This window comes from Shewanella sp. SM74, assembly GCF_025653725.1.
In the GTDB taxonomy this organism is placed as follows: domain Bacteria; phylum Pseudomonadota; class Gammaproteobacteria; order Enterobacterales; family Shewanellaceae; genus Shewanella; species Shewanella oncorhynchi.
Window position 1 is genome coordinate 1 of record NZ_JAKKRZ010000025.1, and the last position, 57,671, is coordinate 57,671.

45 protein-coding genes and 1 riboswitch (1 of these 46 running past the window's edge) are annotated in these 57,671 nt (G+C 46.2%); of the genes, 15 read left to right on the forward strand and 30 right to left on the reverse strand.

The window, feature by feature from the left end:
• Positions 1–157, reverse strand: a 157-nt coding sequence (locus L5M49_RS19770; RefSeq protein WP_263266371.1) for a transposase family protein, incomplete at its 3' end; no start/stop codon positions are given.
• A gap of 230 nt (positions 158–387) precedes the next feature.
• Between L5M49_RS19770 and narQ the strand changes: the two genes are divergently transcribed.
• A complete protein-coding gene (narQ, locus tag L5M49_RS19775) occupies positions 388–2,223 on the forward strand; it encodes a nitrate/nitrite two-component system sensor histidine kinase NarQ (protein ID WP_168824638.1) in 1,836 nt (611 codons plus the stop codon).
• Complete coding sequence (locus tag L5M49_RS19780) at positions 2,216–2,845, forward strand: response regulator (RefSeq protein WP_105250232.1); 630 nt, start codon at positions 2,216–2,218, stop codon at positions 2,843–2,845. Before narQ ends, L5M49_RS19780 begins: the two co-directional genes overlap by 8 nt.
• A 91-nt stretch (positions 2,846–2,936) precedes the next feature.
• Here L5M49_RS19780 and L5M49_RS19785 read toward each other — a convergent pair whose 3' ends face one another.
• A complete protein-coding gene (locus L5M49_RS19785; RefSeq protein WP_198571932.1) occupies positions 2,937–3,311 on the reverse strand; it encodes a YacL family protein in 375 nt (124 codons plus the stop codon).
• A 196-nt stretch (positions 3,312–3,507) separates the two neighbouring features.
• On the opposite strand from L5M49_RS19785, the gene L5M49_RS19790 reads away from it, so the two are divergent.
• On the forward strand, positions 3,508–4,473 hold the full coding sequence (locus L5M49_RS19790; protein WP_131525184.1) for a zinc transporter ZntB: 966 nt from the start codon (positions 3,508–3,510) through the stop codon (positions 4,471–4,473).
• A 99-nt stretch (positions 4,474–4,572) separates the two neighbouring features.
• Here the strand turns inward: L5M49_RS19790 and L5M49_RS19795 are convergent, their stop codons facing one another.
• From L5M49_RS19795 to L5M49_RS19805, 3 genes are all read right to left on the reverse strand, one after another.
• Positions 4,573–5,706, reverse strand: a complete 1,134-nt coding sequence (locus tag L5M49_RS19795; protein WP_198571933.1) for a succinylglutamate desuccinylase/aspartoacylase family protein — start codon at positions 5,704–5,706, stop codon at positions 4,573–4,575.
• A 1-nt stretch (position 5,707) separates the two neighbouring features.
• On the reverse strand, positions 5,708–7,063 hold the full coding sequence (gene lysC, locus L5M49_RS19800; protein ID WP_131525182.1) for a lysine-sensitive aspartokinase 3: 1,356 nt from the start codon (positions 7,061–7,063) through the stop codon (positions 5,708–5,710).
• A 150-nt stretch (positions 7,064–7,213) separates the two neighbouring features.
• Positions 7,214–7,388: riboswitch (Lysine riboswitch) on the reverse strand.
• 100 nt (positions 7,389–7,488) lie between these two features.
• Positions 7,489–7,923, reverse strand: coding sequence for a DUF3293 domain-containing protein (locus tag L5M49_RS19805; protein ID WP_173247481.1), 435 nt, complete (start codon positions 7,921–7,923; stop codon positions 7,489–7,491).
• A 588-nt stretch (positions 7,924–8,511) separates the two neighbouring features.
• Between L5M49_RS19805 and arcA the strand changes: the two genes are divergently transcribed.
• A complete protein-coding gene (gene arcA / locus L5M49_RS19810; protein WP_006080127.1) occupies positions 8,512–9,228 on the forward strand; it encodes a two-component system response regulator ArcA in 717 nt (238 codons plus the stop codon).
• A 90-nt stretch (positions 9,229–9,318) separates the two neighbouring features.
• Here arcA and L5M49_RS19815 read toward each other — a convergent pair whose 3' ends face one another.
• Complete coding sequence (locus tag L5M49_RS19815) at positions 9,319–11,631, reverse strand: S9 family peptidase (protein ID WP_263266698.1); 2,313 nt, start codon at positions 11,629–11,631, stop codon at positions 9,319–9,321.
• Positions 11,632–11,897: 266 nt separating this feature from the next.
• Here L5M49_RS19815 and L5M49_RS19820 point away from each other — a divergent pair, with 266 nt between their 5' ends.
• Positions 11,898–12,890 (forward strand): class 1 fructose-bisphosphatase, encoded by a 993-nt coding sequence (locus L5M49_RS19820; RefSeq protein ID WP_263145585.1) that lies wholly within the window; start codon positions 11,898–11,900, stop codon positions 12,888–12,890.
• A 505-nt stretch (positions 12,891–13,395) separates the two neighbouring features.
• Here the strand turns inward: L5M49_RS19820 and L5M49_RS19825 are convergent.
• The 3 genes from L5M49_RS19825 to L5M49_RS19835 form a co-directional block, all read right to left on the reverse strand.
• Positions 13,396–15,006: a hypothetical protein gene (locus L5M49_RS19825; protein ID WP_263177212.1), complete on the reverse strand. Its 1,611-nt coding sequence runs from the start codon at positions 15,004–15,006 to the stop codon at positions 13,396–13,398.
• A 922-nt stretch (positions 15,007–15,928) separates the two neighbouring features.
• Positions 15,929–16,276, reverse strand: a complete 348-nt coding sequence (locus L5M49_RS19830; RefSeq protein ID WP_105250242.1) for a BON domain-containing protein — start codon at positions 16,274–16,276, stop codon at positions 15,929–15,931.
• Positions 16,277–16,493: 217 nt separating this feature from the next.
• Positions 16,494–17,063 carry a DUF7010 family protein gene (locus tag L5M49_RS19835; protein ID WP_131525496.1) on the reverse strand — a complete coding sequence of 190 codons (570 nt, stop codon included), beginning with the start codon at positions 17,061–17,063 and terminating at the stop codon, positions 16,494–16,496.
• 396 nt (positions 17,064–17,459) lie between these two features.
• Between L5M49_RS19835 and L5M49_RS19840 the strand changes: the two genes are divergently transcribed.
• On the forward strand, positions 17,460–17,951 hold the full coding sequence (locus L5M49_RS19840) for a TIGR00645 family protein (RefSeq protein WP_105250244.1): 492 nt from the start codon (positions 17,460–17,462) through the stop codon (positions 17,949–17,951).
• A gap of 116 nt (positions 17,952–18,067) precedes the next feature.
• Here L5M49_RS19840 and L5M49_RS19845 read toward each other — a convergent pair whose 3' ends face one another.
• The 7 genes from L5M49_RS19845 to L5M49_RS19875 all read right to left on the reverse strand — a co-directional run bounded on the left by L5M49_RS19845 (position 18,068) and on the right by L5M49_RS19875 (position 29,167).
• On the reverse strand, positions 18,068–19,312 hold the full coding sequence (locus L5M49_RS19845; protein ID WP_263145575.1) for a dicarboxylate/amino acid:cation symporter: 1,245 nt from the start codon (positions 19,310–19,312) through the stop codon (positions 18,068–18,070).
• A gap of 401 nt (positions 19,313–19,713) precedes the next feature.
• Entirely contained in the window at positions 19,714–20,586 is an 873-nt protein-coding gene (locus tag L5M49_RS19850) for a hypothetical protein (protein ID WP_263175235.1), read from the reverse strand.
• Positions 20,574–21,794: a hypothetical protein gene (locus tag L5M49_RS19855; RefSeq protein WP_011790750.1), complete on the reverse strand. Its 1,221-nt coding sequence runs from the start codon at positions 21,792–21,794 to the stop codon at positions 20,574–20,576. The genes L5M49_RS19850 and L5M49_RS19855 overlap by 13 nt, the downstream gene beginning before the upstream one ends.
• A gap of 48 nt (positions 21,795–21,842) precedes the next feature.
• Positions 21,843–22,496 (reverse strand): hypothetical protein, encoded by a 654-nt coding sequence (locus L5M49_RS19860; RefSeq protein ID WP_006080105.1) that lies wholly within the window; start codon positions 22,494–22,496, stop codon positions 21,843–21,845.
• Positions 22,496–26,170: an ATP-binding protein gene (locus L5M49_RS19865; RefSeq protein WP_263266699.1), complete on the reverse strand. Its 3,675-nt coding sequence runs from the start codon at positions 26,168–26,170 to the stop codon at positions 22,496–22,498. Before L5M49_RS19865 ends, L5M49_RS19860 begins: the two co-directional genes overlap by 1 nt.
• A 367-nt stretch (positions 26,171–26,537) precedes the next feature.
• Positions 26,538–27,149 carry a response regulator transcription factor gene (locus tag L5M49_RS19870; RefSeq protein ID WP_198571939.1) on the reverse strand — a complete coding sequence of 204 codons (612 nt, stop codon included), beginning with the start codon at positions 27,147–27,149 and terminating at the stop codon, positions 26,538–26,540.
• On the reverse strand, positions 27,149–29,167 hold the full coding sequence (locus tag L5M49_RS19875; RefSeq protein WP_263266700.1) for a sensor histidine kinase: 2,019 nt from the start codon (positions 29,165–29,167) through the stop codon (positions 27,149–27,151). The genes L5M49_RS19870 and L5M49_RS19875 overlap by 1 nt, the downstream gene beginning before the upstream one ends.
• Positions 29,168–29,448: 281 nt before the next feature.
• Here L5M49_RS19875 and dsrO point away from each other — a divergent pair, with 281 nt between their 5' ends.
• From dsrO to L5M49_RS25290, 4 genes are all read left to right on the forward strand, one after another.
• On the forward strand, positions 29,449–30,231 hold the full coding sequence (dsrO, locus tag L5M49_RS19880) for a sulfate reduction electron transfer complex DsrMKJOP subunit DsrO (protein ID WP_263206404.1): 783 nt from the start codon (positions 29,449–29,451) through the stop codon (positions 30,229–30,231).
• Entirely contained in the window at positions 30,221–31,303 is a 1,083-nt protein-coding gene (gene nrfD / locus L5M49_RS19885; protein WP_263266701.1) for an NrfD/PsrC family molybdoenzyme membrane anchor subunit, read from the forward strand. The genes dsrO and nrfD overlap by 11 nt, the downstream gene beginning before the upstream one ends.
• A gap of 35 nt (positions 31,304–31,338) precedes the next feature.
• Entirely contained in the window at positions 31,339–34,446 is a 3,108-nt protein-coding gene (locus tag L5M49_RS19890; protein ID WP_263266702.1) for a tetrathionate reductase subunit A, read from the forward strand.
• A 303-nt stretch (positions 34,447–34,749) separates the two neighbouring features.
• Positions 34,750–36,054 carry a methyl-accepting chemotaxis protein gene (locus L5M49_RS25290; RefSeq protein ID WP_168827655.1) on the forward strand — a complete coding sequence of 435 codons (1,305 nt, stop codon included), beginning with the start codon at positions 34,750–34,752 and terminating at the stop codon, positions 36,052–36,054.
• Between the two features lie 83 nt (positions 36,055–36,137).
• On the opposite strand, the gene L5M49_RS19905 is transcribed toward L5M49_RS25290, so the two are convergent.
• The 7 genes from L5M49_RS19905 to L5M49_RS19935 form a co-directional block, all read right to left on the reverse strand.
• A complete protein-coding gene (locus tag L5M49_RS19905) occupies positions 36,138–36,839 on the reverse strand; it encodes a DUF3581 domain-containing protein (RefSeq protein ID WP_263266704.1) in 702 nt (233 codons plus the stop codon).
• A gap of 424 nt (positions 36,840–37,263) precedes the next feature.
• On the reverse strand, positions 37,264–37,494 hold the full coding sequence (locus L5M49_RS19910) for a hypothetical protein (protein ID WP_131525485.1): 231 nt from the start codon (positions 37,492–37,494) through the stop codon (positions 37,264–37,266).
• A gap of 159 nt (positions 37,495–37,653) precedes the next feature.
• Positions 37,654–38,049 (reverse strand): DUF2391 family protein, encoded by a 396-nt coding sequence (locus L5M49_RS19915; RefSeq protein ID WP_105250257.1) that lies wholly within the window; start codon positions 38,047–38,049, stop codon positions 37,654–37,656.
• A 79-nt stretch (positions 38,050–38,128) separates the two neighbouring features.
• Positions 38,129–38,407, reverse strand: a complete 279-nt coding sequence (locus L5M49_RS19920; protein ID WP_006084190.1) for a peptidylprolyl isomerase — start codon at positions 38,405–38,407, stop codon at positions 38,129–38,131.
• Positions 38,408–38,566: 159 nt separating this feature from the next.
• Entirely contained in the window at positions 38,567–40,885 is a 2,319-nt protein-coding gene (gene mrcB, locus L5M49_RS19925) for a penicillin-binding protein 1B (protein ID WP_168827694.1), read from the reverse strand.
• 91 nt (positions 40,886–40,976) lie between these two features.
• A complete protein-coding gene (hrpB, locus tag L5M49_RS19930) occupies positions 40,977–43,547 on the reverse strand; it encodes an ATP-dependent helicase HrpB (RefSeq protein WP_263266705.1) in 2,571 nt (856 codons plus the stop codon).
• A gap of 103 nt (positions 43,548–43,650) precedes the next feature.
• Positions 43,651–45,870 (reverse strand): putative bifunctional diguanylate cyclase/phosphodiesterase, encoded by a 2,220-nt coding sequence (locus L5M49_RS19935; RefSeq protein ID WP_263266706.1) that lies wholly within the window; start codon positions 45,868–45,870, stop codon positions 43,651–43,653.
• Positions 45,871–46,070: 200 nt separating this feature from the next.
• Here L5M49_RS19935 and thpR point away from each other — a divergent pair, with 200 nt between their 5' ends.
• Positions 46,071–46,622 (forward strand): RNA 2',3'-cyclic phosphodiesterase, encoded by a 552-nt coding sequence (thpR, locus tag L5M49_RS19940; protein ID WP_131525483.1) that lies wholly within the window; start codon positions 46,071–46,073, stop codon positions 46,620–46,622.
• A gap of 119 nt (positions 46,623–46,741) precedes the next feature.
• Here thpR and L5M49_RS19945 read toward each other — a convergent pair whose 3' ends face one another.
• Positions 46,742–47,521 carry a tetratricopeptide repeat protein gene (locus L5M49_RS19945; RefSeq protein WP_105250260.1) on the reverse strand — a complete coding sequence of 260 codons (780 nt, stop codon included), beginning with the start codon at positions 47,519–47,521 and terminating at the stop codon, positions 46,742–46,744.
• Positions 47,522–47,952: 431 nt separating this feature from the next.
• On the opposite strand from L5M49_RS19945, the gene crp reads away from it, so the two are divergent.
• From crp to L5M49_RS19965, 4 genes are all read left to right on the forward strand, one after another.
• Positions 47,953–48,588 carry a cAMP-activated global transcriptional regulator CRP gene (crp, locus tag L5M49_RS19950; protein WP_006080082.1) on the forward strand — a complete coding sequence of 212 codons (636 nt, stop codon included), beginning with the start codon at positions 47,953–47,955 and terminating at the stop codon, positions 48,586–48,588.
• A gap of 82 nt (positions 48,589–48,670) precedes the next feature.
• Positions 48,671–49,018 carry a PepSY domain-containing protein gene (locus L5M49_RS19955; protein ID WP_105250261.1) on the forward strand — a complete coding sequence of 116 codons (348 nt, stop codon included), beginning with the start codon at positions 48,671–48,673 and terminating at the stop codon, positions 49,016–49,018.
• A complete protein-coding gene (locus L5M49_RS19960; RefSeq protein ID WP_131523983.1) occupies positions 48,999–49,673 on the forward strand; it encodes a response regulator transcription factor in 675 nt (224 codons plus the stop codon). The genes L5M49_RS19955 and L5M49_RS19960 overlap by 20 nt, the downstream gene beginning before the upstream one ends.
• Positions 49,670–50,998 carry an ATP-binding protein gene (locus L5M49_RS19965; protein WP_131523982.1) on the forward strand — a complete coding sequence of 443 codons (1,329 nt, stop codon included), beginning with the start codon at positions 49,670–49,672 and terminating at the stop codon, positions 50,996–50,998. Before L5M49_RS19960 ends, L5M49_RS19965 begins: the two co-directional genes overlap by 4 nt.
• A 102-nt stretch (positions 50,999–51,100) precedes the next feature.
• Here L5M49_RS19965 and L5M49_RS19970 read toward each other — a convergent pair whose 3' ends face one another.
• The 6 genes from L5M49_RS19970 to L5M49_RS19995 all read right to left on the reverse strand — a co-directional run.
• On the reverse strand, positions 51,101–51,904 hold the full coding sequence (locus L5M49_RS19970) for a DUF1338 domain-containing protein (RefSeq protein WP_263171777.1): 804 nt from the start codon (positions 51,902–51,904) through the stop codon (positions 51,101–51,103).
• Between the two features lie 209 nt (positions 51,905–52,113).
• Positions 52,114–53,574 carry a succinylglutamate-semialdehyde dehydrogenase gene (gene astD, locus L5M49_RS19975; protein ID WP_263266707.1) on the reverse strand — a complete coding sequence of 487 codons (1,461 nt, stop codon included), beginning with the start codon at positions 53,572–53,574 and terminating at the stop codon, positions 52,114–52,116.
• A gap of 9 nt (positions 53,575–53,583) precedes the next feature.
• Complete coding sequence (astA, locus tag L5M49_RS19980) at positions 53,584–54,603, reverse strand: arginine N-succinyltransferase (protein ID WP_113939140.1); 1,020 nt, start codon at positions 54,601–54,603, stop codon at positions 53,584–53,586.
• A 127-nt stretch (positions 54,604–54,730) separates the two neighbouring features.
• Positions 54,731–55,948 (reverse strand): aspartate aminotransferase family protein, encoded by a 1,218-nt coding sequence (locus L5M49_RS19985; RefSeq protein ID WP_263266708.1) that lies wholly within the window; start codon positions 55,946–55,948, stop codon positions 54,731–54,733.
• 308 nt (positions 55,949–56,256) lie between these two features.
• A complete protein-coding gene (locus L5M49_RS19990; protein WP_263266709.1) occupies positions 56,257–57,168 on the reverse strand; it encodes an alpha/beta hydrolase in 912 nt (303 codons plus the stop codon).
• Positions 57,169–57,222: 54 nt separating this feature from the next.
• Positions 57,223–57,671: the 3' end of an HDOD domain-containing protein gene (locus L5M49_RS19995; RefSeq protein WP_173496274.1), read on the reverse strand. 697 nt of this gene lie beyond the right edge of the window; the window shows 449 of its 1,146 coding nt (coding positions 698–1,146); the start codon falls outside the window, past its right edge; the stop codon is at positions 57,223–57,225.

Here is a 57,671-nt window from a genome sequence, read left to right on the forward strand (position 1 = left end):
ATAGATTCTCTTGGCCGAATTCTTCAATAGCTTGCCAGCCATCACAACCTGAAGCGATTGCGGCTAAAACAAGAAAAATAATATCAACTAAATCATGGTCTAGGTTGATGTGAGAGCGAGGGTCTTCGATGAGTTTCAAGTGTTCAAATAAGGACATGGATTAGGCTCAGTAGAATAACATGCCCGATCAGATCATGCAGATAGGAAGAAGTTCCCTACTGTTAACAAAGTATGATCCCGCCCTGTCTTAGGGGGTATCTAGGTTGAAGTTTGCGCTAGATCAAAATGTAAAGGTGTTGTTGTTCACATTTCTATACTTTTGTTAATGTATTACATTATTTTCTAATGTAAAAACCACTGCAAAGTGCCATAACAGCGGCCATCAAAATGAACAGCGGATTAATGAAACGAGGTAGTCTCACCTCAAAAATCTTAGGATTAATGTTAGTACTTATTCTGCTCTCTAGTAGTTTATCGACTTTTGCTATCATCAATTTGTCCTACAGCTTAGGCGACGCCAAGGCGATTAATGCCTCAGGGTCGCTGAGGATGCAAAGCTATCGGTTAATGTTTTACGCCAACTCAGGCAGTGATGCTGCGCAGGATAAAATTACCGAATTCGAAAATACGCTCTATTCCGACACATTAAAGCCCTCGGAAAGTTGGTTTAGTCCACCAGAAATTGCCGCTCAATATCAGCTTGTCATCGATAAATGGCTGGTGATGAAACACTACATAGAACAAGAAAACTCCCGCGATTATGTCGCCTCACTGAAGGATTTTGTTGATACCATAGATTTACTGGTGCTTGAGATGGAGCACTACGCCGCCTTTAAACTCAGGCTCCTTGCCGCCAGCCAAATATTAGGCTTAGGCGTCATGCTCATTATCGCTTTTGTGGCCGTGCGTTTTACAAAGAAGAAAGTAGTGATCCCACTGCAAAAACTGATGGAGTCGGCGAATACCATTTCTAAAGGTAATTTTGAAATTGAAATGCCCGAGACCGAATACATTGAACTTACAGCGCTGACCCATGCCCTACAAAAAACGGCTAAGGAACTCGCGACGCTTTATGGCAACTTAGAATCGCAGGTAGCAGAAAAAACCTTAGCGCTGACAAGGGCCAACAACGAACTGGCATTCTTATATGATAACCTACTGACATTAAACGCAAATAAACTCGATTACAAGGCTCTCAAGGCGGCGCTGAATCAGTTAAAAGGCTATGAATCACTCGACTACCTAAGACTCATTATCCAGTATCCCGAGCAAGAGTTAGAAGTGATTGAGGCCGATGGCGGTTGGCCAGATATGACTCAAGAGAGCACCCGTTTCCCACTGCAATTTGAGCAGGCTAATTTAGGCTATTTAGAGTTAATTGCCGACCAAACACCCAATATCGCCTTGTTTAACAATTTCGCAATTATGCTGACCCGCTCAATCGTGATCCACAATGCCACAGAGCAAAGACAGCAACTGGCGCTAATGGAGGAACGTGGCGTGATTGCCCGGGAGCTGCACGACTCTTTAGGTCAAGTGCTATCTTTCCTAAAAATCCAAATTAGCTTATTACGCAAAAACTTAGATTGCAGTTGCCGCAGCCCGATCGTTGAAGCGCAGTTAACCGAAATCAACGAAGGCGTGAGTACTGCCTACGTGCAGCTCAGGGAGTTACTATCCACCTTTAGGCTCACAATTAAAGAACCCGATCTAAAAAGTGCTTTAGAGGCTATGCTTGAGCAACTCAGGACAAAGACGAATATAAAGATAACCTTAGACTATAAACTTGCGCCACAATGGCTAGAGGCAAAGCAACACATCCACATACTGCAGATCACACGAGAAGCGACGTTAAACGCCATCAAACATGCTGAGGCCAGCCTCATTAACATCCATTGCTATAAGGATGACGAGGGTATGGTCAATATTGATGTTTGTGATAACGGCATAGGTATTGGACATTTAAAAGAACGAGATCAACATTTTGGCATAGGTATAATGCATGAACGAGCCAGTAAGCTTTCAGGTAAAGTCGTGTTCAGCGACAATGATTTAAAGAGATTTAAACCTGCTATGGCAACCACGACTGAGCAAGGATGCAATGCACAAGACGACGCACTCAACCCTAACAGCCCATTAAACCTTATGCAGCACAGCAAGGGGTCAAGTGGCACTAGAGTGACGCTTATTTTCCCATCTCAACAGGAGCCTTCAAATGGGTAAACCTTATTCCGTACTGGTGGTCGATGACCATCCCCTCTTGCGCAAAGGCATCTGCCAGCTCATCGCTTCAGATCCTGACTTCAGCCTATTTGGCGAAGCCGGTAGTGGTTTAGACGCATTAACCGCAGTGGTCACCGATGAACCCGACATCATATTGCTCGATCTGAATATGAAAGGCATGACAGGCCTAGATACCCTCAACGCCATGCGCCAAGAAGGTGTTACCTCACGCATAGTAATTCTCACCGTTTCAGATGCAAAACAGGATGTTATCCGTTTACTTCGCGCAGGAGCAGACGGCTATTTGCTTAAAGATACTGAGCCAGATTTGCTGCTCGAAAAACTCAAAAATGCCATGCTTGGCCACAGGGTGATCAGCGATGAAGTCGAGGAATACCTTTACGAACTTAAAGATGCGACCGATGAACAAGAATGGATTTCGAGCCTAACCCCAAGGGAGCTGCAAATTCTACAGCAACTGGCGGAAGGCTTAAGTAATCGCATGATTTCAGAGCATTTACACATTAGTGAAGGCACAGTTAAAGTACACGTGAAAAACCTACTGCGTAAAGCCAATGCGAAATCAAGAACCGAAATGGCGGTGCGCTACCTGAATAATTAAAGATACGAAAATGAGCTTGGTATCGCGCAAACAATAAAGGCAATCCCATGATTGCCTTTATGTTTTTATCAAATAGAGATTAAATAAATGATTACAGACCTTTCTCGATAAATGTCTGCCAACTCAGTAACGCCTGCTCAAAATCCTCAAGGCCACAATAAGCTTCTGACTCAGCATCATAAAGTGACATAGCCTCTTCCAATTCATATTCTTGCTCAAAGCCTAAAGTATTGGCAAAGACTCGGGCCTGTTCACGCTCTAACTCTAAGGTAAAATCGTTACCAACAAGACGCCATGAACCTCGTTTATCGGCTTGAATTTCTTTTATCACACCCAACACTTGCTGAATTTTAGCTAACTCAGTCCCTAATTCTTCCGTAAACCATTGCCCAAGCACTTCATGATCCATGCTAAAGCTAGCCAAAAAAGTGCCAGTTAAACTGTTACGCCGAAATTCGTATTCCATTTTATTGTCTCTTTGATCTAAGCCTACTAATGCTAATTTTAACCTATCCTTGGCTAAGTTGCTTGCATCCCTCAGCACATCAAATTTATGTCAATTTACGTTTGTCTCATGTCGTTAAGCATAAGTACTGACTTCATTTTCATGACAAAATCAGTTAGTTTGTTTGGATGATTTTGAAAGTTAAATGGAATGCGATATGCACGAAGGGTTTATCTACAGTTTAGTGCTCAGCGGCGCCCAAGCGGGTTCCACCTTGAGCCTAGAACAGATCGAAAAATGGGATCCTCAGGATGGCCTACTCTGGTTACACCTTCGCTATCGCAATAAAAAGGCACGCCACTGGATACTCAATAGCGGTCTGCCTAAGGTCGAAAGTGATGCCCTACTCGCCCAAGACACTCGTCCCCGTGCAGTGATAACAGGTGAAGGCATATTACTCGCATTACGCGGCGTCAACCTCAACCCCAATTCTGCTCCAGAAGACATGGTGGCCGTGCGTATCTATGCCGATAAACAGCGGATCATTTCCACCTGCGATCGCGAGTTACAGTCGGTCAAAGATGTCGCCGAGCTGATCCTTGAGGGCAATGGGCCTACAACTACGGGGGACTTTATCGTCGCAATCTGCGAGCGACTGACCAATCGTAAAGTCGAGTTTATTGATAAATTGGAAGAACAGCTCTCTGATTTAGAAGAGCTAGTCGTCTCAGGCAATGTGAAAGACTTACGTACCGATATCGCCGAACTGCGCCGTCAAACTGTGGCCATTCGCCGCTATTTAGCCCCACAGCGCGAAGCATTCTCGAAAATGATTTCTGAGCAATTTAGCCTATTTAAAGATACTGAGCGACTCAAGCTGAGGGAAACAAACGATAAACTTATCCGCACCATTGAAGATCTCGATGCCCTGCGCGATAGGGCCAATGTGACTCAAGAAGAATTACTCAGTCAGCAGTCGGAGCAACTCAACAAACGCTTATACTTCTTATCCTTAGTGTCAGCAATCTTCTTACCGCTAGGCTTTTTAACAGGCTTACTTGGGGTCAATATTGGCGGGATACCGGGCGCGGACAACACTTGGGCCTTCGCCACCTTCTGCGGCATATTAATCTCACTCGTCGCCCTGCAAATGGCGCTGTTTTATCGATTTAAGTGGTTATAGCCACCTTAAAACAACAAAGCCAATCGATTAGGATTGGCGTTTTTTTCGCTCAGTCCCTTAAGCTAATTGTTATGTGCTAATGTGCTTACGAGCTAATTTTTATGATTTAGGCTGGAATGTCGGCAACTCAAACACATTGGTCATCACTTTATAAAGCTCAGTTCCTTGGTGCACTGACGCCGAAGCAAAGTGTAAAATCGGCACACAGTCCTGCGGCAAACTAACCGTTTTTAGCTCATCAGCCGTACCATATAAATCCATTCGCAGCAAATTCACTAAGGGCTGCCCCGCAGCCAATGGCTCACCCACAGGTGCAAGGTATTCCACTAAGCCAGAACTTGGCGCGTGATATTTTTTATAGTCCTTAAGGTAACAACCAAAGCGCTGCATTTTAGCGGGCGCAACGGTTTCAGCGATCACGCCTCGGTGGCTTAAATATGCCAAAATCCCTTGTGCATCAACTAGTGCATCCTCAAGACAGACGCGCTCTTGGCTCGCCAATTCCAAGGTTAACGCTGACACTGCAACCCCTAAATCGCGCCCTTGAGATTTTGCAAAATCACTCAATTGCCACCAAGGACAAAACGCAGCCTCATCCATGGCGCCACCAAAGGCATTGGGGATAATGAGCGTATAAGGGATCGACAAAAACTGCGCAGCAGCTAAGTCATATTCAGGACAATACAAGTGCTTACAAGACTTAGGACCTGTGTGCAGATCGAGCACTATATCCGCGCCATGGGCCATAATCTGCAGGTTAACCGCAAGTCTATGACCCGTGGTGATACCCCATTCATGACGCAATTTTTGCTGACAGGCTTCTACCAAAGTACTGCGATAGGCTTGGAGCAGCTCGCTATCACTCAGCTTGGCATGTTCCCCATACCAAGTCGGCAAATCAATAGCATGATTCAAATACTCACGATTCCAATTCGCCCCCGTAATAGGATCAAATCGGCCAAGGGTAAACTCACCACTTTTTTGGTTGATCCCGAGTGGATTCGCCAATGGCACTAAGGTGATTTCGCCGCGGATGTCACAGTGTTCAAGCTGCTTCATCAACTGATAAATCACCGCATTCCCTTGTACTTCAGCACCGTGGACATTGGCCTGAATATACACTTTGGGGCCAGTCGCCTTATCGTCACTCGGTTTGAAATGGTAGATAGGCAAAGTGAGTGCTTGCCCTGCGGCAAGCTCCCCGATTTGCAGAGACGATGTTGTCGGCAACATACTAAACGCCTTCGAACAGATTTTGATGCAGCGATTTAACCACTTGCGCCGCTTCCGATTCTGCCACTAACACACACAGATTATGTGGGCTGGCACCTTGGCAAATCATCCGCACATTGTGTGGTTCTAACACTTCAAACACACGACGACAAATACCCGGCGTCGTCGCAATACGATTACCGATAATCGCCACTAAGGCCAATCCATCTTCAACTCGCACACGACAATGCTGTGATAATTCTTGCAGCAATGCCTCACTCAACAGACCTTGTCCACTTGAATCCGAACCAGTTTTATCTAGGGTTAGAGACACATTCACTTCTGATGTGGTAATCAAATCCACACTGATCTTATGTCGCGCTAATGTCGCAAAGGTTTCCGCTAAAAAGCCCTGTGCATGCAACATTTGCAAGCTGTGAAGATTTAATAGGGTTTGATCGCGGCGCAAAGCCACAGCGCGGAATACGGGCGCATCTTCCACTTGATGACGGATCCAAGTTCCGCCCTTTTCAGGCTCTTTACTTGAACCCACAAACACTTGAATTTGCTGACGAACGGCAGGAAGAATAGTCGCTGGATGCAATACCTTGGCACCAAAGGTCGCCATCTCGGCAGCCTCATTGAAACTGATCTCTGCAATCGGAAAGGCATTGGGCGCCAAACGAGGATCCGTTGTATAAATCCCCGCGACATCGGTCCAAATCTCTACCGCTGAGGCGCGTAACGCTTCAGCTAACAGTGCAGCAGAATAATCACTACCACCACGACCTAACGTGGTCGTTTGACCGGCTTCATCGGCACCGATAAAGCCTTGCGTGACAATCACTTGTTCCGCTAACAGTGGCTGTAGATAATCACGAGCTAGAGTCGCAATCTGCTCGACCTGAGGTTCGGCGCGGCCAAAGTGACTGTCAGTACGTAATACTCGGCGCACATCGAAGGCACTTGAGTTGACACCTTTCTCGCGGATCACCGCCGAAAACAACGCCGAAGAACATTGCTCACCGAGGGACAACAACTCATCCATAGTCGCTTTGCTGCGTTGTGATGCGAGCGCTTCACTCAATACCGACATGCGACTCAATAATTTATCTAATGCGGCGGCCACATCGTTAGGACGACCGAGCTTATCTAAAATCGCATATTGAATTTGGGCAATTTGTTTTAATCGCTGTAATCGGCCATCGTCGTTGATCGATTCTTGGGTCAATTCCACTAGTAGATTCGTCACGCCGCTCGAAGCGCTGACCACGACTAAACGACAATGAGGATTAGCTAACACTATGTCGGCACAGCGATTCATAGCGTTATAGTCGGCGACTGAGGTGCCACCAAATTTTGCAACAACGAGGGACATTAGCGCACCTCCGTGAAACACGTAGGGCAACAAATAAATGCAGATTGAATAAGATATTGATTAACTAACATGATCACACTCCGAACTGACTTCGTTCGAAGAGCCTGGTGCTCAATGATAACGCACCCCAAAAGAAGGGAAACAGCAATCGTCACCAGAAGCTCTCCACCAATTACAGGTGACAATCGTCAGGATTCAGCCTGAGCGACCGACATAAACATGCAGCAACCATATCTATGCCTCGGCGTTAATCTCCCTCATCAGTCATCGATGGAGTTTGTGCTCCTCTGACCGACTACCTAGTTAACGCTCCTCTTCTGTTCCTTTCCTAGGAAAGGGACGAAAAAAGTAGCAATAAACCCCTAATGAAGTCAATGCTAATTTCATAACAAATGAACAATTTAAATAAAATCTTTTGAAAACAACTAAATGTTCAAATCGGGTAGCTCGTATACCAGCTGCACATAATCTCTAAATTTGCCTAAACACACTTCATCATGTCCATCCAAGGTGCAAGGCACTAAGCTCACATCCCCTTGTTCGACAACATAAATCGCATATTGATTAAATTTCTTACCCAATTGCAATGCCATCGTTCTATCGATAAACACGGCCCAACTTTTTTCCATGTGGGATAAATCCGGTGCAGCGCCCACTAAAGCACGATAAGGGCTACCGAGTAATTCAATTTCACGGAGAAGTTGGCGATCGAGTAAACGGTTTTGGCTAGGAGAGAGAAGCTTTGAAGCGGGATTATGAGCGGTAATAACAGCAAAGGAAAAATCACAGGATAATGCTTGAGTCAGCAGAAACAACGGCGCTTGGTAACATTGCCACAAATTTTGAGTCGTATTGTCCATTGGTAGTCTAGTCGAAAAATGAACCCAAGCTAGTGTAGCAGAGTGATTGTAAAATCCAAAGAGGCGTGAACTGGCTCACAGGAATAAGAAATACATTAGTTATACTAATCAATAGCTAAAGTAAATATCATGGTAAAAACCCCTGCTCACCTAAAATTTGTTAACATTTCATTTGTTAACAAATGACTAAAACGAGTACAATGTACGTACTGGTGAGTTGAAACAGATTGAGCAAGATGCTTATCGTTCAATACAGTTTGTTACATATATCGCTTAAAGTAACGTGAACTGACCGGGCATCTGTTTAAAATCTGTTCTACATTTGATTTGTCTTTTAAACATTTAAAAAAAACAATAGTTAAGGAACTTATTCTAACTATTGCTTATCGAAGTTGGTACTGATTACGTTTTCTCGTATTACACTTAAACGTGCACTTAATCTACATCCAGATATAGATGTCACCGTAAAGATTTTCCTTTTGAGCACAAAGCAGTTCAAGGAAGTATCAACGCTTTTATGAATATAAGAGCCCGAAGTAAGTTGCTCTTATTGGTTAGTATAAACTGATTAAAATTTAGGTAAATAATATGCAAAATCCGCACATTCTGATCGTTGAAGATGAAGCCGTTACCCGTAACACGCTGAGAAGTATTTTCGAGGCAGAAGGGTATGTGGTAACTGAGGCCAATGATGGCGCAGAAATGCATAAGGCTATGCAGGAAAACAAAATTAACTTGGTCGTTATGGACATTAACTTGCCAGGTAAGAATGGTCTATTGTTGGCACGTGAACTACGTGAAATCAACAACATCGGTCTTATCTTCCTGACAGGTCGTGACAACGAAGTCGACAAAATTCTTGGACTTGAAATTGGCGCGGACGATTATATTACCAAGCCGTTCAACCCACGTGAATTAACGATTCGTGCTCGTAACCTTCTGACTCGTGTCAACAGCGCTGGCGCTGAAGTCGAAGAAAAGAGCTCAGTAGAATACTACCGCTTCAATGATTGGAGCTTAGAGATCAACAGCCGTTCATTAGTGAGCCCACAGGGTGAATCTTACAAACTGCCACGTAGCGAGTTCCGCGCTATGCTGCACTTTGTTGAAAACCCAGGCAAAATTTTGACTCGTGCCGATCTACTGATGAAAATGACTGGCCGTGAACTTAAGCCACACGATCGTACTGTAGACGTGACTATCCGTCGTATCCGTAAGCATTTCGAAAGCTTGCCAGATACGCCAGAAATCATCGCGACTATTCACGGTGAAGGCTATCGTTTTTGCGGTAACTTAGAAGGCTAATCTCCCGCTAAGCAACATCCGCATTAATTGGTTTGATAAGAATCGATTCAAAAAAAACCAGAACCTAGGATCTGGTTTTTTTTATGCCTGCTATTTGGCGTTTTTCAACTGCCTATCGAGGAAATCGGCTAGTGAGCGATATAAGTGATTACGCACTTTCTCGCCACGCATCGAATGTTTAGATCCAGGATAATCGATCATCTGGAACAACTTGCCTTCATCCTGCAGTGCTTTATAAACCCGAGTGCTGTTTTCAAACAAAACGTTATCATCGGCCATACCGTGATACATCAACAGACCCGATTGATAGTTTTTCACATAGGGAAACACGCTGCTGGCTTCATAACCCTTTTCATTCCCCTCAGGATGGGCTAAGTAACGCTCAGTATAATGGGTGTCATATAAGCGCCAGTCGGTTACAGGCGCGCCCGAAATCGCGGCTTTAAAGTAGTCCGGCGCCTTAAATAAACTCATCAAGGCCATGTAACCGCCGTAGCTGTGGCCGTAAATCGCTACATTATCGGCATCGACAAATGGCAGACTCCGTAAATAGTCCACTCCCACTTTTTGATCCTTGACTTCAGCTTCACCCAAATGACGGTAAATCACTTGCTCAAACTTTGTGCCCCTGTGGGCGCTGCCGCGGTTATCCAACTGGAACACCACATAGCCTTGTTGCACCAGATACTGGGTAAAGTAGTCCTGCTCGCTCCAACTGTTGGTCACTAACTGTGCGTGCGGCCCACCGTAAACCCGCACTACGACAGGATATTTCTTGCTCGCATCAAACGGCACAGGTTTGAATAAACGGGTTTGTAACACTTGGCCATCTTTGGCTTTCAGTTCACCAAATTCAGGGATTTGCCACAGACCCGCATAGTCATATAAAGGATGGCCTTGCTTGACCGCATTTTGCTCAACCCAAGCCAGTTGTTGGCCCTTGTCACCGTGTAAACTTACCTGCGGTGGCTGAGATAAGCTATTGAAATAATCCAGATACACACTTTGATTGTCGGCAAACACAGGATCGTGCATACCCGCTTGCTTGCTTACCCGCTCAACCTTGCCACCCGCTAAAGGCACGCGATAAAGTTGTTTCTCGATTGGCATATCTTTGCGGCCAGTGAAATATACCCAACCAGCGGTTTCATCTATGTATTCCAACGCATCGACAACCCACTCGCCCTGAGTCAATTGGGTTTTAAGTTTGCCTTTTAAGTCAAAAAGATACAGATGATTAAAACCGTCACGCTCAGATGCCCAAATAAAAGCCGATTGTTGTTTTAAAAAGTGCAGATCGTTATTGAGGTTCACCCAAGCGTTACTGCGTTCTTTCACTAAGGTTTTTGGCTTAGTCAGTGAATCTAACGCCACCAGTTGCAAATCTAACTGATGTTGATCGCGGCTCTGCCACTGGAACGACAAATGTTTGCTATCGGGCAACCAATCGACCCGCGGCAGGTAAATATCTTTGCTCTTGTCTTCGCTATTCTCTTCGCGCAGGGTCACCCAATTGATAGCCTTATCTTTTAACGTGACCACACCGAGGGCGATATCGACGTTGTTTTTGCCGGCATAGGGATAGCGCTGCTCAGTAAGTTTAATACCATCAGCATAGATTTCGTTACGGGTTACTTGCTCGACACCGGACTCATCAATACGGGTAAAGGCGATGGCCGATTCATCGGGCGCCCACCAATAACCTGTCATGCGATCCATTTCCTCCTGAGCGACAAACTCGGCCATGGCATTTTTAATCGCCCCGCCGCCATCGCTCGTCATAGCTTGGAGTTTTTTGGTCGCCAGCTCTAACACATACAGATTTTGATCCCGCACGAAAGACACAAAATGTCCCTTGGGCGATAGGCGCGCATCTGTGGCAAACCCTTCGCCAATGGGAAGTTGGCTTACACTGTTATCCACTAATGAAAAATAATACAGATTACCAGCAGCCGGAATTAATAGCGCTTGGCTATCATCAGCCCAGAAGTACTCCATAATGCCTTCACCATAAATACGTTGGCGTTCGCGGCGGGCCTTTTCTTCATCGGATAATTCATTGCTTGCCAACTTATCGGCATTGAGCAATAGGCTAGATTTGCCCGTCTTTACATCCATCTGCCAGAGATCATAAAAGTTTTGATTGTCTTTACGGCCCGCAAGATAAGTGACACGCTGACCATCAGGTGACAATTTCAAACCTCGAGGACTGGTGCCCGCTAATGCGGGCGAGGCATTCATTCGCTCAATCGTCAGTGGCAGTTTGCCGCCTTCCATTGCATAAGCTGGGGTAATTGAAAACATAGCTGTCGACATCATGGCCATTTGGCTCGCTATCAGTAGGGGAACGGCGCGCACCTTAAGTGAGCACGCAGGGAACCAAGTTAACCTATTTTTAATCATTATTATTCCTTGGGAGCATAATCGCCTAAGATGTCAGCGATTAAAAACAAGCCGACATTGTGCCAGAGGCAAACCCTAAATAGAAATAGCATGCAAGATGCCGATACAAATTAGGCCCTTGCGCCAAGCTCAATCCAAATAATCCCTAAAAGCCCTAATATTCGCTAAAAGCATCAGCAACATCGCTGAAATTGTCGACTAACTGAGTTATCATTCGCGGCAAATAACGAAATTGACCTCATTGTTGAACCCTTAAAGGACATAACATGCAGACTCTGGCCCAGCACCTGACCTCACAGGCAGTGAACGACTCCCTCTCCCACCTAATTTTAACCTTAGCCGACACCTCAAAAGCCATTAGCCATGCCGTTCGCCACGGTGCACTTGCGGGCGTGTTAGGCGCGACTGAGCAAGAAAACGTCCAAGGTGAAACCCAGAAAAAACTGGATATCATCACCAACGACATGCTCAAAGATGCCTTAAAAGCTGACGGTACAGTGCGCGGTTTGGCGTCGGAAGAAGAAGATCATGTGGTTGAAGTCAGCCGAAATGGTCAATATCTGGTGTGTTTCGATCCACTTGATGGTTCATCTAATATCGATATTAACTCATTAGTCGGCACCATTTTCTCCGTCCTGCCCGCCCCTGCTGGCGAGCTGACTGAAACTAGTTTTTTACAATCTGGCCGCGCACAATTAGCCGCAGGTTATGTACTTTATGGTCCATCAACCATGCTGGCATTAACCACAGGCCAAGGCGTGCAACTCTTTACTTTGCACCCAGAAACCAATGAGTTTTTACTGACGAATGCCGCCATGAGCATTAGCCCAGACACAGCCGAATTTGCCATTAATATGTCGAACCAGCGTTTTTGGGAAGCGCCAATGCAAACCTATATTGCCGATTTACTGCTCGGTAAAATTGGCCCACGCGAAAAATCATTCAACATGCGCTGGATTGCGGCCATGGTTGGCGATGTACACCGCGTGCTATCTCGTGGCGGTATTTTCACTTACCCAACCGACAATAAAGATCCTAAAAAACCGTACAAACTGCGCTTGATGTACGAAGCCAACCCAATGGCCTTCTTAGTCGAACAAGCTGGCGGTAAGGCTTCTACCGGTTATGAAACCATTTTGGATATTCAACCAACACAAATTCACCAACGTGTTGCCGTCATCCTAGGCAGCAGCAACGAAGTCGACGCTTGCCTGAGCTACCACGGTATCGATTACAGCGAAGAGCCAAATATAGAGTAAGCCGAATCGCTTAGATTTTGATTTTTATGATAAAAGCCACTGACCACAGTGGCTTTTTTGTTATTTATACGGCCTTGCTGCCGAGAAAGTCGTAGGGCTTCACCCCACACCCGACCAAGGAGGACTGCTCGTCCTATCCTCCTTGGATGCTCCATGACGTCCCCAACTGAGTTGAAAGCCCCTTGTGCTCATTGCCAAATCTGCTATCGCTTCCGAAGGATGCGTCCCTGCACCTGCGAAAGCTAGCTCGGCATCCATGCCGAGACTCACGCAATTTGTCTATTCGCCCTGCGGCAACTCCGAGGGGATGGTGTATTCCTCAGACACTAGAGTTATTGGAAAGTAATCAAGGCATAAAAATGAAGCCTATTTGCTCTTTTGCCTTTAATAAAGAGTCTTCAATGCCCTTCTGCAACTTCGCAGGGAAAGATGAACTTCTGAAATCTAGGTGTCGGCTGTTAATCCTGAAAGAGTTATGCATGTTCTATCTTTGCTCTATCTTTGTTCAGTCAAACTCGATACCAAAGAAATGTATAATTCTGTAACGATCGAGCTTGCTCCTTGCAGATACTCTAATTAATGCTTGATGCAGGTTTCGTCCAAAGATATCTTTTGGATTGTCGCCCTCAGTAGGTCTAAAAATACCCATACTTTCGCGAACCACTTGCATAAGATCACAATTGTTGTCACCAACTAAAAACTCGTATATTTCATCGATACTATGATTACCTAAATACTCTTCGTCTTCAGGATTCCAGCTACGGTTCTTAACTATTTTAGATAAAACGGCGTAGATTGAATGATGTTGAAAAATGACTTTCTCTTTACTAGAAATTATTTCAATGAGTTCTGCATTAGTTGTAATTTTTTTCAGCTGCATTAATAAATCAGGACTATCACTATCTAGGTTTAAAGTAACAAATTTATCAATCCAATAACTTTTATCAAAGTCTTCTTTTAGTTCCATCAACGTATCTAGTATAGGATGTAGTTCCCTAACAGAGATTGAGTTCAAATGTTCTGAAAGGAATCCTTCTAAGCCTCTAATCACATCATTGCTAGTGGAAAGGAAGTTGTTATTATAGAAACCCCAGACTTCCGTTAATCTTGATGAAACATTTCTATCAATTTGTCTTTTGTTAAGACGCGATATATTTTCAATAAATAAAGCCTCATCCATCCAACCATCCTCGATATATTTGATGATTTCAGCCTCATGATCTGCATAATAAATATACCCAAGTGAAGAAATACGCCTTTGAAGATTTTTATCAACGTCCTCATTTTTTAACGAGAAACTAAATACGCGTTCAATTTCATTAGCTCGAATACTGATACTTGGCTCATGATGAACATACGTAAGTATCACAATCGTGGTAAGTAGGTCATGTCTGACGGCTTCTTCTGAAGAAGCTATGAAATTCATCAAAGCATCAACATTCCATTTTATGTGCTTAATTATTCTAATATTATTTAGGCCTTCAGACTTGAATATGTCGCAAATCAAATCTCTACATATGTGGTTTCTAAACTCAACATCAATATTGTTAGCAGGATTAGGTGAATACTTTAACTCTAAATCTATAACTTTTTCTCGATATAGATCGATTTCTTTTTTATCTTCATCATTTAAAGTGTCATCATTAAATATTAATACAATTTTACAATGACTTGACTCACTTAAGTTTGATACATAGCCAAGTAAAGTGGACATTGAGAACTTTTTAGACTTTCTTTCTAAATCATCGATGCAAATCAGGTAATCATCTACAAGTGAGTTTTCAATAACAGAAATTGCATTTGCATACTTTGATATTTGAGGGATACTTTTTGCTATGTTTCCAATTTTCTTTAAATTAGACTTAATGGTAGCTGACTTGCTATCAGAGCTTATTGCATGAGCATTGTAGAATACACCAGACTGCAGTTCTTTTAACCCATCTAGACCAAAGAGAGAAACATAAGAATAGTTAGAAAAACCAAGTGAACTGAAATGCTTGTTGACGATCTCATTCCATTTAAAAGTTTTCCCTACTCCCCATTTTCCTTTGATAACCAGAACTTTTTTCTCTTTATGTTTGAGAAACGCAACTACATTTTCTTCAAAATTTTCCACATTACCACCATAAATAAATCGTATAACAGGTTATGGCCCGAAACTCTAATTATCACCTAGCATATGTTTTGGCTAGATTAATATACATTTCGAATAAATTATTATTGTATGACACTAACTTAGCATTAAGTCTTCAGATGTGACAACAAATGAAAAATGAGACAGCACAACTCTTTCCAGGTTTACAACCCACACACTAGTTACTGAAGTTCACCTCCCCCTGCGAAGTTGCTGAAGGGCGTTGAAGAGAATCGCGTGACGCAGACAGGACGTCTGCGTAGCTTTCGGGGGGAAGGGACGCCCCATCGGAAGCGTTAGCTATTTTCGAATAAGCACGAAGCTAGTATCTAATGCATGTAACTTCGCAAGGGGCGTCATGGAGCATCCAAGGAGGATAGGACGAGCAGTCCTCCTTGGTCGGGTGTGGGGTGAAGCCCCACGACTTTGATTCACCTCGGCCGTAAGGCCGTATAAATCTGCAACTACAATATGGACGTGAACTAAAAATCGAAGGTTCTACATCAGTAGAATTAACAATTAAAAAGACAAGGACGAGGACGAGCAGTCCTCCTTGGTCGACTCTTGATTAAACGTCAGGGGTGAAGCCCCACGACTTTAATTCACCTAGGCCGTAAGGCCACAAAGCCAAAAGCTACGTAGCAAGTGCGAAATGTGGCGCAAAGAAAGTCACGACGGGTACAAACTCCAAAGCACAAATCTGCCACCACAGCCGCAAGGCCAGCGTGAGTGACCATAGCTGGACTCACACATTTTATAAATCAAGAAGCCAACGCCCCGCAGCATGGTTGGCGGGGATTGGTATTTTGTGGCATAAGCGGTGAATTAAAGCCAGATAAGAGCTGCCGCTCCTGTTTGTCGTCTGTCAATTGAATACATCAAACAGGCGGCTTTACTGACATTGCTATTTTACTTCCAACCGATTATTTACCGAGTGCACACCAGAGGTTGCTGCCGTCACCCGTTCAGCTTGGTCTTTCTGAGCTTGGCTATTTACATTGCCGGAAATGGTGACATCGCCCTTGCGGGTTTCTATCTGAATATCTAAATTTTGTAGCTGCTGATCAGCGATCAACGCAGTATTAACTGCTGTGGCAATTTTAATATCATCACCAGTACCATCCTCGGTTGTTACAGTTAAGTCTGGTGTACCTGTTTGAGTATTCACATTGCCACTATCACAACCGTTAAGCAGCAAACTACCAACGAGTACAACACCAGCGGTAACGAACGTAAGTTTCATGGTTTGCATTATAAGCTCCTTCACACTGCAAAAAGTGCAGGGTAATAACCATAATGCAATAACGCCAGTTTGAGCTCTGTGCGCTGGCAGACATACAAATCGATCTAGGGCGAGATCACTTGTTAGACTCTTGATTAAGCGTCAGGGCTGAAGCCCCACGACTTTGATTCACCTCGGCCATTAGGCCGCAAAGCCAAAATCTACACAATAACCCAAAGATAACCCACTAATTGCTAGCACAAAGATTTTGCTGAATCTTCCAGCGGCGCTGCATCACGGGAATTGAAAAACCATAACAAAACACCACGATTAGAGGCTGAATTTGAAAGCTCAGCTCGGGCCAGAGCATGAAAGCTGCCACACAGGCTAAGGTGCGCACTATCGCATGCACTATGGCCACCTTTTGCGCTGCTAAAACACCGTGGACTAACCACATTAAACCTGTTTGCACCGCAAGGGCGAAAGGCAAAGCCAGATAATTTTCCATAAAAAAGGGAATACTGATGCTAAAGGTTAAAAAACTCATCCCCATCGCAGCGAGAAACACAGTCTCAAACCAATTACGCTCAGCGCTTTTCTTAAACGAGATATTCTCGCCTGTCAGCCGCGAAATACCCATGGCAAGGTAGATAATAGAACCAGTACCGATAAAGACCGCCATCACCAACTGCGAAGGAGGTAATACAAAGCTCAATACAAACAGTAGGCTCCACACAATCATGCCAGATAAGGGCATAGCTAAAGCACGTTGTTGACGATATTCGATTAATTGTTGGTCCAGTGATTTATGTTGCATGATTAAGCCTCCTTGTTTAGATGACTTAAGTATCTGCATAAAATGTCCATTACAGCAGTGTGAGTTGTCAGCAATCTAGGATGACAAATGTCACTTCCTTCATCAAAGCCCTAAAATGCCGAGAAAAATGATCATCCATAGCTGAATTTGCTTGGTATTAGGTTGAAAAAAAAGACGATCAGACATATCAAAGGCAGAGCAAATTAAACGATGTAGCGCCACTAACACCCAAATAGGGGTTAAATAACCACAGAGGTTACAAAAAAAGCACAATAACAGCATATAACTCACGCCCTTGTGATTGGGTAATAGCGCGCATAAAGTGCATTATGTTACTGTTTTAGTCATTAGTGACTCGATTTTTTACCGCATTTTAGATAAAGGGTTTAATGGATTATGGAACAAATATTTGAAAAATTAATGTATGCATCGCGCTGGATTATGGCGCCAATTTATTTGGGACTCAGCTTTGTTTTATTGGGCTTAGGCATTAAATTCTTCCAAGAGATCTTCCATATTCTGCCGATCATTTTTGAGATGACTGAAGTGGATTTAGTGCTGGTGACCCTGTCCTTGATTGATATCACCCTCGTGGGCGGCCTGATTGTGATGGTGATGTTTTCTGGCTATGAGAATTTCGTCTCGCAGCTGGATGTGGGCGAAGACAGTGAGAAGCTAAGTTGGCTGGGTAAATTAGATTCTGGCTCACTGAAAAACAAAGTGGCGGCGTCGATTGTGGCGATTTCGTCTATTCACCTACTGAAAATCTTTATGGATGTGAAGAATATCGATAACGACAAAATCATGTGGTATCTGTTAATACACATCACCTTTGTATTATCAGCCTTTGCCATGGGCTATCTGGATAAAATTACTCGCACTAAGTAATGGTGCTAACATAGTTGATGCTAACCTATCAACGTATCAATACCAGCATAGTGAATATAAAAAAAGCCACTGTTTTCAGTGGCTTTTGTTTTTATAGAATACGACTTAATGGCACATTAACTCTTCGCTGACTCAAGCTGATGCACTTTCTCGGTTTGATCCACTATAGTCAATACCGCAGTATCACCAACCACGTTACAGGATGTCAGCACCATATCAATAATCCGATCTAAGGCCGCCACTATGGCAAAGGCTTCTATCGGTAATCCCATTTGATGGATTAACACACCTATCATCACCATGCCGCCACCGGGCACACCACCCGCACCGACAGATAATAGGAAGACACTAAATAACAGCGAAGGCAATTGCTCAGTGGTAATGGGCATGCCAAAGGCGTTGGCGACAAAGAAAATCGCAATAGTGATATAAATCGCCACACCGCCCATGTTCATGGTCGCCCCCAGCGGTACGCCAAAACCAGCAACAGCGCGGTTCACGCCTAACTTGTCCGTTAAAGTACGCATGGTCACGGGAATAGTCGCATTTGAGCTTGCGGTCGAGAGTGAAAACAGCACTTGCTCTTGGGTCTTCTCGCGGAAGGTTTTGGCTGAGATTGGGGTAAATATTCCCACTGCCATAGGATAAACCACAAAAATCCACAGTAGCAACAGCGCGAGGATCAGCACCATATACTCAACCACACTCATAAACACACCTGCATCTAAGGTCGCGCCGAGTTTAAACATCAAGGCAAATACACCATAGGGCGCAAGACTCATCACCACAGAAATCAGTTTCATCATGATTCTATTGGCTGTTTGAAAACCTTGCACAGCACCTGCAACATGCTCCCCTAGGGACTTAATCACACCGCCAAGTAACAAGGCCATAAAGATCACTTGTAGCATATTGCCCGACATAAAAGCCGTCACAGGATTACGTGGGACTATGTCGATCACCAGCGCCATCAGGCTTGGCAATTCAGTTGCTGTAATCGCTACGCCATCCGTGCTACTCATATCCACGCCTTTACCGGGTTCGAGTAACAGTGCCACTAATAATGCGGTCGCGATTGCGACTACGGTATTGATGATATAAAAACCGAAGGTCTTACCGCCCAAACGACCAAAGCTTTTGAGATCTTGCAGCTCACAGACACCACAAACGATACTCACGAACACGAGTGGCACAACCAGCATCATGATCATATTGACGAACATAGTACCAACGCCACCGGCAAGCTCGACTAAATTACCCGAGAAAAAACCGATATCGTTTAAGAAGTATTGCACTATTGTGCCGAAAATAAGGCCGGCAAACAGACCAATAAAGATCCGCGTCGAAAGTGATTTCATCATGCTTGTGATTTCCCCAGAAAGGTCATTTATTTGTTATTCATCTTCCATGATGAGCACAATTGCCAATCCATTTTTGGCTCAGGCGGGGATAGTGAAACATGCTAGCCGTTAATTCAATGAATAAATTTCATTTTTTCATCTTGAGTTAAGTTAACACCATCACAGAAAAATAGTAATAAACTGATTTTAAACCATAAAAAATTTATCAGAACAATATTTGAGCACTCACAAAATATATTTAAACCAGTATAAACAAACAAAATAAACATCAAATAACATCAAATTAAACATATAAGAAACAACAGCCAGATAAAACTCAGACTTAATAACTGAATTTAAATTTATAACAGGATTTAAAACCAGTTAATTACAGTAAAGTAGAGAGATGAAAGGGATGACAACTAAATATATGGCACTAACACTAGTTCAAGTCCGTGAGCCAGCAGGTGTTGCTGTTTGATACTAATACGGTGTTGATTTAGCCAAACGGCTAATTTTTGCCAATGCTTTAACTCGGCATTTTGCAAATACTTAGCCTGTTTCGCTTGCTTGTCGAAATCATCAGTAGAATTAATTTGTGCTATTGCCAATAACTCAGCAGGTGCTGTCAGCGCAAGTTGTGGCACAAGGCAATGGGTCACGCCTGTTAAGGTATGGGCGATTTGTAACCCTGCTGGATCTAAGTCGGTAAAGGCTATAATCGGCAGTTTCCCTACCATTGAGCGCAAAAAATGCTGCACGCCAATCGGAGAATGATGACCGCTACCTCGGTAGATAACCATCACATTAGTTAAATCCTGTGGCAAACGCGCTTGATGGATAACATCAAATACATCTAGGTTTTCAATCACTAGGATGGCTGCGACATTGAGTTCATGGCAATGCTTTTGTGCTTCATCCAAAGGAATACGCAGTGATGTGCGTGTTGAAATCCCAGTTGGTGAAGATTCGAAACCCAGATACTTCATCAAAACGTATTCGGCTTCAGGGCGGATCTTAGCGAGCTTTTCATCGTGACTTTTGACGGACATCGACATGCGATCGACATTAAAATCAAGCTGCCTTAAATCAAGCCCCATTAACGCCAACACGCCTTGCCTTAGCAGTTCGAAATCTTTGGGCGCAAAACACAGATACTTTTCAGACTCGTCTAACTCACCCACTTCTAACTCGCGATGAATCGCACGCCAGTTAGCCGTGAGCTTAACCTTGGGAGAACGCTTAATAAAAGCGTTCTCCAACAGTTGTAATTGTTGCTGGCCTAGGCGAGCCATAACTCAACATCGCGAATAATAAAGTTGCCGCTATAGATGGGATGCGGTTCACCCAATGGCTCAAGCTCAAAATACGCTTTGTGTTCATCGGGCAGACCTTCGTAGCCACCAATCACTTGATAAATCCAGCTTTCGGCGTCCCAAGGCAGCGCTTTATCCGCCAGATATTCCAGCGCCGATTGACGCAGGCCAGACTCAATCACATCGACGAAATACTCATCCACCGCTTGTTTGAGCGGATTATCCGGCACATCGAAGTCTTCACTTTGGGTGATAGAAACGGACACATCATGCTCACGCACCGCCGCAATCACAGGATGACGGCTGATGGCTTTAATGTGCGCGACTATCCCCATCAACTCCAGCTCTTGGCTGGCGTTGTGCACGTCCACCGAAGCAGGGGCGAGCAAGATTTCGGCGCGATTGAATAGACTCGGGATTTCCTTGTGGGACACATGGTCCGCAGGCCGATAATCCGGATGCAAATCAGTGTAGAGCAACCAGCCCTTGAGCAAACGGGTACGGCCACGGATTTGCCTAAAGCGACCTAACAGTTCGAGTAAACGCCCCTGCACTACGCTCAGTTCCTGGGCGCAGTCGCTCATGGTTTCCTGCAAAGTCGTCACTAAGAGCTTGCGCAGTTCACGGATATCGCCAGCAATTTCGCCTAGCTCACTAAACTGGAACATCTCTAAGCCATTAAGCAATTCAGACACTTGGCTTTGGGCTAATTCGTTTTCGCGGATCTTAGCGTTGATCGTACCTACGTAACCAAACTCGTTATTAATGCGGCCCCAGAGCACACGGATCGAATATCGCAGACTGTCGGCGAAACTATAAACATGCTCGCTTAAATCGGATAAATAGGCCTCGGCGGCGCTGTAATCTGAGCTATGACGCGCCTCTTTATAATGATCGGCCAAGGTTTTAATCGTGGCTAAGGCCGAACCGACATTAGAGTCGATTTGACGATTGCGCTCATCACTTAAACCTTCTTCGAGTAAGGCACGCACAGAACGCTTAAGCCGCAGTTCCTGATCTGGCTCTGGCCGCCATAAAATCCCTGCCTGTTTAAGCTTTTCAACCACGCTTGGATCGTGCGCATCCTCGTTAAGAGAGCCCGCCAAATAGGTGTCCATAATGATGTCAGCATGGCGACCTAACTGCTTGAGCAGCTTAACCCCCGCCTGATGTAAGTTACTGCTCATCACGGCCTCCTTGGTCGCAGCTTTTACCTAGGTTTAATCGTGCCAACATTAGATTAAGTCCCGCTGGGTCGCCGTTTCCGCCTGCGCTTCTAGGCTTAAACCTTCGGTTTCATCGATAAAACGAATAACTTCATACAGATAATCCAGCTTGCCCGTGGCGATATAAATTTGCTTCTCCGCATTGGGTCGTACTAAATAGCCGAGTTCGACTAAGCGTTTGAAGACTAATTTGATTTGCGCATCGCTGTTGGTACTAGTCGAGCCAAATAGACGATATTGGCTGAGTTTGGCTAACTGCTCACGGAACGCTGGCGTGTCTTCGATACGGCTTTGCAGCTCGGTCAAACGCACGGGCGCACCTTCGCTCAGCGGCGCATCTTGGCCACTGGCTTCTTGCACTAATACCAACCATTCCACCAGCGGGATCAATGCCTGACAGATATCTTTAAACTGCGATGAAATCACTTTACGTTCGCTATCGCCGAGCTGCAAATAACCGCAGAAGAACACATCACCTTCGGCGGCAGACGCCACGGTACGGTTGATTTGATTGAGATAAGCTTCGACCCGCTCGCGGGTGCTGCTATTTTTAAGGGCGCGCCAGCCTTCTTCATTAGTGGTGCGGCAAATAAACTCGCCCTTGAGTAACAGCTCAATCAAAGCGCCAGTGCCAACTAATACGGTTTGGGTTGCATCACTCATTAGATGGCCTCCTTCGACAAACGCTTATTCAACATGTCTGCAATTGGATTGACCTTAGGTTTTACCACCTGCAACTTCTTAGTTTGTTTGTTGATAATGTAACGGTTGGCGAACAAGTTCAGCACCTCAGACTCAGGGTTCGGGAAGGCGCCCAGCACACAAATATTGTTGTTTTCGCAGGCGTCGAAAATCTTCTTCACGTTGGTATGGTGCAAAGTGCCCAACTCATCAATTGGCCAGTGAATGGTCACATCGGCGCGTCCACGCAGCAAGCGCGTGAATGCCAACAAGAACTTACACAAAATCAGATACGCCATACCGTGACTTGAGGATTCGTTAAGCTGTCTGTCGGTGCGGATAATTAAGTCACTGTTACCTTCTTTAAGGCGCAGCTCGATTTCCAGTAACTTAGAGATTCCCCCCGTTAATGCGGCACGGCCGATAATGTCTAAGGCGCGGCGCATGCTGTTGGTGTAATCCTCATCGGGCAAGCCATTAAAACCATCGGCTTTCCAATGTTTAAAGGCTTTGACGAACTGTTCAAGCTCAGGCCAGAACTCTAACTCGCTGATGCGCGAACGAATACGTACAGCCGATTCAGACACGCCATCGAGGAATAACTCTTCGCCCACTTCGCGGGTAATACGCGCACTTTGGGAGGCAATGCGGCGGTCGATATCGGCTAACACATCGTAGAAAGCGGTTAAGTCGACACCAAAAATCCGTCCTTGCTCACGCAGCGCAGTAATCGATTGCGGCACGATCACGTTCAGCAATTGCTCAAGCTGTGGCACTAACTTACGGTAATCCAGCAGACGAATACCTTTATCGTTGATAAAGCTCGATTCTTCGCGGGCACGCTCCCAGGTTTCCGCAAGGCCAGAACCTGACTTGCTGGCGATCACTGAGTCAAAATGCTCCACATATTGCTTCACCGAACCCATCAGGTAATCGCGTTTCAGCAGCAAATCTTCACCTTGGCGCAGACGCTCGCCTAGGCTGCCTTGGGCTTCTTCGTTATTGGTCGGTAACTTAAGCTCGGCGAGTTTACGCATTACGGCACGTAACTTCGTTAAGTTTTCAGAAGCTTCAACCTGCGCCGCATCGGACGCTTTACGCTCGGTTTCAAGTTGTTGACGGCGAGTCTTAACATCCTGAGTTTTCGCCTTAAGCTGTTGATCGATTTCCGATACCGCGCGCTTCACATCGCTAAGCTGAGTTTGCAGTTTAGGTTTGCGCGCAAGCCAGGTGTGTTGATACCAATCGTCGAAGCGCAGTACGTCGCTGCGACGCTGTTCGGCGCGGCTGATTTTGGTTTCTAACTCACGAATTTGTTGCTTGAGTTTGAGGATATTATCCTCATCCACACCACGGGATTTAAGCTCGTTTTTGTACCAAGTCTCGCAGGCTTTCTGCTCGATTTTGGCACTTTCACGGCGCCCTTCAATGGTCGCTTTAATTTGGCCGAGTTGATTGTCGAGCGCGCCGATGACTTCCTGCCAATAGGCATTCTTTTCCATACGCGCTTCTAGCGCTTGCTCTTTTTGATCTTCGAGCCAGAGTTCGTGCTGATGTTTAAGTTGTTTTAGCTCACCATCGAGTTGAGTCAGTCTTTGTCCCGCATGGGCTTTGCGCTCGCTCAATGCTTTGTTAATTTTCTCTTGCTCGCTGCGCTTTTCATCAAACAGGCGACGCAGATCGTCACGGCTATTTTTGTACGCCGTGCGGGCAAAGGTCAGTTCACGGCTGAGATTATCCAACTCGCCATTAATGGCCACCAGCTGAGATTCGGCCTCGGCCTGCATTTCTTGGGCACTAGTGTGGGCTTCTTCGGCTTTGCTTAACCGAATACGCAGCTCTTGTTCGGAGGCGGCATATTCAGGCACATCGATCGCTTTAAGATCTAAATGCACACCAAAGAAAGCTTCGCTCGATTCAATCACTAAGCTTGGATGTAAATCAGTGCGATGCAGTAGTTCAGGCGCGATCACTTTACCTAAACTTTGCTCCCAGCCTTGGGATTCTTTACGCAGAAACTCCAATAGGGTGTGGGATTGCGGGAACAGCATGTGGTGCAGTTCATCCAGCGCAGTTTGACGCTCATTCACCCTTAAGGTGGCAATACGCAAGGCTTCGTTGGCTTGGTCACGTTTGGCTCTGAGCTTGCGTTCATCGCTGCTTAAGCGTTCAACCTTGGCATTGCAGCTTTCTTGTTCTTCGTCGGCGCGGTGAATACGTTCGTCGAAAATCGCGAGACTCAGCTTTTCTTCTTCGGTGTAAGTCACGCCATCAACACGCAATTTAAGCTCGGCGGCAGTGAGTTTGAATTGGTATTCCTGCTCGCTAAAGCTAGCCTTGCCCGCATCCATTTGGTTGCGCCATTGCAGCTCTAGGGCGTCAATATCGGTGCGCGCCACTTCACGTTGTTTATCGCGGGCTTCACGCTGCTTGTCTTGGTCGGCATGCAAACCTTCAAGCTCGCGGTTTAACTGCTCGCCAATCTTACTGCGACGGGCATTGTACGCCGCCTCAATGTCTTGGTGCTTCTCGGTTTGCAGCTTATGGCGTTCACTTAGGTTTTCAACATCGGTGCGCCAGTTCGGCAGCATCTCAAGATCGGCCTTGGCTTGCTCTATGTTCGCATCTAAAAAGGCAGCATGCTGATCTTCAATGGCATCGAGCTCATACTCGCACTTTGCCACATCGCCCTTAGCTGCCGATAAATCGAGATTGAGCTCATCGCGCTGCTCTTTCCATTCATCATCAAGCAATCTGAGTTTTAAATTCAGCTCTTTAGATAAGGTTTGCTGAATATCTTGGCGATCGGCTTCTAAGGTTTCATCGTTGCGATAACCGCGGGACAGACTCGATAAACGCAGTTCGGCGCTGAGCAGTTGGTTAAATTCTTGCTCGAGTTTTTCAAACTCAGGGCGAATGACTTCAAAGCCTTGGATAAGTTGGCTTTCACGGATCCACGCTTCAACGCGCTGCGGATTCAAACGTGAGCTGGGCGGATTAACCCCATCTTCCTCTAAAATGGCGGCGATCATGGATTTGACCGTCTCCATCTTGCCTTCTTTGGAGTGCACCGCTTTAGCGAGTTTTTCGATGTGACGCAGGGAATGCTCGCCCTCACACAGAGCAAATTGGCGTGCATAACCGCGTAGTTCGCTGCGGTTGCTGCCCGTGCTTAATAGGGTGCGATCGTTTTGAATAATGGCGCGATATTCACGGGTATTAAGCAAATTAGTGGTGGCGATGCCGGCACGTTTTAAATCACGGCCTAATTCCGCCATGGTGTGGCACAGAATAGTGTCGCCATTTTGCGATTTAATATAATCGCTTAGCTCAAAACCTTTGGCGATAAAACGATAGTTAACGCCCTTACCATCACCCGCCGAGGCCAGCACAGCTTGGTACAGTAAGCCATCGGCCTTTTGATATTCGTAAATGATGTAGCTTGAATCGTGTGGTAAATACCAACGCTCGAAACTGTCGCGGGTCGAAGGCACCACGCGGCTTGGGTATTCACCATAAAAAACAGGGACTAGACGTTGTAATGTCGTTTTACCCGAGGCGTTAGTACCACAAATGTTGGTATGACCATTGAGGGCGAGTTCCACCACGCCCGGAAGGTGCGTATCAATCAGCACAATACGAATCAAGCTTGCCATTTCATTCCTTATGCAAACAGGAGAGTCTTATCTAAGCTGCAGAAGCTTCTACACAATAAGAGAAAACAATCCAAGAGGGCCACTGACGTTAAAATCGTCACTGTAAATAAACACTTTAAAAAAGTGACTAAAAGTGATGTTAAAAATCGTGGCCTAAAAATAGTGCCCCTAAAATAAGGCAATCACAGTGTATTGGCAATTAAGCGGCGATGCACTAATGCCTTGGCTCACATCTCAGCCCATTGCTCAGCAAAAACATAACCCTATAGCTAGGCTCAAATCAAACGGCCAATGATACGACAACTTAGCCAAAATAGGCGGCTAACAAAGCGGCAATTAGCGCGATAAAAGGTAAATTCCAGCGGATTTATTCGAGACGCAAGCGTTCGGCAATCCGACTGTAGATCAGCATCATTTCCGCCAGCGATCCCACTTGCATGCCTTTCATCAAATTGGCACGGTGGATCTCAACCGTGCGCATGGCAATACAGAGACTATCGGCGATCTCTTGGTTCTTCAGGCCTTGGGCAATCAGGTTGAGTATTTCCCGCTCTCTTGGCGTGAGCGCTTGATAAGTCTCAAGATACTGATTGTCTTGATGATGCGCCTTGGTATGTTCCAACGCTTTGACAACCGCTTCGGCTAACTTAGCGCCATCGGCGGGCTTTTGGAAAAAATCCACCGCACCTAATTTAAGCGCATCTACCGCCATTGGCACATCGCCATGGCCAGTGAGATAAATCACCGCTAGTGGACTATTTTTTGCCACTAATTCAAGGTGCAACTGTGGGCCACTCAAACCCGGCATACGCACATCGACTAGCGCACAACCCGGTAGTGTTAAGTCAACTGTGGTAAAAAAGGCTTCGGCGCTATCAAAATCGATGATCTTAAGGCCATAACTTTCAAGCATAAAACGCAAAGAACGACGCACTGAGTCATCGTCATCGATTAAATACACAGGTAACTCAAGGCTCATTATTGTGCTCCATTGGGTTCAGGTTTACGCGGTATAGCTACCTGCGCTTGGCAACCGCCACCCATAGCGCTTTCTAGGCTAAACGTCCCACCATGGCTCTCGGCAATATCACGGCAAATCACTAAGCCTAAACCTAACCCCTCTGATTTAGTGGAATAAAATGCTTGCATCAGCAGACTGGTCTCTTCGGTTAACCCTGTGCCATTATCTGTGACTGTCAGCAAGAGCGTACATTCTTGATAGCGAAGATCGATATCGATCGTGGGTGTGTATGGCTTTTGCGTGATGATCTGTTCGGTGCCACTGGATTCAAGCTCTAACCGCTGAACGCAGGCGTCAAAGGCGTTTTTCAGCAAGTTAAGCAACAACTGCTGCATGCCAACTTCATCGAGGGACTGTAAATAGGGTTCACCATTCACATTGACAGCATGGTTTATCTGATGTTGTTCAAACTCATAGGCGAGCAGCGGCACAGTATCATTGACCAACTCATGCAGATACAAAGGCTGTTTCGACACAGGTCGCTTCTTCAGTAAATTACGTAAGCGACTGATAATATTGTCGGCGCGCGTGACTTCCTGCTGGATCAGCGCCAATACCGATTGCAACTCCTCAGGGCTCGTCCCCCGCTGTAATCGCACTTCGGCGCCATGACAATAATGGCCAATCGCCGCCAAAGGTTGATTGAGTTCATGGGAGAGACTCGCGCCAAGCTCACCCGCGATAGCAATACGTTGGGCATGTTCCAGTAACGCACGGTTTTCATTGAGCTGGCGCTGAGTGTTAATCAACTCACGGCCGCGGCGACTAAAGCGGTATTCAAGCCAAAAATGATACACATTGAGTAAAACCAAAATCCCTAAAACAAGCCAAGCCCATTGTTGATGTAACTTGATCCACTGCCACGCCCTTTGCCACCATGGTGCCTGCAAAGGATGCATATCGAGATCTTTAAGCAGTTGATCGATCGCAAGCTGACTCACGGCCGTGGTCCAGCCCGCAGAATCAGCAGACTTAGCGGCGAGATGATCTTCAGGCAGCGCTAGCAAAGCTTGAGTCACACTTTTAGCCAGAGACTGGGAGGCGCGATTGGTCTTTGCCATAGACCAGTTGGGATAAAGGTGAGTCGAGACTTGGCAATTAAATCCCGCAGGCGCTTGATTATCGAGCACTCGATAATGGGCGATATTAATAAGACCTTCCGTTTGCATCTGCTCAAGCTGACACACAGGCACCACAGCCGCATCCAGTCGATTATCTTTCGCCGCATCATCACCACTTTTTTGATCATCTAACTGATACAACAAATTATCTAGCGGGAACCCCAGCGGAATGATCTCACCCACAAAGCGAGGCAAATCTATGCCCTTTAGCTGCGCTTCGTACACTAAGGTCAAGTAACCACCAAAGGCATTTTTCGATACGATCCCGAGGCGACGTCCCTTAAGATCACTTAAGGTGTGATAGGGTGAATCGGCGCGCACCACCAGCGCCGAGCCCACTTGCATTGCCGCGCCATTATTTAACGGACTGCGCAGGGTCGCCAACCAAGTAAGGGAATATTGCCGCGCCAGCAACACGGATTGCCCTGGGTTTGTGATCACAAAATCGAGCCCTTGGGTTTCAACGCCCTTAGCTAGCTCATCGAGGGTGAGAGGATGTAACCTAAAGTAACTGTTGGGAATTTGGGTTTCGAGCCACCCCATCAAAGGTTGCCAGCGGTTGATGGTTGCCTTATAACCGCGGATGGCTAACACGCCAACATCGACTACTTGATAACTGGGCTCTTCGATAGCAACTTGAGCAACAACCTCAGGGTCAGTTAATCCCGAATGCGCACTTTGATTTAGTGGCTCCGCAGCAAACACCTTAACCGAAGCCAGCAAGCATAGGAATAACACTGCGTTCCTTGGCTTTTTTCTCGGTATTGCCACGGAATGTGGAGTGCTCAGAATCGATAACGGCCACTTGACCGATACAGCTAAGCGAAACACAGTTTTCATCATCCTCAATAACATGAAGTGCAATCCTTTATCCCCAGTCACTCACACTAAAATCAAGTCCAACTCAAGCTAAGAAAAGGCCAAACTCAAGTAACAAAAAATAAAACCCTAGCATTTTGAAGGCTATTCTAACGGATATTTGTTGCGCTAGATCAAGTCCACACCCGATATGTGGAAAACCACTATAGTTATGCCGCCTCCCCTTTTACAGAATGCCTGTAAACCTCGCCATAAACCTTAACTCTAGGTCTATGAGCCAGTTTATTCGCCATCTGCAAGTAGTGAAGGAAATCTGTATGGACAAGAGTAAACGTCAGTTTCTCGGCAAAATGGCCAGCGTCAGTGTTGGCGCCGCACTCATCCCTGTCGTGCAAGTGTATGCACAGGATGATAAGCGCAGCCCTCAAATGCACAGTGCCAGCGAAGGGCAAGTGGGTAAACGTTACGGTATGGTAATTGACTTGCGCCGCTGCGTGGGCTGCCAAGCCTGTACCGTCGCTTGCACTATCGAGAATCAACCGCCCCTCGGGCAATTTCGCACCACAGTGCAGCAGTATGAAGTCTCGCAGCAGGAAAATACCACTCCGCCTGCGTTTTTAATGCTGCCAAGACTTTGTAATCACTGCGAAAACCCGCCCTGCATCCCAGTTTGTCCTACGGGCGCGACCTTCCAGCGCAAGGACGGCATAGTGGTCGTCAACAATGAATGGTGTGTTGGTTGTGGCTATTGCGTGCAAGCCTGCCCCTATGATGCGCGCTTTATCAACCACGACACCAATACCGCCGACAAATGTACCTTCTGCGCCCATAGGTTAGATGCAGGATTACTGCCTGCCTGTGTCGAAACCTGCGTAGGAGAAGCCCGTGTGATTGGCGATCTGAATAATCCCAACAGCCAGATAAGCCAACTGCTCGCCGCCAACAAAACCGATATCAAGGTGCTCAAACCGACGGCCAACACTGCGCCACGGGTGTTCTACATCGGCATGAGCAGCGCTTTTGAGGACAAGATTAGCGGCCAAGCCCCCGTTAGAACCTTACTTACCGATACTGGCGAGGAGATCCACCATGGTCATTAAAGAAATCTTTACCCCAGATATCGCCATTACTTGGCTACCTTGGGCAGTACAATACTTTTTTATGATGGGGCTCGCCTACGCCAGCGTATGGGTAGCGACAATACATTTGTTTAGCCAACCCAAACCCGATGACAGATTGCTGAAACTCTGCGCCTGTTTAATGTTAACCGCAGGCATAGTCGCCCCTATCGCCTTACTCGCCGATTTACACCAACCGCTGCGGGCTTGGCATTTTTATGCGCAAGTTCGCCCTGATTCTTGGATGTGGTATGGCGCCTTTTTACTGCCCGTATTCTCGGGCACCAGCGCGCTATTTGCTTGGCTGCTACTGCGTCAATATCTGCCTAAGCACACCACGAATCAAGACTCAGATTGGGTGAATAAAATAGGCCAATTATTGAGATTCGGTGATTGGAACAGTGACAAATTCATCAAGCCGATCGCACTGATCACGGCCCTGAGTGCCTGCAGTATCGCCCTCTACACTGGCATGGAAACCATGGCCATTGAGGCGCGGCCACTGTGGCATACCTATTGGCTGCCACCTTTGATGGCAATGAGTGCCCTGCTCGCCGCCTGCGGCACTTTGGTGGTACTGAATCGACTATTAAAGGGCTACCAACAGCGCACCCAAGACAGCCTATTACTCTGGGTAAGAGCCAGTTTTGGTCTATTCGCCCTATGCCTTATCGGCTGGGCGTTATTCGATAAGGGCTCGGCCCCCGAAGCCGCATTATTGCTTGAAACCAGCCCAAGCTGGCAACTTGCTGCAATTTGGGTACTGGTCACACTCGCCGTGCTGGCACTGATGCTCGCCATTCGTCACTTACCCAATATGGCAATGCTAATCGTCAGCCTCACGGCCATTCACCTTGCGTGGGGATTTCGCTGGATAGTGTTAATTCAAGCGCAAACCGATCCTAAATACGGCGCGGGGACTTATCTCTATCAACTGCCTTGGGGACCCGAAGGGCTATTAGGCATAGCTGGGACTTTCGGCCTCTGGTTAGCATTAATGGCGCTGGTCTCCGAACTTATTCGCCACACGCCTGCGGCAAAACTTGCTCGCTGAGCACCCAATTAGTTTACAGAATTAAGGAGTCCATCATGGATAAGAGTAAACGTCGTTTTATCAAAGGGGCCGCTGTAACGGGTGGTGTGGGATTGTTTGCCGCGGGTTATAGCCATACATTAGCGCAAATAGGTAAAGGTGTCGTCAATGGCACTTCAGGAAAACCGACCCAAGATCCACTGCATGGCAATTCCTTAGCACCTGAATACAAAGTCGATTTACAGTCAGGCCAGTTAATCAGCAATGACGATCAACGCATCGCCAATACTATGTGCTTAGGTTGCTGGACCAAATGCGGCGTGCGCGCTCGTATCGATCAAAAAACCGATAAAATCATCCGTATCAGCGGTAATCCTTATCATCCGTTGTCATCGCGGGAACATATCGATTTTGATACGCCGATCAAAACCGCCTTTGTTGGGCTTAGCGCCTTTCAAGAACAGGGTCTACAAGGACGTTCCACCGCCTGCGCCCGCGGTAATGCCATGCTAGAACAATTAGATAGCCCACACCGCGTTACCCAATGTCTTAAACGCGTGGGTAAGCGCGGCAGCGGCCAATGGCAGAGCATTAGCTTTGAGCAATTGCTGAATGAAGTCGTCGAAGGTGGTGATTTATTTGGTGAGGGGCAAGTCGAAGGCTTAAGAGCGATTCGTGATATCGCCACGCCACTCGATACCAATAATCCAGAATACGGCCCTAAGGCTAACCAGTTACTGGTCTCAAACGCCTCCGATGAGGGCCGCGATGCCATTATCAAACGCTTCACCTTCAACAGCTTTGGCACCCGAAACTTTGCCAACCACGGCGCTTACTGTGGATTTACCTACCGCGCCGGAGCCGGCGCTTTGTTGGATGATTTGAAAAAATACGCCCACTTGAAACCCGATTGGGACCATAGCGAATTTTTACTCTTTATCGGCACCTCGCCGCAGCAATCGGGCAATCCCTTTAAACGCCAAGCAAGACAATTGGCTAACGCGCGGGTGAATAACACTAATTTCAGTTATGTGGTGGTGTCGCCCATGCTGCCCAATACCTCAAATCAACCTTGTGCGGGCAACAACACTTGGCTGCCGATCCGCCCCGCCACCGATTCGGCACTCGCCATGGGCATGTTGCGCTGGATTATTGATAACCAGCGCTATGCCGCCGAGTTTTTGAGTGCGCCCAATGTCGATGCAGCAAAAGCATCAGGTTACCGTGGTTTTAGTAACGCAGGTTTCTTGATCGTCAGCGAACCTACCCATCCAAGATATGGCCAATATCTCTTTGCCAGCGATCTTGGCTTACCTTTCGAGGGCAAAGCCTATGGCGAGCAAGACTCGCAGTTGGTTGTCGATGCCGCGAGTGGCGAGATAGTGTTGGCGAGTCAAAGCCTGAAAGCCAAGCTCGACGTTGACCAAAGCGTCGACACACCTAAGGGAGTGATTGTGGTTAAATCCAGCTTCCAACTGTTGAGTGAAGCGGCGCAGAGCTTCGAAATGGCACACTATGCCAAGGAGTGCGATATCAGCGAGGCGCAGATCATTGCCCTCGCGGATAAATTTACCAGCCATGGCACTAAGGCCGCAGTGATCTCCCACGGCGGCACAATGAGCGCCAATGGTTTTTATAGCGCGTGGGCAATCATGATGCTCAACGCCATGATAGGTAATATCAATTTAAAAGGTGGCGCATTAGCTTCCGGTGGTTCCTTTCCCGCCTTTGGTAAAGGCCCAAGGTATAATCTGCAGGAGTTTGACGGCATGGTCGAGCCTAAGGGCGTATTCCTATCGCGATCTAAATTCCCCTACGAGAAAACCTCAGAGTATCGCCGTAAAGTCGAAGCGGGCGAATCGCCTTATCCTGCTAAGGAGCCTTGGTTTCCGATTTCATCGCCCTTGCTTGGCGAACATTTAACCGCAGCGGTGCACGGTTATCCCTATCGACTCAAAGCATGGATTAACCACATGGGCAATCCGATTTATGGTCAAGCGGGCTTAGGTGAAGCCATTGGTGAACAACTGAAAGATCCCAAAGTGCTACCACTGTTTATCAGTATCGACAGCTTTATTAACGAAACCTCGGCGCTATCGGATTATATCGTGCCCGACACCTTAACCTACGAGTCATGGGGTTGGAGCCCTTCTTGGCATGGAACTCTGACAAAGGAAACGACAGGTCGCTGGCCGATTGTCGAACCAAGGGTCACAAAAATGGCCAGTGGTGATGTGGTGTGCATGGAGTCTTTCTTGAGCCAAGTGGCGATGAAACTGCAACTACCTGGCTTTGGCGAAAATGCCGTTAAGGCCGCCGATGGCAGCTTACATCCGTTAACGCGCGCGGCGGATTACTCACTCTACGGCGCCGCTAACGTGGCCTATTTGGGTAAAGCCGTCGCCGATATCAATGCCGAGGACATGTATCTTAGCGGTGTGAGTCGTATCCAAAGTGAGCTCAATGCCAGACTCAAGCCAGATGAAGTTAAAAAAGTCAGCTACTTATTTGCCCGCGGCGGCCGCTTTGAAAATATGAGCGGTGCGCGAGATGAAGTGGGTAATCCGAGTAAAGTCTGGCCAAAACCTATGATGCTGTGGAATCCCGAAGTGGGCAGTCGCCGTAACAGTCTCACAGGGGAATTTATGAGTGGCTGCCCACGCTTATATCAACCCGCCTTAGCCAATGGCACACCGCTCGATAAGGCGTTTAATAAATCACAATGGCCTTTGCTGATCAGTAGTTACAAATCCCACACCATGAGCTCTATGAGTATTGGCTCGGATCGTTTGCGCCAAGTGCACCCTAATAATCCAGTGCGACTGAACGAGAAGACCGCCAGTCGCCTTGGGATCAGCACAGGTGACACGGTCAAGATCAGCACGCCCAACGGCAGCGTTATTGCCTTAGTGGAATGTGTTGCCGGAGTGCACCCTGACTGCATCGCTATCGAACACGGTTATGGCCATAAGGAACTCGGCGCGCGGGACGTAGTGATCGACAACCTTAAAATCGCCGCCAATCCGCTGATCCGAGTCGGCATCAATATGAACGACTTGAATCTGTTTGATCCCAGTCGCCACGGCCGTTACCCGCTGGTGGATTGGGCAAGTGGCGCTTCGGCCAGACAAGGCCTGCCAGCTAAGATTGAAAAACTAAGCTAATCGCCGAGCAAAGATGACACTTAAGAAGCTGCCCTTTGGCAGCTTTTTCTTTGGCGTTAATTCAATCTGATTAAGCCGAATTGCCTCATTAATGTTTTCTAGCTATGCCTATTCGCGAATAAACCGAGGAATTGTGATCTTTTTTACTCAATCTAGGTATATAGATCCCGATCACGCGTTTCATAGAAATAAACCACATATTAAAATCACAGCTATATTTATCAGTATATCTAGCTCGAAATATCGAGCTTTCAATAAAGAACTGCAGTTTTTGAGTCAGTTAGACTCATCAGGAGTATCTCAGTGTTCAACTCTTCATTACGTAAAAGCCTAGAAGTGAGCGAAAGTAAACGCCAAGAGGCGGAGTCGATCATCGACTCGATTAAACACAGTATTGCCACAGTAGAATTTACGCCTGATGGAATAATTCTCGATGCTAATGCGTTGTTTTTAAAAACGGTAGGTTATTCACTTAATGAAGTCGTAGGCCAACATCACAAGCTGTTTTGCTCGGCGGCTTATGGTAATTCTGCTACCTACCAGCAATTTTGGAGCAGTCTAAAAGCAGGTCATCCACAGGAAGGCAATTTTGCACGAGTGAATAAAAATGGCCAAGAGATCTGGCTTAGAGCCACTTACTTCCCCATAAAACAGGCAGGTAAAGTCGTTAAAATAATGAAAACAGCCTCTGATATCACCCAAGATAAGCACCAACTTGACGACCAAGCGGCCATTTTTAATGCCTTGAATCGCTCGCAAGCCATTATTGAATTCACTACCGATGGCACGATTTTGAAAGCCAATACTAACTTCTTAAAGACAATGGGCTTTAGCAAAGAGCAGATTATTGGTAAACACCATCGTATTTTCTGTTTTGATGAGTTTTATCGACAAAATCCACACTTTTGGGACGATCTAAAGCAAGGTCGATATAGCAGCGGTCTCTTTGAACGTAAAAATGCTTATGGCGATTCGATTTGGTTAGAAGCGGCATACAATCCTATTATGGATGAGCAAGGTAAAGTGGTTAAAGTAATTAAATTTGCGAGCGATATCAGCAAGCGGATCGAGCAAAGCCACGCTGTACGTGAAGCCGCCAATATTGCACTGACCACGTCACAACGTACCGTCGAGCAAGCAGAACAAGGCGTACATTTACTCAATGCGACTGTAAATACCTCTAATGCTATTGCCGAGCAAACCCATAAAGCGACCTTGGCGATAACTCAACTCAATGAACAATCTCAAAGTATTCAAGCGATAGTCGCGACCATTAGCTCGATTGCCGATCAAACTAATTTACTGGCATTAAATGCCGCAATTGAGGCCGCACGAGCGGGGGAACAAGGCCGAGGTTTTGCCGTTGTCGCCGATGAAGTAAGGCAGCTTGCTTCCAGAACCAGTAAATCAACCAGTGAGATTGCCGCCGTCGTCACTAAAAATACACAACTCACCACAAGTGCAACTAGCATGATGAACGAAGTTGAAGGTATTGCACTGGAAGGAAAACAACAGTTAGCGGAGGTAACATTAGTGATGGGAGAAATACGTAGCGGCGCGGAAAACGTCTCAGCAATCGTGTCGCAGCTATCAGTCAATAACAATTAATTGCTAGCATTTAATCGCGCTATCAAGGATTGCATGGCGCTTTATCTAAAAGACAAAACGCCAACCTATTGCTTTTACGTCAATCAATAATCAGTTTTACGACCTTCATAGGTGGCGCGCATTTGCTGTACAAGAACCTCATCGTAAGCACGTAATCCACTCATCACTAAGGTTTTGATACCTGTGCCAACTAAAGTGTCGCCACTGTGTAATTCAAAATGCAATGTCACATCGCCACGTTTACCGTCGATTTTTAAATCTTGGCCAACGAGTGATAAGGTCACTTGCACAAAATCGAGAGTGGTTAAGTCAAACGACATACTTTCGTAAATCACTAAAGGCCGTTCTGGGTTGATCATCACTTGATGTTGTTTCATCAAAGGGATCAGAATATCGATAAAATTATGCCCAGAGAAAGCAACATATTGACGAATAAAGGATTCGGTCTGCGCATCGCAACAACTCACATCGCCATGACGGCTGACATTAAGATAGGTTTTTTCACGACTATCGCGAATCGAAAAACTCTCGCTCACTTGTTCAGGGAATTGCAGTTCGACGCTATCACCCACCATACCCGCAAAGCTAAACTTCATGCTCTGGCTCAAACCATATTGAGTCAATACTAGGGCAAACAGTAAATCTCCCGGTACGCAAAAGCGTTTTGCCCCCACATCGTGGATAGGATTAAAGTCCTGCGCAATTTTCTTCGCGAAGTCACTGGCGTGTTGTGCTGAAACGGAAATAGCTTGATTTTGCTTAGAAAAATAAGGCGCTAGAAACATATAAACTCTATTTGTAATAACTCAATACAGGGATGGATAACAAAATTATCACGAGTTTACCTTAAATTAGGTATTTAACTCACCCGATGACTTGACCCACGTAAGGCGTACAAAGTAACACCCTGCCCACATTTGTAAAGCCAAACAAATGACAGGGGTATTAGGATCTGTTGACGTTTCAGGTTTATTCTGCAGATATTAGGCGGAATTTTATGCAAGATAGAGCCTGTATGGCGAGATGACGCGACATATAACAGCCGATAATGCCGCAGAAATGTTAGCTAAATAAGGCCGTTTTCATCACTCGTGACTCATTTAAAATAACTCAACATCATTTTTCATTTGGCGAGCAATACCTTGTCAGAACAAATAACATCTAAAACGTAAGTATTGCCTAGCCACCGATAAGCCAAGGAATAAATCGTTAGACCTTTTTAAATTCACGCTTTAACTGAAAACCATCGTCAGTGGCTAACTGCTCTAGCACTTCGATACGCTGACGAAGGATGGCTAACTCGGTCTGAAAAGCTTGGCTTTCGGCCACTTGCTCACGCGTCGACACACCTTGTTTGTTGCGGATTTTCATTATAGCGACCACATATCCACCAACAATTGCGAGTATTGGGATAAGTAAAGCGAGGGCACCAGTGTTCATAGTCATTTCCTTTATCTATTGGCGTTATCGTTATCAAGCTCAAAATTTAGATCTGCTTATGACGCTTAATCAATGTCAAAGTCAGAACATGGAAATAAGTATGCGTAAGACAACCGCAATCAACCAGTGACAAAAGTCATGAGATTTAGCGAAACAGTGTCATTCTTTATCAAAACTATCCACAACAATAGCGCCCATAGAGGCTGGCATAGTGATCACTATGATCCGTTTTATAGAGGTTAGTGGGTCCTCAAAAAATGGCACTTTATCGAGGCAAAGCAGCACGAGGAAAACCACGAGGGCAGTGAGCAAATAAGCCACCACGATACGAAAAATAAACACAGGAACGCGGGAAGCAATATTCTGTTGGAACACGCTGTGATAGGTGAATACCCCAAGAAAGAGCAGCGATAAACTAAAAAGCATACCGATATTCAATAAAGGTAAAGTCTCACCGAGATGCCACGCTTCCTCAGAAAATGCAACGGGAACCGCAAGGGCAAAAGCCCCTACGCAAACTTGGCTCGCATCTTCGGTGTTAAAACTAAATTTCATGCTGATCGCTCCCTAATCTTCCAATCTATTTGATTAGTCGAAAATAACGTTCGGTGAAGATGCGCTTATTACTGGGGTATTAAGTGCGATACAACACTTTAACCACATGCCAGCCAAACTTAGTTTTCACTATATGTGGCACCAGTAATTCACCTGAAAATGCAACCTTATCGAACTGTGGCACCATTTGGCCTTTTTTGAACTCGCCTAAATCGCCGCCTTTTTTGGCCGAAGGGCAAGAGGAAAAACGCTTAGCGAGCACAGCAAAATTAGCACCATTATTCAGCTGCTTAACAATATCCTCAGCCTGTTCTTTGTGTTTCACTAAAATATGCACAGCGGCAGCGGTTTTAAACATGTCATATCTCACTTTGGATTAACGTCCCGTGCAAAGGGAAGATTGGCGCCCCGAGTTTGCCCTCGATCACACCACTTCCATCGGCACAGGTTCTACTGACTAAAAGGTTTTATATCCAACGCATAAGTGCGTTATTGGCCCATTATCGACCCTATTAACCTAGAAAATTTTCTGCCACCACTGCAAAGGGTCGCCGCAGTTATTCACTGGACGATAGGTCGCAGCTAATGCCGGAAGCGCATCGACATTGCTGCAAGTGGATTCCTTAGCCACACCTGTATCTCGGTCAAAAAAGCCCTTCACTACGCCGTTCACAGGGATTGAGCGCAGACTAATAGGTGGACGTTCCTTTAAGAAGGCAAGATACACGGCCATGGCGCCACTACTACCATACAAACTGGTTTTGCCGTTATCGTCACGACCAACCCAAATGGCGGCGACGTTACGCTCATCAAAGCCCGCAAACCAAGAGTCACGGCTGTCGTTACTGGTGCCAGTCTTACCCGCCAGTCCAACGCCAGGGAAGGCATTACCTAAACGCGTTGCCGTTCCCGTATTCACTACTTGCTGCATAGCAAATTGAATTAAGAAATCTGTCTCAGGTGCTATAGCTTGCTCTTTAGGCAATCGCGTCACAGGCAATGGGTTCTTATCAGAATCTAGCACAGCGGTCACTGTGGTTAACTTACGGTAAACACCGCTATCAGCTAAGGTTTGGTACACTTGCGCTACCATTAATGGCGAGCCATTGACGGCGCCGAGTAACATAGAGGGATACTCGTTTAACGGCTCCTGCCAACCCGATTTAGCCAATGTTGTTGCGACCGCATCCACACCCACAGCAATTCCAAGATTTACCGTCGGTACGTTCATCGACTTTTTCAATGCCGTTAACAAAGGCACCTGACCACTGAACTTCTTATCAAAGTTTTGTGGTGACCATGTCTTACCTTGCTCGCTTTTTAAGGTAATAGGTTGATCTTTAAGAGGTGTCGCTAAGGTAAATTGGCTATTAGGTGCCAGAGCCGTAGCATACACAAAAGGCTTAATTAACGAGCCAATAGGACGACGAATTTCAACCGCGCGGTTAAAGCCATCAAATCCTGGGGTTTTATCGCCGACCATAGCCGCAATACCGCCCGTGTATTTGTCGGTAACTACCATACCAATCTGCAATGATTTATTGCTCTTATCTAAGCTTTTGAGGGTTTGAGTCACCGCAATTTCGGCGGCTTCTTGGGCCATAGGATCAAGCGTGGTATAGATTTTCACCCCAGATTGCTTCAATAGCGCATCGCCATAACGCTCGTTCACTTCCTGTTTTACCAAGGCGAAGAAGGAAGGCAATTTTTGATGTGCTGGTTTATTGAGATTACGGATCCCTAAGGGTGACTCTACCGCCACCTTGTACTCCGCCGTGGTTAAATCCCCCGCATCCATTAACAAACGCAATACTAGATCACGGCGTTCTTGAATACGATCCGGATATTTCCATGGATTGTAGTAAGACGGTCCCTTAATCGCAGCCACTAAGAATGCCTGCTGGGAAATAGTCAACTCACTGATAGGACGGCCGAAATAGAAACGTGAGGCCAAACCCATACCATGGACGGCGCGGGATTTATCCTGCCCCATGTACACTTCGTTAAGATACGCTTCGAGGATTTCGTCTTTGCTGTAACGGAAATCTATAATCACTGCCATCAAGGCTTCGCGAACCTTACGCAGCAAGGAACGCTCACTCGAAAGGAAAAAGTTTTTCGCTAACTGCTGAGTTAACGTCGAGCCCCCTTGCACAGTGCGACCGGCACTGATGTTCACAAAAGCCGCGCGCGCAATCGCGAATGGATTCACACCATGGTGTTCATAAAAACTACGATCTTCCACCAGCAGTAACGCCTGCACGATCGACTTTGGCATTTCTTCGGTCGGCACAAACAGCCTATCTTCACCATCGCCAGTAATAATACGGTCGAGCAATACTGGCTCAAGGTGGAATACGGCGAGTTGACGCTTGTCTGAGACTCGAGTGACCGAACTGATGCCATTGCTGTCGAAACTGATCATGACTCTTTGTTCGACTTGATCGCCTTCAGGATGCAAAAACGGTCGACGCCACAATTCAATACGAGTGCTCGATGCCGAAAACTCTCCCACTTGGCGTGGGTTAGCGACTTTGCGATAGCCGAGCAACTTAAGCTCAGCCATCATTTGCGGATGGCTGACTGCCGCACCGGGGTACAGCGCCATAGAGCGGCTAAACACCTGCGCGGGCAAATGCCATTTTTGGCCTTCAAATTTTTGCGCAATAATTTGATCAAGATAAATACTGTAAAAAGTCACTACAGCTAATCCAGCCAAGCCTAATTTCCAACTGATAGACCAAATTCGTCGAAATAAACCGCGGCCATGATTAGCCCGACGGGAAGCGGGTGATTTTTTTGTCGTCTTAGTTGTCATATCTACTTCATCATTCATGCATTTAAAGACATCAGCCATAGGCACAAAGCTAACGTGGTGCGAATCAAAGTGCTTCATAACAAAATGTTATAAAACCAGCGGCGTGGTGCTAGGGCTGAGCTAAACCCAAGGTTTTCTTCTTGGTAAATTTTGTCGGCAGTGTATTCACAGGATCGTCTGGCCACAGATGTTTTGGATATCGACCGCGCATTTCCTTTTTCACTTCCACATAAGGTCCCTGCCAAAAGCTGGCTAAATCTGCCGTCAAGGCTAATGGACGCTGGGCCGGAGAGAGTAATTCCATCGTCACCTTTAGTTTGCCCTGCGCCAACATAGGACTCTGCGCCATGCCAAAGGTTTCTTGCAGACGTACACGCAGTAGCGCACGCCCAGACTCGTCGTATGCTATTGGCGCAGAGGTACCGGTGACTAACGGCCAGGAAGTTGGCAATAACTCGTCAAGTCGCTGTTTCTGCTGCCAGCTCAAACAGTTTGCCACAAAACCAAAGCAATCGAGCTTAACTAATTGCGGCAGATTATTCACATTTTCGAGGTAAGGCGCCAGCCAAGTTTCTAGGCTCGCTAATAATGCTTCATCATCAACCTTGGGCCAGTCACTGCCCACGTCAAACTCAGTTGCCAGTTTGAGCCTGTATTGAAACTGTTCTAAGTTAGCGTTCCAATTGAGGATTTGTAATCCTTGCTGGCGAATATAGCCCAGTAAGGCCGCGACAATTTGCTTACGTTCAGGCTTAGCAATCGTCTCGGTTTTTACTAAAATTTGTCCGACCTTGTATTGGCGCTGCGCAATCACTCGACCTTTAGCTTCATCCCAGCCACAAATCTCATGAATGTCCAGCAAACCTTTTAGCTCGCCGTCGAACAAGCTTGGCTGAAGCTGACTCGCTAAGTAAATCCGCCCAGCGTTTCTGCCTTCAGTTTCTTGAAAATCCGCCACCACCATCCACGGCGTTTGCGCCAATGCATCATCGGCTGCGAGCACGACGCCAGTACCATTGGCTAATTGGTAGCCCTCAACACCGCGGGCTTTAGCGATACGATCAGGATAAGCAAGTGCTAATAATAACCCCACATCGCTGTGGTGTGCATGGGTCGCTATCTTAGACAAATCCGCCGCTAATCCTAGCTTTTTCTGCCACTGTTTTGCCTGTTGCCCAGCTTGTCCATGACAGGCAAAGTGCAGGTAATTCATGATATCGGCGCCCTTTTTAGGCAAACCGCGCGCCTCTAAAACCCCCGACAACAAGCAGGCCAAACTGCCCAATTGCGTTGCTTGTTCGTTAGCATTATTGACTCCCCCATTGTTTGCGCCCAAACTTTTTGCGCCCAATAACATATGAGCAAGCCTTGGGTGACACCCTAGCTCGTAGGCCGCTTTACCGTGGGGAGTGAGTTTATTTTGAGTATCGACCATGCCTAAATCTTGTAACAGTTTCCACGCCAGTGCCTCATGCACACTTGGTGGCGGCGTTAACAACATCAAGTCGCTAAAGGATTTTGCGCCCCAGTAAGCACAATCGTGGGCCATAGCCACCAGATCCGCTTGGCTGATCTCGGGTTCATCGGCCCTGAGCATGCGGCCATGTTCTTCTTGGCTCCACAGGCGAACGCACACACCCGCTGATAAACGCCCGGCGCGACCACTACGCTGAGTTGCGGAGGCTTGGCTAATGCGTTTTAAGCCTAAGCGGGTGACACCGGTTTTAGGGTTAAAACTCGCTTGTCGTTTATAGCCACTGTCGATGACAAACCCTATGTCTTCAATAGTTAAACTCGATTCCGCCACGTTAGTGGCTAGCACAATTTTGCGCCTGCCATCTATAGTTGCAGCGATCGCGCTATCTTGCTCGGCACCTGAAAGTTCACCATAAAGAGGGCAAATCAAAAAGGCATCGTCCGCTAAGCGCTCGCGCAAAAACTGCTGTAATCGTAAGATCTCCCCTTTACCGGGTAAAAACACGAGCACGGCATTATTGGCAGCCGTTTTATCAACACTGACACTGCTGGCCGAGACCAGTTCTAGCACGCAGCGGCCAAGGTGATCGATCCAATGCTGCTGAGTTGGCACAGGGCGATATTCGATGTCGACAGGAAAACTCCGGCCTTCGCTGTGCAAGGTCACCGCTTCTGGCATGAGTTCAGCTAAGGCAAGACCAGATAGAGTCGCTGACATAGCTAATATCTTTAAATCGTCCCGCAGTGAAGCTTGCACTTCGAGCGCTAGGGCAAGACCTAAATCTGTGGTGAGGTGACGCTCATGAATTTCATCGAAGATGATCATTCCAATCCCAGTTAACTCGGGATCTTGTTGGATCATTCGCGTCAGTATGCCTTCGGTGACAATTTCTAAACGGGTATTGGCGCTGATTTTAGCTTCACCGCGGACGCGATAGCCGATTTCTTGTCCCACCTTTTGCTGGCGACAGCTGGCAATATAGTGCGCCACACTCCGCGCCGCGACACGCCGCGGTTCGAGCATTAAAATGCGTCCGCTGATTTCTGGCCAATCCAACATAGCCAAAGGTAACGCCGTTGATTTACCCGCACCTGTCGGTGCCTCGAGGATCACTTGAGCGTGACGAGAAAAAGCCGCGCGTAGCGGTGCTAATAAGCTATGAATAGGTAGAGAGTTCAAGAAAAAGACATCAGCGGCCAACACAGGGCGTCAGTGTACTAACAATCGGCTTTGAGTACCATTTCGCAGCAAACATTATCAAGTCAGTGCTGACATAAGTAACAGCTCAAAGCTGCCATGCCCAAGATTACAGCTGTGGATAGGGAGCAAAAATCTCACGCTTTTCGAGCCAAGGTTGACTGAGCCCTGACTGTAGTTCAGCTAAGCGTATCGGTTTATTGATGGCGTAACCTTGAGCATAGTCGACGCCTAAGGCTTGCAATTTCCACCCTATTTCTTGGGATTCGACAAATTCAGCAACCACATCAAATCCCATATCTTGACCAAGTTGGCAGATGGATTTTACGATCGCCTGATCCGCAGAGTCTTCGCAAATATTGACGACAAATTGGCCATCAACCTTTACAAAATCCACATTGAGGCGCTTAAGGTAAGCAAAGCTAGAAAAGCCTGCACCAAAGTCATCGAGGGCTAATTTACAATTGAGCGGACGCAGTATCTCGAGTAACTTTGTGGCTTGTTCGAGCTGACTCACAGCCGCGGTTTCAGTGATCTCGATGCAAAGCTTATCCACCAGCTCAGGTTCGGCCATCAAGCGCATTTCTAGCCAATTCATAAACTCATGATCGCCCAAAGAGGTCGCCGATAAATTCACCGACACGAGATCCAATTGCTGCCAAATATCTAAATGACTACCACCCCACTTGAGCAAATTATCGATCACCCAAAGATCAACCTTAGAAGCCAAGTTGTATCGCTCGGCGGCGGGTAAGAAGATAGCAGGAGACACTATAGTGCCGTTAGTCTGCACCATACGCAGTAGGATCTCTAAATGTAAGCCAGTTTCCTCGCGGTTTAACGGCACTATGCTTTGAAAATAAAGCTCGAATTGGTTTAACGCGAGTGCGCCAACGATATCAACAGAGGCCATCATCTCGGTGTAGAGACGGTTCATTTTAGGATCGCTCGCACTGTATAAATGCCAGCCATTTCGGCCTTGATCCTTCGCCAATCGACAAGCAGCGTCAGCTTGACTCATGACGGTATAAATATCGGCGGATTTTTTATCTAGCCTAGCAATCCCCATACTGACACTGACATTGTGACTACGACTTTCCCAAATAAACTCATGATTTGCTAACTGGGTACAAATCCGCTTAGCAATCTGTTTCGCAGAATCCACATTGCAGTAATGCATCAGAATACCAAACTCATCGCCCCCTAAACGGGCAACAATATCGCCTTTACGTACGAGCTGTTTCAAACGTAATGCGACTTGGCAAAGCAGCTTATCCCCAGCCTGATGGCCACTGATATTGTTAATGACTTGGAATTGGTCTAAATCGAGAAACGCCACGCAAATAGGCATATCATCGTGGGCATGTAGTAGGTTTTCTAATAGGGCTTCGAAATGTAACCGATTGGGCAATCCTGTGAGCGCATCATAATTGGCATGGAAGGATAACTCATCGGCTAAGCGGTACTTTTCACTGACATCTTCGGCAATCATGACTAAAGTATCTTTATCGCCGCTAATCTGGCTAAAACTCAGTTTCAACCAAGTTAATTGATGAATTGATTTTAAAGGTAATTCACACCAAGCTTGACCGAGCACACCTTCTCGTACCACATGTAAGGTATCAGTTAGCATGGCGTGTTCTTCCTCACGCACCATGTCGAATAAATCATAGCCATGTTGAATTGGCAGGGTTTGCAGAGCGACTTTATTCAGCATAGTCAATTGATCATGCTTATCTAACAAGGCGCAAGCTAAGGGCAACTGGTTGAATACTTCACAGTATTTATGTTCACTGGCAAGCATGCTCAAAGCGATACGCGTCAATTCCATCGCCGAGCCAATCATCACAGCGGCGTGATTAAACTCACTTATAAACTCTTCGCTCCATTCACAGCATTCGGAGCAATTGACGGCCCCCAAGGCAATACGGGTTTCGCCAAACACGACTGGCGGCAATACTAATAGACTCTTGACGTCCCAATCCCTTAATAAAGCTCGCTCAGCCTGAGCATCGGCAGGCAAGGTATTCACATCAGCCAGATTTAATAGACGCGGAGTACGGACAAGAGAGCGAAAAAATGGCATTCGTGCCAAGGGCCAGACTCGGGTTTGTTGGCCTTGGGCAAATTGAGGTTTTAAATACAGATTACGCGTGCGTAAACGATCCAGTGACTGGCTTCCGGTTAATACAAATACCCCGTCACAATGCAGTTGCAAAGTAATAGTCTCAAGCGCTCTGTCAACATTCTGCTCTAAGGTTTCTAGCGGGGATTCACTAAAAATACTGACCAAAGCCTGTTGGAGTGGATTAGCTAAACCTACTGACATGAAAAGTCTCTTCCTTACCTAAAAATCCATTTAAGGTATTATCGACGTGCATTAAGTATAGGCTCACAGTGAATTAAACGTCTGCTTGAGTCACAAATTAGCTGATAAATTCAACAGCTAGATTAACGCTCAAATGCGCTTAACGTCAAAGTGTTCGCTGAGATAATCCATATTAAGCCCTCCAAAAGGATGATAAACCGATGCAACAAAGGCTATTCCTCGGCTTCGCTCCCACAGATAGTCAAAGGGTATATCTAAGTGAATTGCAGCAGCAATTGATATGCCATCTTAATCCTGAGGCGAAAGCGGTGAGTGTCAGCAATCTGCATTTAACGCTCTGCTTTATGGGTCAAGCTAACAACGAGCAAAAAATCGCCCTCCTTGATGCGGTTGACCGCTTAGTGAAGCCAAGATTTAGCGTTCGGCTTAACCAGCTCGATGTATGGCCCAATGCGCAAGTATGTTGCTTGAAAGGCGATGATATTGAGCCTCCGTTAGCGCAATTCGCTAAACAGACGCAAGAAATTGCTGACCGACTGCAATTGCATCGGAATGAGCACAACTTTTGCCCGCACATCAGTTTATTTAGAAAAGCAAAACAATGGACACTAGATGAGTCGGCTTTATTGCAACTCAAAGGTATGAATACGCTGACGTTAACGCCCGATAATTTGCATTTATACCATTCAAAAAGCACAAGCACGGGTGTCGAATATCACATCCTAGATTCTTGGGCGCTCGGTGAGCCTTAAATCAAAAACAAAAAGCCCGAGTATCCACTCAGGCTTTATTTTTCAATTTATGAATCAATGCATTAATCAATACTAAAATAAAAATAGCAGTTAACTAGAGAGCGATGATGAAGAAAGCCCTATTCGAGTAAACGTAAGGTTTCGCGATAGGCACGCTTTTGCTCGTAGGTTTGTAACCGCAGCATAAACTCATCAGTCTTAGTCATTTCAGCATTCATTTTCAACGCTTCTATCGCTTTCTGCTGCGTCGAAATAGCAGCACCAAAATCGCCTAACTCAGCATAAGCCGCAGCTAAATTATCAAGATTTGTAGGATCGTTTTCATTCACTTTGAGTAATTTTAAGGACAACTCGACCGCTTTATTGCCATCACGATATTCTGCTTCGGGGCAAGTTGCTAAAATCCACGCCACATTGCCCAAAGCAACATCATCACCCACTTGGGAAAATTGCTCGACCGCTTTACCGCAGTTGCGCTGCACACCGTCACCGCCAGACGCATAAATAAAGCCTAAACGGAATTGAGCCCAACGACTGCCCTGCTCACTCAACGCTTTATACCAATGCTCAGCGACTGACAGGTCACGCTTGATCAATTGGCCTTCAAATGACAGATCCGCTAAGGTTTGCTGCGCTTTTTCATGTTGTTGTTCGGCGGCAAGTGAAATCCAGTGCAATCCAGTCGGCACTTCTTGCGACACAAAACGTCCGGAGAGATACATTAATCCCAGCAAAAATTGGGCATCGGCATCACCTTGCTCTGCCGTCACTTGAATATGCACAAACTTACTGGCCGCAAGTTCAGCTGCTGGCTGCGGGATAGAAAATGCGTGCGCCGCAGAGCTCAGCCCAATTGTTAAGCTTAAACCTGCACCTAAAACCCATAATCTGTATTTCACTTGCTTACCTCTCTTAAAAACAACTGCCCTCAAAGTTAGCCAGAATTAACCCCATAAGTCGAGCCTAAATACGCACAAACCTCAGGATAATGGGGAAAGCTAAGCCAAATGGAATGTCAAATTTAAAAAGTGAAACATGTTATTGTATAATTTAGTGGCATATTTTATTCATAATCTATAATAAAACTGCTGAAATAGACTGGTAAGATGTGATTAACTCGACAGAGTTAAGTGAATCCAGCGAGTTTCATACCGATTTAGTTGACTTAAATCACTAAAGTAGCAAAATAAGCTCTAATTTTAGATGGTTAATTGCATTTATTCACTTATTCTAAACTAAGACTTCCATCAAGTTTTTGTGAGTTTAATTGACGTAAAATGCTTATTTAGAATACTCTTACTTTCGTTTTAATCAATCGAGGAACACCAACATGGCTCTGATTGGTAAGCCAAAACCTGATCCAACTTTGGAATGGTTTTTATCACACTGTCACATTCATAAGTACCCTGCAAAGAGCACTCTTATCCATGCTGGTGAAGACTCAGATACCCTTTATTACATAGTAAAAGGTTCTGTAGCGGTATTGATTAAAGATGAAGAAGGTAAGGAGATGATCCTTTCTTATCTGAATCAAGGTGACTTTATCGGTGAACTAGGTTTGTTTGAAGAACAAGCCGAACGTACCGCTTGGGTTCGTGCTAAGCAAGCTTGTGAAATCGCTGAGATTTCATATAAGAAATTCAGACAGTTAATTCAAGTTAACCCTGAAATTCTGATGAAGCTGTCTGCACAAATGGCCTATCGCCTACAAAGTACCAGCCAGAAAGTGGGTAACCTTGCATTTTTAGACGTTGCAGGCCGTATTGCTCAAACTCTATTACATCTGGCTAAACAACCTGATGCTATGACACACCCTGATGGCATGCAGATTAAGATCACTCGTCAAGAGATAGGCCAAATCGTTGGCTGTTCACGGGAAACTGTGGGTCGTATCTTGAAGATGTTAGAAGAACAGAATTTGATCCAAGCTCATGGTAAGACAATCGTGGTATACGGTACCCGTTAAGTTAGTCTTCAGCTTGATTTAAGCCTGCCTTATTAAAGTGGCCTAGAATAAATTCTAGGCCATTTTTTATTGGGGAGCTCAAATGAAACGGCTGTTTTTAATCTGTTTTTTCAGCCTATTCACGCTGGTGCATCCAATAATCTTGCATGCCGAACCTATTGAATTAGAACATTATCAAGCCAAGGCGTTAGTTAACTCTGGGCAAATATTGTCCTTAAACGGTACACTAGCCGTAGTAAACCAATTTTGCCAAGGTGAACTAATTGATGCTCATCTCTATCAAGAAGATCATAAATGGCGCTATGATTTGCAAATCAAAGTTCAGCGTGGCCAAATCGTTAATCTCAGTATTGATGCAACTAATGGTCAAGCCGATCAATCAATAGCACTACCGAGCGAATGTCGAAAACATGAAACTGTTACTCGTTGAAGATAACCCAATGCTAGTCACCGAGCTGGAGAAACAACTCAAACTCGCTGGCTATGTAACCGATATTACAGACAAAGCGCTTGAAGCCGATTATCTGATCAAAGAAACCCAATACGATTGCGTAATCTTAGACATAGGTTTGCCCGATGGCAACGGCCTCGAACTGCTCGAAGGCTGGCGAAATCAAGGGATCAGCACTCCAGTCATCATGCTGACAGCCCGCAGCCAATGGCATGAAAAAGTAGAAGGTTTTAATGCTGGCGCCGACGATTACTTAGGTAAACCTTTCCACGCCCAGGAATTATTGGCCCGAATCCAAGCTTTAATCCACCGTGCACATGGTCGTCTAAACACCTCAAGTAAACAATTGAGTTATGGTGGTGTGGTTTTAGATGAAGCAGAGCAAACAGTAAAAGTGGCCGAGCAGCTGTATGAACTCACAGCAATGGAATTTAGGCTGTTAAAAATCTTCCTCATGTCACCTAAGAAGCTGTTATCTAAGACGCAGCTAACCGATAAGCTCTATCAGTTTGACGATGAAAAAGAGAGTAATGTGGTCGAGGTTTATGTCACCCATCTACGCAAGAAACTGGGTAAAACCACGATCGAAACCCGTCGCGGCCAAGGTTACATCTTCCACGGCATTATTGAATGATCTCGATCCGCACTAAGCTCAGTTTATGGTTAACTGGCTTACTCGTGTTAGGTACTGTGATTGGGCTGATACTGTTTGAGTCCATGCTACGTCAGGCCTTCCACGACTCTATTATCAATCGCTTAGAAGAAGATCTCGAACATATCATGCTGGCAACCCATATCCACGATGGGGAGATCAGCATAGATCAAAGCCAGCTTTCCAGTTTCTACAAGCCCGCCTATTCAGGCCGTTATTTTCAGCTTAACCTGCCAAATGAAGTGATTCGCTCACGCTCCCTGTGGGATATGCAGTTAGATATCGAGCCACTAGCACCGAATCAAACCCGCGTCTGGCAAGCTAAAGGGCCAAAAAATAACGATATGCAGTTGTTATCATTAGGGTTAAATTCCAGCAGTGCCAATGTCAGCGCTACCTTAACCGTTGCGCAAGATTTGAGTATCGGTAGACGCGTGTTTAGCGAGGTTTATGGCACTAAGCTTGGTGTCAATCTGGCGATGTTAGTTGCTATGATCGCGGGGATATTCTTGATCCTACGTCAATCATTTAAGCCAGTTAAGCACATACAGCACGCACTTTCTCGGCTAAGACAAGGGGAAATTAACGCGCTGGAGCTCAATAATATTCCTCCCGAAGTACAACCATTAGCAAAAACCTATAATGAACTACTTGAGTACACAGCCAAGCAAATTGAACGTAGCCGCAATAACTTAGGTAATTTGAGCCATGGGCTCAAAACGCCTCTTGCCGTGATGCAGCAACAGGTTGAAGCTCTTGGCCTCAAAGATCCTGAAACTGCCATTGCCCTGCAGCAACAACTTGATTCGATTCACAAGATGGTCGAGCGTAAACTGGCTGCCGCGAGGATCACTGGCGACATGCTCCCCGCAGCGCAATTGGTGATCCCTAGGGATTTACATAGCCTAGCCAACACGCTAAATAAGGTTCACCGCAACAAGTCCATTGAATGTGATTTCGAACTCGATCCCAATATTCTCAGACTGCCTATTCACAGGGAAGATGGCATGGAGCTCTTAGGCAACCTGCTAGACAACGCCTTTAAATGGGCCCAGAGCCGAGTCAGCATTCAGCTATCGCGTCAACAAGAGCGTCTCTGCCTTTGTATTGATGATGATGGTCCAGGGGTTGCTGATGATGAGCTAGATAAGCTCACACAAAGAGGAACAAGGCTTGATGAGTCAGTGATGGGTCACGGTTTAGGATTATCAATAGTGAAAGAAATTGCCGAGCAATACGAGATTGAACTGCAGTTTAATCACAGCACTCGCTTAGGTGGATTGAGGATCGAGCTGACCTTTAGCTAGCCCCAGGTTATGCCAATCGTATTAAATACCTTGTTTGAAATATCCATAAAAAACGCCATCGAATTGATAGCGTTTTTTTATGCAGAAAGCAATTTGAGGACGTTAGGCTTTATTCACATTGGTGCTTTCAAAAATCTTATCGGCAGATGCCGCCACAAAGCCTGTGTAGAGCTCGCCATTAGCCATAGGATAACGTAGCGCAAACTCATAAAAACAGCTTGGGATTTCCACTGTCGCGTCAGTAAATTCAACACCAATCTTATCAGCCATAGTCGAAGACTGTTCTAACAAGACTTCTGGCGAACCTTTGATCTCGCCACCTGAACTATTGAGTACAAAGCCCGCTTGCTTCAGAGCTTCATTCACTGACTCTAAAGTCTCAAAACCGTCGAGGTGATTGATAGACACAGTGAAATGGTTAGCGCGATAACCAAAAGCCGCAACCCAAGCTGCATATTCACTCTCAGTTAATAAGTCCTGATAGGTTTTAGCATCTAAAGACCAATGACGGCCTGAGTAAATAAAGTTGTCAGCGGTAGTCGCTGCAACATCCACTTGAGCAATTAAGCCTTGAATAGTTTTTTGCAACGCTGGGCTAAATTCTTCAACCAATAACTCAGAAATAAACACTTTAGGCTGAGTCGAGTCTGGATGTTCAAAATGCTTAGCGATCAGTTTTTTCTGTTCAAACTTATAATCACCGCAAGGTACATAACCTAACGAAGTGAAATGCTTAGCCAGTACGTCCAAATTCACCTTAGCGATATTGAAAGTACGCAGGGCAATATGGTCGTTGATGATCGGTTTACCATGACCCAACAACGCGTGCACTTTTGCCGCAGAAGGGGTCATTTGAATATAGTCTTGCCACAGGGCGGCAAATAACGCGTTGATGTCGGTATGCATAAAAACTCCTTTTATTGTGCTGCGGTTATTGCTGTTATTTTGCCGCAAACACTAAATGTAACGACCTAAATGCCACTGTTGCAGCGTCACACATACCCACAGTAGAAACTTAAGTAACGTTACTGCTTGTTATTAAAAAGGAAGAACATTAGTCCTTCCTCCTCTTTCCCACATATTCTTTACCGCATAAAAGTCAAATCTCTACCCGCTTACAAGCTCAAACCTGGGCTTAATGTCGCGGGTAAACTCACGGCATCAGCCTCGACCGAAGCGACCGGATAAGCACAGTAATCGGCGGCATAGAAAGCACTCGCTCTGTGGTTACCCGAAGCCCCAACACCACCAAAAGGTGCCGCGCCAGATGCGCCAGTGATTTGTTTGTTCCAGTTAACAATGCCAGCACGAATACGCGCGAGGAAATAGTCATAATCTTCACGGCTATCGGCAAGTAATCCCGCAGACAAGCCGTAACGCGTTTGGTTAGCTAATTTGATCGCTTGATCGAAATCACTATAACGCACCAGCTGTAGCAGAGGTCCGAAGTATTCTTCATCCGGCAAGACATCGATCGCTGTCACATCGATAAGGCCAGGAGACACTATGCCTGTACCCGCTTCTAGATGGGTCAACTCGACCAAAGACACGCCGCCTAAGTTCAACAGATTCGCCTGCGCCGCAACCATACCCTTAGCGGCAGTTTCAGAAATCATTGAGCCCATAAAAGGTTGTGGCTGCGCATTCCAAGGACCGACTTTAATCTGTTTAACCGCATCGACTAACATGGCAATCAGCGCATCGCCCTGCTCGCCTTGCTCGACATATAAACGGCGGGCACAAGTGCAACGTTGACCCGATGAGATATAAGCCGACTGCAAAATATCGTGCACTGCAGCCTTAATATCCTGCACACCTTTAATGATCAGTGGGTTATTACCCCCCATCTCAAGTGCTAAAATTTTGCCCGGATGACCCGCATATTGTTGATGTAAAAAATGACCTGTGCGTGAGCTACCGGTAAAGAACAGACCATCGAGCTGTGGGTGTGAAGCCAGCGCTTTACCCGTATCCACCTCACCTTGGACTAAGTTGAGCACGCCAGCAGGCAGACCCGCTTTATCCCATAGGCTGACCATCAACTCGGCGACTTTAGGCGTGAGCTCTGAAGGTTTGAAAATCACGGTATTCCCAGCCAACAGCGCAGGCACTATGTGGCCGTTCGGCAAATGACCAGGGAAGTTGTAAGGACCGAACACAGCCACAACACCGTGGGGCTTATGGCGGATAACCGCACGTCCTGCTGGCGTATCATTGGCTTCTGTGCCCGTACGTTTATTGTAAGCCGCGGCCGATAAAGCAATTTTGCCTATCATGGCGCCGACTTCGGTCGCGGTTTCCCACTGAGGTTTACCGGTTTCTTGGGCAATCGTTTCTGCCAGTTCCGCTTTATTGGCTTCGAGTTGGCTGCGATACGCTTCAACTATGGCTAAACGCGCATCGAAACCTAACATAAACCAATCAAACTGTGCGGCGCGCGCGGCATCAACAGCGGCATTAACTTGCTCTGCAGTGGCCGTTTTACCGGTCCAAATAGATTGTGCATTGGCAGGGTTCATTGAGGTCACGTCATGACCTTTGCCAGCATGCCACTGGCCTTGAATATAATGTGTCATTGGTTATTCCTACATTGCCAAAATACGGATTTGATCGCCTTTTGCGAGTAGCAAACCCGCTGCCAGCTCAGGGCTAATGATGATATGTTCGGATTTGTCGTCCACGGCCAGTGCAGCAGACGTCGCTCGGTAATTGGCTAATTGAGTATTTGAGATAATAAATTGAGTGTCGGCTTCGACCATGTCACCAATATCGACGGTTAATAAACGGCTTTCACGCACGCCGCGAATGTCCGATAAACGACACTCTACCGTTGGACCACCATCAAAAATATCCACATAACCGCGGCATCGAAAACCTTCGGCCTGCAGTAGACTTAATGCCGGACGGGTATTGGTATGCACTTCGCCAATCACTTTCTGCGCTTCTTCCGGCAACAGACAAACGTAGACAGGATTTCGTGGCATCATTTCGGCCATAAATGCCTTTTTACCTAAGCCAGAAAGATAATCCGCCTGAATAAAATCAATGCCTAAAAAGTGTTTTTGCAGCCAGCCATAGAAAGGTGAATGACCATCGGCATCGCTCACACCGCGCATTTCGGCAATCACAGTTTCACCAAAACGCTTCGCATGTTGAGCTAAAAACAGAAAGCGACTGCGGGATAACATCCGGCCATTGTTGCCCTTGCGATATGCTTCACGCAAAAACAGCGTACACATCTCAGCAGCACCCGTGTAGTCATGGCAAAGGGTGAGTGTTTCGACCTCGTTACGCACATCAATTTGTTCAGAATGATAGACTTCGGTACCGAGTCGATAATGGTAGAACGCATCTTCCATTCCCACCGCCGCTTCGATGGCGCACGTTCCCACCACTTCACGGGTATCGGTATCTTCCAACACCATTAGATAACCTTCATCGAAGGGAGTCTCTACGGCTTTGACGAATGAGGCTTCTGCTCGAGCAATTTTATGTCTGAGCAGATCCGCATTCACAGGTAATGACGTAAAACCATGACCAGACTCTTCGGCAATTTGATATAAGGCCTCAAAATCACCAGCCTGAATAGGACGTATGATTAACATCTTAGTGTCTCCTCACTTTGGCTTACCGTGCATCAAGGCACCTCTCTTCAAAAAGACAGGCAGTGATGCAGGTAAGTATTCCCTGACAAAAAAGGAGTGCGAATAAATTCAGCACTCCTTTGGTCATTTAGGCGGCAGCTATGCTCGCCACAGCACGTTCAAAACGAGCTAGACCTTCAGCAATATCTGCCTCAGGGATCACCAGGGAAGGAGCAAAACGCACCACGTTAGCACCCGCCATCAGGCTCATTAAGCCTTCAGCGACAGAGGCCACCAAAAAGTCGCGTGAACGACCTTGGTATTGTTCATTAAGAACGGCCCCTAAGAGTAAACCTTTACCGCGTACTTCTGAAAAAACATGATATTTTTCATTGATTTTGTTCAAACCATCACGCAATAACTGCTCGCGATGTTTTACGCCATCTAACACTTCAGGTGTGTTCACTACATCTAATACAGCATTACCGATAGCGCAGGCTAACGGGTTACCACCGTAGGTAGAACCGTGAGTGCCCACTTTTAAATGCTCGGCAATTTCAGCGGTTGTCAGCATAGCTGCAATAGGGAAACCACCACCGAGCGCTTTAGCTGTGGTTAAGATGTCAGGCACGATTTCAGTACCCATGTAAGCGTACAGTTCACCAGTACGGCCCACACCCGTTTGGACTTCATCAAAAATGACTAGTGCATTGTGCTTATTAGCCAATTCACGCACGGCTTTTAGGAATGCAGGATCGGCATCAATAATACCGCCCTCGCCTTGCAGCGGCTCAAGCATGATGGCGCAAGTCTTGTCCGTCACTGCGGCTTCTAAGGCGGCAACATCGTTAAATGGCAGGTGAGTAATGCTCTGCGGCTTAGGACCAAAACCATCGGAATAGGCAGCTTGTCCACCTACACTGACGGTGAAGAATGTACGGCCGTGGAAAGCTTTATCGAACGCTATGATTTCATCTTTCTCAACGCCATGTTTTTCTAAGGCATAACGACGGGCAAGTTTTAATGCGGCTTCGTTGGCTTCGGCGCCAGAGTTGGCAAAATACACTTTGTCGGCAAACGTGCTATTAACTAATTTAGTCGCTAATGCTAAGGCTGGCTCATTCGTCATTACGTTTGACAGATGCCATAATTTTTCACCTTGTGTCTTTAGGGCATTCACAAGGGCAGGATGACAGTGACCTAAGCAATTTACCGCAATACCGCCAGCAAAATCGATAAACTCGTTGCCCTCTTGGTCCCAAACTCGGCTTCCTTCGCCACGAACAGGGATCACGGCAGCAGGCGAATAATTAGGCACCATCACTGCGTCAAACTGGGCACGGTCCAACTTCATATCAACGCTCATTCTTCTTCGTCCTTTGTGTTTGTTTAACGGCGCCTTGCACCGTCAGAGTCCCATAGGTATCTTTATCTAGAGTTAGTGATACTGGGATTGCTTGTGTCTATTAATAACCATTATTAGCGAAAATGTGATCAAAATACCAGTTTTTCACAAACATCAATCCACGCACTTCCATCCAAAGTGCATAAAGATTGCAGTTTAAGAACTATACAAGCGGTTAAGCCCATGGCTTGCAGCATAATTAGTCAGAAAAAAAGTTATTTGCCCCTCATTTTGCTAGCTATTCACTGAATGTGAATAACTACACCATTTTAACGAATCAAGAGTGAAAGTGCAAAATGGCCAATTTTCGACCTCACTTCAAGGGCTTCGGGTAATAAATTGAACAGAGGAAACACATGGGGCATGTTAGGGTAAAAGCAGCCCGTTATCTCACCACCACAGGCTTTTATTTGGGCGACTAAACGTTCAGAATCTTGCAATAATAGCTCCCGCGTACCCGCAATCACTAAGATAGGCGGCAGGTCTGCCAAGTTCCCCTGTAAGGGGGAAACTTTTGCCGACATAGGATCGGCCCCCGCAAGATAAGCGCCACGTAAGCGCAGCAATGCCTCTATGGTGAAGAAGGGATCGTCGGCTGCGAGTATCAACTCAGTATCCCCCGTAAGTGCTAAGTCTAACGCGGGCGATAGCAAGATACAGGCGGTCGGTAAAGGCAGGGCTAAACGCTTTAATTCCAGCAACAAGCTCAAGGCTAAATTGCCGCCCGCCGAGTCACCCATGAGGATCAAATTCTCCGTGCCTTTCAGCTCAATTAACCGTCTATAGGCTTCAAGTACATCATCAAATGGCGCGGGGAAAGGATACTCAGGTGCGAGACGATAATCAGGAATATAAGCATCTAATTGACAACGCTGGCAGATATCTGCGACCAGTCTTGCATGGGCATGGGGCGTTTTAAAACAGAAGCCTCCGCCACGGATATAAAACAGACTTCCAAGGCGAGAAGGTTCGTTGAGAAGCACATAATGTAACAAGTTTGAGTGTTGTAAGGGGATGGTAGCGCTGACTAACTTATCCGGCCAAGGGAGCCAACGTCTATCAAGCTCAAGCAACTTTTCACGCACTTGCGCTAAGGGCATTTTGGCCTGTCCACGACTGATGGATGGCCTAGCGACATAGGATAAAATGGTATTTAGTACAGATGCTTGCCAACTTGGCATATCCCTTCCTCTACTTAAACGCCGCAATCATGGCGCTACGTAGCAGACCGAGGATTACAGCAGATCTAACTTCCTATAGTTTTGTGCTTTTAAGCGCAGTACTTCTTGCTCATTTAACTCATAATAATCAAACATTAAGCGCTTTTCTTGGGGATCGATTTGACGCATTTCTTCGAGCAATACCACCTTAGCATAACAGTTTGCCCGCGCGACTAATGCCGACTGAGGCGACAATTCTCGATAGCTTAAGGTTTGGTCTAACTCCTTTAACAACCGAGTTAAGGGACTCGCTTCAAACTTAAGTAACTCTAATAATTGCCAATTAAGTTTAAGACCATGGTTTAACACTTGTTCAAACACGGCCTTAGCAGGAAACTCAGTGGCAATCACCGCATCATACACTTCCTTATCACGGCTGCTACTGGCTTCTCTTATCCAAGATCCCCATGTTTGGTCGAATAAACGGGCACTTAAACTCAATACAACGGATGTGCCTAACTGAT

Excerpts from the sequence above, each read along its gene's own strand:
- narQ (WP_168824638.1), top strand. The coding sequence starts at position 388 with ATGAACAGCGGATTAATGAAACGAGGTAGTCTCACCTCAAAAATCTTA.
- L5M49_RS19780 (WP_105250232.1), top strand. The coding sequence starts at position 2,216 with ATGGGTAAACCTTATTCCGTACTGGTGGTCGATGACCATCCCCTCTTG.
- L5M49_RS19785 (WP_198571932.1), bottom strand. The coding sequence starts at position 3,311 with ATGGAATACGAATTTCGGCGTAACAGTTTAACTGGCACTTTTTTGGCT.
- L5M49_RS19790 (WP_131525184.1), top strand. The coding sequence starts at position 3,508 with ATGCACGAAGGGTTTATCTACAGTTTAGTGCTCAGCGGCGCCCAAGCG.
- L5M49_RS19795 (WP_198571933.1), bottom strand. The coding sequence starts at position 5,706 with ATGTTGCCGACAACATCGTCTCTGCAAATCGGGGAGCTTGCCGCAGGG.
- lysC (WP_131525182.1), bottom strand. The coding sequence starts at position 7,063 with ATGTCCCTCGTTGTTGCAAAATTTGGTGGCACCTCAGTCGCCGACTAT.
- L5M49_RS19805 (WP_173247481.1), bottom strand. The coding sequence starts at position 7,923 with ATGGACAATACGACTCAAAATTTGTGGCAATGTTACCAAGCGCCGTTG.
- arcA (WP_006080127.1), top strand. The coding sequence starts at position 8,512 with ATGCAAAATCCGCACATTCTGATCGTTGAAGATGAAGCCGTTACCCGT.
- L5M49_RS19815 (WP_263266698.1), bottom strand. The coding sequence starts at position 11,631 with ATGATTAAAAATAGGTTAACTTGGTTCCCTGCGTGCTCACTTAAGGTG.
- L5M49_RS19820 (WP_263145585.1), top strand. The coding sequence starts at position 11,898 with ATGCAGACTCTGGCCCAGCACCTGACCTCACAGGCAGTGAACGACTCC.
- L5M49_RS19830 (WP_105250242.1), bottom strand. The coding sequence starts at position 16,276 with ATGCAAACCATGAAACTTACGTTCGTTACCGCTGGTGTTGTACTCGTT.
- L5M49_RS19835 (WP_131525496.1), bottom strand. The coding sequence starts at position 17,063 with ATGCAACATAAATCACTGGACCAACAATTAATCGAATATCGTCAACAA.
- L5M49_RS19840 (WP_105250244.1), top strand. The coding sequence starts at position 17,460 with ATGGAACAAATATTTGAAAAATTAATGTATGCATCGCGCTGGATTATG.
- L5M49_RS19845 (WP_263145575.1), bottom strand. The coding sequence starts at position 19,312 with ATGATGAAATCACTTTCGACGCGGATCTTTATTGGTCTGTTTGCCGGC.
- L5M49_RS19850 (WP_263175235.1), bottom strand. The coding sequence starts at position 20,586 with ATGGCTCGCCTAGGCCAGCAACAATTACAACTGTTGGAGAACGCTTTT.
- L5M49_RS19855 (WP_011790750.1), bottom strand. The coding sequence starts at position 21,794 with ATGAGCAGTAACTTACATCAGGCGGGGGTTAAGCTGCTCAAGCAGTTA.
- L5M49_RS19860 (WP_006080105.1), bottom strand. The coding sequence starts at position 22,496 with ATGAGTGATGCAACCCAAACCGTATTAGTTGGCACTGGCGCTTTGATT.
- L5M49_RS19865 (WP_263266699.1), bottom strand. The coding sequence starts at position 26,170 with ATGGCAAGCTTGATTCGTATTGTGCTGATTGATACGCACCTTCCGGGC.
- L5M49_RS19870 (WP_198571939.1), bottom strand. The coding sequence starts at position 27,149 with ATGAGCCTTGAGTTACCTGTGTATTTAATCGATGACGATGACTCAGTG.
- L5M49_RS19875 (WP_263266700.1), bottom strand. The coding sequence starts at position 29,167 with ATGTTATTGAGGATGATGAAAACTGTGTTTCGCTTAGCTGTATCGGTC.
- dsrO (WP_263206404.1), top strand. The coding sequence starts at position 29,449 with ATGGACAAGAGTAAACGTCAGTTTCTCGGCAAAATGGCCAGCGTCAGT.
- nrfD (WP_263266701.1), top strand. The coding sequence starts at position 30,221 with ATGGTCATTAAAGAAATCTTTACCCCAGATATCGCCATTACTTGGCTA.
- L5M49_RS19890 (WP_263266702.1), top strand. The coding sequence starts at position 31,339 with ATGGATAAGAGTAAACGTCGTTTTATCAAAGGGGCCGCTGTAACGGGT.
- L5M49_RS19905 (WP_263266704.1), bottom strand. The coding sequence starts at position 36,839 with ATGTTTCTAGCGCCTTATTTTTCTAAGCAAAATCAAGCTATTTCCGTT.
- L5M49_RS19910 (WP_131525485.1), bottom strand. The coding sequence starts at position 37,494 with ATGAACACTGGTGCCCTCGCTTTACTTATCCCAATACTCGCAATTGTT.
- L5M49_RS19915 (WP_105250257.1), bottom strand. The coding sequence starts at position 38,049 with ATGAAATTTAGTTTTAACACCGAAGATGCGAGCCAAGTTTGCGTAGGG.
- L5M49_RS19920 (WP_006084190.1), bottom strand. The coding sequence starts at position 38,407 with ATGTTTAAAACCGCTGCCGCTGTGCATATTTTAGTGAAACACAAAGAA.
- mrcB (WP_168827694.1), bottom strand. The coding sequence starts at position 40,885 with ATGAATGATGAAGTAGATATGACAACTAAGACGACAAAAAAATCACCC.
- L5M49_RS19935 (WP_263266706.1), bottom strand. The coding sequence starts at position 45,870 with ATGTCAGTAGGTTTAGCTAATCCACTCCAACAGGCTTTGGTCAGTATT.
- thpR (WP_131525483.1), top strand. The coding sequence starts at position 46,071 with ATGCAACAAAGGCTATTCCTCGGCTTCGCTCCCACAGATAGTCAAAGG.
- crp (WP_006080082.1), top strand. The coding sequence starts at position 47,953 with ATGGCTCTGATTGGTAAGCCAAAACCTGATCCAACTTTGGAATGGTTT.
- L5M49_RS19955 (WP_105250261.1), top strand. The coding sequence starts at position 48,671 with ATGAAACGGCTGTTTTTAATCTGTTTTTTCAGCCTATTCACGCTGGTG.
- L5M49_RS19960 (WP_131523983.1), top strand. The coding sequence starts at position 48,999 with ATGAAACTGTTACTCGTTGAAGATAACCCAATGCTAGTCACCGAGCTG.
- L5M49_RS19965 (WP_131523982.1), top strand. The coding sequence starts at position 49,670 with ATGATCTCGATCCGCACTAAGCTCAGTTTATGGTTAACTGGCTTACTC.
- L5M49_RS19970 (WP_263171777.1), bottom strand. The coding sequence starts at position 51,904 with ATGCATACCGACATCAACGCGTTATTTGCCGCCCTGTGGCAAGACTAT.
- astD (WP_263266707.1), bottom strand. The coding sequence starts at position 53,574 with ATGACACATTATATTCAAGGCCAGTGGCATGCTGGCAAAGGTCATGAC.
- astA (WP_113939140.1), bottom strand. The coding sequence starts at position 54,603 with ATGTTAATCATACGTCCTATTCAGGCTGGTGATTTTGAGGCCTTATAT.
- L5M49_RS19985 (WP_263266708.1), bottom strand. The coding sequence starts at position 55,948 with ATGAGCGTTGATATGAAGTTGGACCGTGCCCAGTTTGACGCAGTGATG.
- L5M49_RS19990 (WP_263266709.1), bottom strand. The coding sequence starts at position 57,168 with ATGCCAAGTTGGCAAGCATCTGTACTAAATACCATTTTATCCTATGTC.